Source organism: Pseudorhodoplanes sp. (assembly GCF_050250235.1).
Taxonomy (GTDB): Bacteria; Pseudomonadota; Alphaproteobacteria; order Rhizobiales; family Xanthobacteraceae; genus Pseudorhodoplanes.
Genome location: NZ_JBFWPA010000021.1, coordinates 1 through 55,776 on the forward strand (window position 1 = coordinate 1; position 55,776 = coordinate 55,776).

Below are 55,776 nucleotides of genomic sequence, written 5' to 3' on the forward strand. Positions count from 1 at the left end.
GGCGGAGCCGAATGTTTCGACCGCGATATCCACGGATCGAAACAGGCTGGTCATACCGTCGCGGATCGAGGAATCGTCGTCGATGACGCAGACGATAGGCTGCTGTGTCTGCACTGGCTCCGTCTGTTGATGACCTTGCGATGCCATTACCAGTCTCGGAGACGAGATGTTCCTGAACAAACCCGATTTATCGGATATAAAGTGAGTATATGGATGTGTATGGCTGGTTCGTGCGGACATTTGAGGATCAGGGCCTGCGCTCGTCAAGAAGTGACTTCTTCGGCACTGCAACACAGCCGACGAAGAATCGTAATGTTGGTTTGACTGCTGTTATTTGCGCTTATCAAATAGCCGATCTGAGACCATCATGGATTTGACCTTCCGCAAGACGTAGCCGAGATGAACCGTCTGACCCAATCAATGTCGCGGGTTCCCGAAATTCGTCGGGATGCCGCTTTTTACTGGCGATTGATGCGCACCATGATCGCAGGGCTTGCTCTGGTCTCACTGACCGCGTCGGCTTACGCGCAACGCCCGCTTCCGACTGAGGAAGCCGCAGCGGACGCGCTGGTGGCTGCGCTCAGGTCCGAGCCGGGCGGAGGCATCCTTGATGTCGTTGGCCGGGCGGCTTTCGATATCCTGTCATCTGGCGACGATGTTGCCGACACGGCCGCTAGAAAGCGGTTTGTGGACAACTATGCGCAGAAGCACCGCGTGGTGATGCATGGGAACCGGGAGGCGACCCTTGTTGTCGGATCCTCGGATGTAGCATTCCCAATCCCGCTGATCCGGACCAGTGCCGGCTGGCAATTCGACATGGCGACGGGCCGCCAGGATCTGCTTCGGGCACGGATTGCAAGGAACGAGGCGAAAGCGATCGAAGCAAGTCTTGCTTTGTTGCGGCTCAGGAAAGCTACGCCGCGATGACGGGAAAGGACGGTGACAGGCGATATGCCCAGCGCATCATCAGCCGTCCGGGACTGAAAGACGGGCTATATTGGCCGGCCATCAATGGTCAGCCGGCGAGCCCCCTGAGCAAGATGGTCGATCGCGCTGTGGCGGACGGCTATAAGCCAAGGCCGAGTTCCGCCTATTTCGGCTATCGGTTCAAGGTCATTGCGAAACAGGGTCCCAAGGTCGCGGGCTCAATCCGGACCAGACGTGGCGCCGGGTTCAGGCCGCCGGCGGAAAATGACCCGAACATTCGTTTCCGTTGAACTGCGGGACGATCGATGAATTTGGTGCGTCAGCTTCTGTTCGGAGGCGGTGTCAGCGCAATCAATATTGCGATTCATGCGTTCGCCATGACGGCCGTCATCCAGGTCGCCCGCAAGATAAGCCGAAGGTGTCCCGCGGACACCTCCGCAAATCTCGTCATGCTCATGATGGTGACGGTCCTCGTCATCACGCTGGCGCATTGCTGCGAAGTTGCCGTCTGGTCGGTCGGCTATTGGCTTGCTGGCGTAGTTCCGAATAGCGGAAGCGCGTCGAATCTCTATTTCGCCTTCGTCAACTACACGACGCTCGGATATGGCGATATCGTTCCGGTCGAGCGCTGGCAATTGCTCGGACCGATGGCGGCGATGAATGGCGTCCTGTTGTTCGGCTGGTCGACCGCGGTTATTTTTGAGGTGCTTCGTCGATCGGTCGCGCGGACCGGCAACGACGCTGCAGGTTTGCCGACCTATGATGCCGTACCACCGCGCGAAAATCCGATGTCCGGCGAATGACTCCGGAACGAGGAGAGACACGCGCAACACTAAACCAAAGTACAGTTTATCCAAACTTCACAGCATGTTGGCGTCGGCCCAAGGCTCAAGCTCGCACCGGTGCCGGTCCGGAGATCAGACAGAATGGCGAAGCGCGGAAAGTCGAAAAAGCGGTCGAAGGAAGCGGCGGCATCCCAGGATGCAGCGGCTGCGGAGAGAATGCCGCGCAAGGAGTACGAGAAGGAGCTTACAAAGCTGCAGGTCGAACTCTGTCACCTGCAGGAATGGGTCAAGGCCAAGGGTCTGCGCGCCATCGTGGTGTTCGAGGGTCGCGACACCGCGGGGAAGGGCGGAACGATAAAGGCGTTGACGGAGCGCGTCAGTCCGCGCGTATTCCGGGTGATTGCACTGCCTGCGCCGTCCGATCGCGAAAAAAGCCAGATGTTCATCCAGCGGTATTTCGAGCGATTTCCGGCGGCCGGCGAAATCGTGATCTTCGACCGCAGCTGGTACAACCGCGCCGGCGTCGAACACGTCATGGGTTTTGTGGGCGACCGCGAATACAAGCACTTCCTGGAACTGTGTCCCGAAATCGAAAAGCACATCGTCGATGCTGGCATCGTCCTCATCAAGATCTGGCTCGAGGTCGGAATGGAGGAGCAGGAGCGGCGGTTCAAGGCGCGGATCGAAGATCCGCTCCGCCAATGGAAACTGAGCAATATGGACCTCAAGTCCTACAGCCGCTGGTACGACTATTCGCGCGCCCGGGACGCCATGTTGAAGCAAACCGACAGCGACCATGCCCCCTGGGCGATCGTCCGATCCGACGACAAGCGGCGCGGGCGGCTGAATTGCATCGCGCACATCCTGAAGGCGATTCCATACAAAAAGATGGCGCGCCCAAAGGTCAAGTTGCCGGCGCGCGAAACCAAGCACGCCTACGACGACGGCGCGGCCCTTGAAGGTCGACGCTTCGCTGAGCAGCGTTATTAGTCTCCCAGATCGTCGTAGCCTTGACTATTGTTTCGCGAGAGCGGACTCCACGCAATCAACGAGCTTTTGCTCCGAGCAGGGCTTGGTCAGGACACTATGTACGTGGCACTCGCGAATCCGCGCGGTTGCGACGGCATCGGTGAGAGCGGTCAGGAAGATGATCGGGAAACGGCAGCCGTCGCGGACGAGTTGTCGGTGGAGTTCGAACCCGTCAACCTCCGGCATCGTGATGTCCACGATTGCGCAGCAAACCGACGATTTGGAGCCGTCCCAGTCAAGGAAGGCGCGCCCGGATTCGAAGGTCTGAACCTCGTATCCGAGCGACCGCAGGAGGCTGGCGGTGCCTTCCCGAACGCCATGGTCGTCATCGATGATCGAGATCATGAGACCTTTCAACTAAATACGCGGCCGCCGGTTCCGCAGCGGTGCCAGCGAGATTTCATGCTTCGGCTCTCAGGATTGCCGGACCGCTGTGCGTGAGATATCAGCTAAGGCAGAAGGGTCGAGTCCATTGTTCCTTAGAATATCACCGGGCGCCTAATTCTCCGCGGAGGATGGTCGGCGCGAGCAGCCGATCATCCGTCAAGCGCCTGCGGGACGAACGCTAATGCCCGCTGAATACAAGCTCGCGGATCGGCAGAAGCAGTGCCTGAATGCGTAAAAGCATCGCATGCACCAGACCTACAGCGTCGATTGCATGCAATCCGAAGCGCCGGAACGAGCCGATATCCTTGGATGCAAGCAATTCGTGATTGCTGGTGTAGGCGTTTGCGATGCAGTTCGAGCCCGGGGTTACGCCCTCCAGGCCTCCGGGATAAAGCGGCTCGAGGACCACGAATATCGTACCTGGCTGAACATTCTGTCGGACGTCGATCAGTTGCTCGCCGCCTCTGAACTGGCCCGCAGCGATGGCATCCTGCACACCGGTCACGACCATCGGGATGATGACCCATGGCTTCGAGATGCATGTCGCCTCTGCGACCATGCCTGCCTTCATGACCTGTGCCTCGATCTGGGAGAAGCCGGCGGCGAGCGCATTGCGCCTATCCGCGGGAATGAGCACTCCGGCCGGGCGCGCGAATGGGTTCACGATGTCGCCGACGCGGAGCGCAAATTGTTCGACGCGGCCGGTCACGCCGGCGCGGATCGTGGTCTTGTCGAGGGCGACCTGGGCTTCGGCGAGAGCCGCCTCTGCACTCGCCTTTTGTGCGGGCAACACGACCTCGACCTTGGTCTCAACGGCCTGCATCTGGGACTGCGCTGCATCGACGCCACCCTGCCGCGTCTTCACAAGGTTCTGCAGCCGCTCGATCTCCCGGCGCGCTACGATATCGGCGTTGCGACGGTTCAGTTCCGCCTTGGTTTCGAGTTCATCGATCGCCTGCTGCAATGCTCCCTTCGCCTGATCGACCTGCCCGGCCGCTGCGGCGATTTCGGCGCGGCCCTGGATCATCTGTGCGTCGATTTCAGTGACGCGCCGCCGCGCCGTCTCCAGTTCGGCAGCCTGTTTAGAATCGTCCAGCCTGAAAATCGGGTCGCCCTGTTTTACCTGGTCGCTCATGCCGACATACACTTGGGCGACGCGGCCATTGGTTTCGGACACGATGGGTACCGCGCGGAAGGAGGCGATGACGGCTTTCGTCGACGGATGGAAATAGAAGATCGTCGTGATCAGTGCGACGGTCAGTAGCAGGCATCCGATGATGCCCCACCGCAGCTCGAACCATACCGAGTAGAGCGTAATCTCCTTACCGATGCGCTTTCCCTGAACGTAGCGCCGGTAAAGATAGTCGGGCAGGATCGTCAGCAGGGAGCAGAGAAGAAGCTCAAGCATATTTCAGTGCTCCAACTGCTTCTGGCTGATCGCAGCGCGCTCGATCTCGTCTGCGGCGAGGTTTCCTTCCCCGGGTGGAATGCCTGCCAGCTTTTCGGCCGATCCGGCAATTCGACGAAGTGGCGTGCCGAAATCAGGAATGTCTATAAGCGCCAAAAGGAGACCGGCGACCCAGAATACGTGCTGGTGCGTAAACAACGCCAGCAGTCCAAGCACCGCCACAATTTCGAATTGCAGCTTCTGGGATCGGTGCGCCATGCGCTCGGGCAAGGTGTGCAGGCGCAAAAAGATATTGCCGACGGCCAGGACGGCGATGAGAAGAAATATGCCCATGATCCACATCAGGACGTCGGATTGATCCGGCGAGGTTATGAACCACGGCAGGTGATGCGGCGCTGCGGGATGGGCGGTATGCGTCATGTACGGTACTTTCGCTCTTTTTGCATGCTCAGGCTTTGGTCGTTCCACCGGGGCCGGACCAGAGGCGCCTCACGGTGTTGAACATGCGACGATAGTGAAGGGCAATCAGAAAGCATACAATTGCTATGGCCAGGACAAGGCCGATGATTGCCCGCGACAGGAAAAAGTTCGGGGACCCGGGCTCGGTAAAGACGGCCGGCACGGCATGCAGCCACTCGAAGAATCGATCGAGAACACCGAACATTTCAATCAAACCTCCGCGCCGGTCATCAAACCAGTATTATAGCGCGGTTGCGTCGCGCGTGAAACGACCGAACTCGCACTCAAACGAATGGACTGGGCGAACTATCCTTACGCATCGGAGGGTTAAACCAATGCAGCAGCCCATGGTCCGCTTTTATCTTGTTCTCGCGGCGTGGCCAGCAGATGATAAAAAGCCATGAGTGCGCGCCCCGAAGACTATGCTGCGACGGAAGCGCTGCGGGATGGGAGCCGCGTCGAATTGCGTGCCCTACGTCCTTCCGACCGGCGGGATCTTGAGAATGCCGTCGACCGGACCAGTCCGCTTTCCCTCTATCGCCGGTTTTTCGGCGTCAAGACGGTCTTTACCGAGGCGGAAACGCACTATCTCGTCGATGTTGATTTCAAGCGGCATGTCGCGCTGGTCGCTGTCGTCGAGGAGGGCGGACGTCCGACGATTGTCGGCGGAGGGCGTTATGTGGTGGTCTCGGACGGCAAGGCTGAGGTCGCGTTCACGATCATCGATTCCTACCAAGGCAGGGGGATTGGCAGCCATCTCATGCGCCATCTCGCGCTGATCGCGAAGTCGCAGGGCCTTCGGCAGCTGGTGGCGGAAGTCCTGCGCGAGAACGTACCCATGCTGAAGACATTCGAGAAGAGCGGTCTTCCTATAGAGACGCGCTCCGAGCCCGAAGTGGTGCACGTCACGCTCGACCTCTGAAGAGATGCGCAGGTGTATCCGCACATGTTGCGACGCAGCTGGGCACGCGTGCAACGGCGAGATACTCACCCGATCGTATCGCGCGTCTACACCTAGGTTCAGTTCACGCCGACCATTGAGACATTCTATTCCAATTCAAATCCTGCCGGAGAGCGGGTCCATTGGAGGAGACGAAACATGGTCGCACCCAGAATCCTTGGCATCGCGGCGGCGCTGCTGACGGCCGGTGCATTGCTGGCAATAGCGGTACCGGCCTCGGCTCAGCAAAAGCAGAAGAAGATCAGCTACGAGGAAGCCTTCAGGCGCTGCAAGGCTTTCATGGACAAGGAGAAAGGGAGCCTCGGGGCGGGTACGACCTCGGACGCCAACAAGTCCACCCGCGGTGCGGCTTGTATGCGGAAATTCGGCTATCGACTCTGACGGCACGCGCAGACACGCACGTCGCGCGGTTGCATCGCAGCATCCTCCAGCATTCGTCCCAGTGCGGTCTGCTGAAGATGCGAGCTACCCATCTGCAGGAAAGACACCACACCTGATTTGACCGGGAGTTTCACATGCCCAGTTCAGCCGCCCTCAGCATGACGCGCAGCGAAGAGAACGCGTGGCGAAATTTCGTTCCGGGCGACTGGTGCACGGCAATCGACGTCCGCGATTTCATCGTGCGCAATGCGAACCCCTATGCCGGTGACGAAAAGTTTCTCGCTGGGCCGACATCGCGGACCAAGGCGGTTTGGGCGAAGCTGCAGCCGTATTTCCAGGAGGAGCGCAAGAAAGGCGTGCTTGCCGCGGATGCGAAAACGCCTTCGACCATGCTGGCGCACAAGCCGGGTTACATCGACCAGCAAAACGAGGTTGTCGTCGGCCTGCAGACAGACGAGCCTTTCAAGCGGGCCATCTTCCCGTGGGGCGGCCTGCGCATGGTCGAGGCCGGATTGAAGGCTGCGGGCATCGAATCCGACCCGCTGGTACACGAGGCATTCACGAAGTACCGAAAGACCCACAACGACGGCGTGTTCGACGCGTATACCGATGAAATTCGCGCTTGTCGGAAATCGGGCATCATAACCGGGCTTCCGGACGCCTATGGCCGTGGTCGCATCATCGGCGACTACCGCCGCGTCGCCCTTTACGGTGTCGCGCGCTTGATCGAGGCAAAACAGGAGGAACGTAAGCAGGTCGACGACATGTGGCCGACTGACGAGATCATCCGAGTCCGTGAAGAATTGTCCGAACAGCTTCGCGCGCTGAACGATCTCGCAGAGATGGGCAAGCGCTATGGGTTTGACATTACGAAGCCTGCGGCCAACGCGCAGGAAGCGTTCCAGTGGACGTATTTCGCCTATCTCGGTGCGATCAAGGAGGCCAACGGCGCCGCAATGTCGCTTGGACGAGTCTCGACGTTTCTCGACATCTATATCGACCGCGACCAGAAGGAAGGCGTGCTGTCCGAAGAGGGTGGGCAGGAGCTGTGGGACCAGCTCGTCCAGAAGCTTCGCATCGTGCGCTTCCTTCGTACGCCCGATTACGACGCCTTGTTCAGTGGCGATCCGTATTGGGCGACGGAATGCGTCGGCGGCATGGACATCAGCGGCAAGCCACTTGTCACCAAGAGCAGCTACCGGATGCTGCATACCCTGACAAATCTCGGACCGGCCCCGGAACCCAATATAACGGTTCTCTGGTCGAAACACATGCCCGAAAATTTCAAACGGTACTGCGTGAAAATCAGCAAGGAGACGTCGTCACTTCAATACGAGAACGACGACCTGATGCGGCCTTATTGGGGCGACGATTACGCGATCGCCTGCTGCGTCTCCGCGATGAAGCTCGGCAAGCAGATGCAGTTCTTCGGTGCGCGCGTTAACCTCGCCAAGGCGCTGTTGTATGCCATCAACGGAGGCCGCGACGAGGTGTCGGGAGATCAGGTAGCGCCTCCGACGCCGCCGGTGACCGCCGATGTGCTGGACTTCGAAGAGGTCATGGCGAAGTTCGACACGACGATGGAATGGCTCGCGCGCACCTATGTGCATGCAATGAACTGTATCCACTATATGCACGATAAGTATTTCTACGAACGCCTGGAAATGGCGCTTCACGACCGCGACATCCTGCGCACCATGGCATTCGGCATCGCTGGCCTGTCGGTGGTCGCCGATAGCCTGTCCGCTATCAAATACGCAAAGGTCCGCGTTGTGCGCGACGATACCGGTCTTGCCGTCGACTACGTCATCGAGGGGCCGGGGGCGAACGCCGTTCCCCAGTTTGGCAATAACGACGACCGGGTGGACACGATCGCCGCCGATCTCGTCACGAGCTTCATGCAGAAGATCCGCAAGCATCCGACTTATCGCAACGCGACGCATACCCAGAGCGTGCTGACCATCACCTCCAACGTTGTCTATGGCAAGATGACTGGCAATACTCCTGACGGCCGGCGCAAGGGCGAACCGTTCGGGCCGGGAGCCAATCCGATGCACGGCCGCGATAATCACGGCTGGCTCGCCTCCTGCCTGTCGGTGGCGAAGCTGCCCTATAAGGATGCGCAGGACGGCATCAGCTACACCGTGTCGGTGGCGCCGCAGAAGGCGCATCTCTCCGAGCAGCAACTCATCGAGGCGGCCACCAAGGCGTTCGATATGTATTTCGATCACGGCGGTTTCCACATGAACCTGAACGTGATCGACAAGGAAACGCTCGAGGACGCGATGAAGAACCCGGACAAGTACCCGCAACTCACCATTCGGGTGTCGGGCTATGCGGTGAACTTCGTGCGCCTCACCAAAGAGCAGCAGCAGGACGTGATCAGCCGCACCTTCCATGGACAGGTGTGAGACGCGCGCGCCGAAAGCCTTGGGAGGGCCCCATGTCACAGCTCGGCACGCTTGAGGCGGGCAGTCGTCACGACCTGCGGGTCGGGAAGTCACCTGACGCGCCCGATGAGAGTGAGGTAATCGACGAGAAGAGTGGCACTTTTGGCTATGTGCATTCCTATGAAACCTCGTCCCGCTACGACGGGCCGGGGTTGCGCGCGGTGCTGTTCGTCTCTGGCTGCCTTCTCCGCTGCACTTATTGCCACAATCCCGATACCTGGCATTTGAAAGACGGCACCTACATCCCCGCGAAACAGGTGCTGGATCGGCTTGCGGGATTCGCGCCCGCTCTGCGATCGCTCGACGGCGGCCTCACGATTTCGGGCGGGGAGCCGATGGTGCAGATGGCGTTCACCGGCGAGATATTGGCCGGCGCCAAGAAACTCGGACTTCACACCGCGATCGAGACATCCGGCTATCTCGGCGACCGTGTCACCGACGAATTCCTGTCAAATCTCGACCTCGTTCTGCTGGACATCAAGAGTTCGGACCCCGGGACCTACAAGAAGGTGACCGGCCGCGATCTCGCGCCGACGCTGCGTTTCGCGGAGCGGCTCTCGAAGATCGGAAAGCCCGCCTGGGTGCGGTTCACCCTGGTGCCGGGCTATACCGACGATCCGGCAAATGTGGAAGGCATCGCGGCATTTGTCGCGCCCATGAGAAATGTCGAGTGGGTGGAAGTGCAGCCGTTCCATCAGATGGGTGCCTTCAAGTGGCACGCGATGGGTCTTCCCTATGTCCACGAGACCACACCGACTCCGACGCCGGATCTCATTGGCCGCGTCATCGGCCAGTTCCGCTCCGCCGGTTGCAATGTCCGCTGATCGTTGAACGGCGCCTCGCCACTCGTGTTTCCGGAGACCCTGCCATGATCGACCTTGCCCGCGACATCATCGGCAGCCAGCCGATCCTCGCGATCTTTCTCGCAATCGGCGTCGGCTATCTGGTGGGGCAGATCAATCTGGGCGGATTTTCGCTTGGTGTCGGTGCCGTTCTGTTTGTCGGTCTTGCAATTGGCGCCTTCGCGCCGAATGCGAATATCGTCGGCCCGATCGGGCTGACCGGACTGGTGATGTTTCTCTATGGCATCGGCATTCTGTATGGGCGGCAGTTCTTCGAAGGAATGGCCGGCGCCGAGGGACGCAAATATAATTTCCTCGCTCTTCTTGCCGTGGTTGCAGGCCTTGCGGTTGCGCTTGGACTTGGGCACGCGTTTGGGATCAAGATCGGCCACACGCTTGGGATGTTCGCAGGTTCGATGACAAGCACGGCAACACTGCAGGCCGCGCTTGAGGTGATGAAGAACAGCGATCCGTCGATCGGCTATTCGATTGCCTATCCGTTCGGCGTCATCGGCCCCATTCTGGGCATGTATTTCATGACCCGTCAGGTCAAGCCGAGCTTTCCGCCAAAGGCGCAGCGGTTTCACATGGGCGAGATCGCGCTGGGCGCAGCCGCGGAGGGCCGCTTGCTCAGCGATGTCAACAAGGATCTGCCGGCCGGCGTGCAGATCACGATGGTGCGGGTGGGAAATGAGAACGTCATGCCATCGGAGGACCTCGTCCTGACCCGGGACAACGGCCTGCTGGTGGTATCTCACAGCGAGGAGGCTCTCGCGCAGGCCGCGGCGAAATTCGGGCGTCTCGAGCCCGGCATCCTGGTGAAGGACCGCTCTGCGCTGGACTACATCCGGGTCTTCGTCGGCAAGGCGAGCATGGTCGGAGTGCCGCTGTCGAAGCTTTCGTTGCCAGGGGGAACACGGCTTCTGCATGTCCGCCGTTACGATGCGGACATCGTTCCGAACCCCGACCTCATGCTGGAGTTCGGGGACCGCGTCGGCGTGCTGGTACCGCCGGCACGCAAGGAAGAAATCCGAAAGGTCTTCGGCGACAGCGTCAAGGCGACGTCCGAATTCAGCTATGTCTCGCTCGGCATCGGCATGGTGCTGGGGATTCTGCTGGGGCTGGTTCCGATCCCGATCCCCGGCGTCGGTGTCGTTACGCTCGGCATCGGCGGCGGACCGCTGATCGTCGCCCTGATCCTTGGCAAGCTGCGCCGCACCGGACCGATGCTCTGGACCATGCCGCTGCCGGCAAACATCGTCCTGCGCAATTATGGGCTCGCGATTTTCCTCGCCGCGGTCGGCATCAATGCCGGCCAGCCCTTCGTACGCACGGTGACCGAGTCCGGGTTGACGCTCCTGTTCATCGGTGCCGCCGTGCTGCTCACGACCGTTCTGATCGTCCTGATCGTCGGCTACTATGTGATGAAGATTCCCTACGACGACCTTATGGGCGTCACAGCCGGCGCGACCGGAAATCCGGCCATCCTCGTTTACGGAACGCGAATGGCGCCGACCGAGCGTCCCGACATCGGCTATGCGATGATCTTCCCGTCCGCGACTATCCTGAAAGTGGTCGCAGTGCAGATCGTCGGTCTGCTATTCCTCGGTGGCGGCTAATCGCACCGGCGCAATCATGACTGACAGCCCGCAGCCGCAGCCGGTTAGCATAGATACAATCCTGCCGTCGGCTATGGCTCAGCGCGCCGAGGCGGGCGGTGTCGCGCGTGCAGCGATGGACCCGCTGGCGGTGTTCGTTCTCAGCATCCTTGGCGGCGCGTTCATTGGTTTCGGCGCGGTCTTCGCGACAACGGTTGGCGCCGGCGGGATCGGACCGGACGCTGTTCTGCCTTATGGCGTGATGCGGCTATTGACCGGCCTTGTGTTCGCCACCGGTCTCATCATGGTTGTGGTCGCCGGTGCAGAGCTCTTTACCGGCAACAACATGTTGGTCATGGCCTGGGCCGGCGGCAAGGTTCCGACCTGCGCCATGCTCGGCAACTGGTGTATCGCTTTTGCCGGCAATTTCCTCGGCGCGATTGCCACCGCTGCGCTGGTATTCATTTCGGCACAGTATTCATTCGGGGGTGGAGCCGTGGGGCATAACGCGCTCGCGATCGCCAACAGCAAAAGCGCGCTGAGTTTCGGGCCGGCCTTCATGCTCGGCATCCTTTGCAACGCGCTGGTCTGCCTCGCGGTCTGGATGTGTTATGGCGCTCGCACCACGATCGACCGGGTCGTAACCATCATTCCGCCGATCTCGGCCTTCGTAGCGGCCGGTTTCGAGCACAGCATCGCCAATATCTACTTCATCCCGATGGGGCTGTTCATCAAGACGTGGGCTCCAGACAACTTCTGGAGCGCGATCGGCAAATTGCCGGCGGACTTCGCGGCGATCACCTGGGACAATTTCATCTTCGCCAATCTGATACCGGTAACGCTCGGCAACATCGTCGGCGGCTCACTTATGGTGGCTGCGGTCTACTGGTTCGTGTATCTTCGCACCAAACCGACAGCGTGACGGCCGTTTGATGCGAGCATCGTATGAGCGACACGTCGGATGAAGTTGCTCACGCGAATCGGTCCGGGGCAAGCCGGATCGGCGGAGCTTGGACGTGGCTTCGGCAGTACCGTGCGACGTGGCTGCCTCACGATGTTGTCGCAGGAATCACGCTTGCGGCCTACGCGATCCCGGTCTCGTTGGCTTATGCCGCGCTCGCCGGCCTACCGCCTCAGGTCGGCGTTTACGGTTACCTGCTCGGCGGCATAGGATATGCACTGCTCGGTTCCTCGCGCCAACTCGCGGTCGGACCGACCTCCGCGATATCGCTGATGATAGCTGCGAGCGTCGGTGCGATGGCCGACGGTGACATGCAGCGCTACGCGCAGATTGCTAGTCTCGCGGCCTTCACGGTTGCTGTGCTTGCCTTCCTGTCGTGGCTGCTGCGTCTCAGCGTCATCGCGCTTCTGATCAGCGATTCCATTCTGGTCGGCTTCAAGCTCGGCGCAGGCCTTACGATAGCGATGACCCAGCTTCCCGGCCTGTTCGGGGTTGCGGGAGGCGGGCATAATTTCCTCGAGCGGCTGATGGTGCTGGCCGGGCAACTCGGCCAGGCCCAACTGATCGTCATGGCCATCGGCGTTACCGCCTTCGTGCTTCTGCTGCTCGGAGAGAAGTGGCTGTCGGGACGCCCGGTGGCGCTTGCAGTCGTGGCGCTTGCGATCGCGTCTGCGACCCTGCTTGGCCTGCCCTCTATGGGGGTACCGGTAACGGGCGAAATCCCCGCAGGGCTTCCAGGTCTGGCGTGGCCGGAGCTTCGGCTGCGCGATGTGGAAGGCATCGTGCCGCTCGCTGCGGGATGTCTGTTGCTCGCCTATGTCGAAGGCGTCTCGGCCGGGCGGACCTTTGCTGCAAGGCACGGCTACCAGCTCGATATGCGGCAGGAATTCCTCGGTATCGGAGCCGCAAATTTCGCGGCTGCCTTGGGGCAGGGCTATCCGGTCGCGGGCGGATTGTCGCAGTCGGCCGTCAACGACAAAGCCGGAGCGAAGACGCCGCTGGCTTTAGTCTTCGCATCGGTCACGCTGGCGCTCTGTCTACTTTTCCTCACAGAGCTGCTCGAAAACCTGCCCAAGGCCGTGCTGTCCGCTGTGGTGCTGACGGCGATCATGGGGCTGTTCGATTTCCGCGCCCTTGCGTACATGTGGCGCGTCAGCCGGCTCGATTTCTATGCCGCGACCATCGCGCTCGTGTCAGTGCTGCTCCTGGGAATTCTGAACGGTATCCTGCTTGCGGCCTTCGCCTGCATCGCCCTGTTGCTGATGCGCGTATCGCGTCCGCATGTCGCCTTTCTCGGCCGCATTCCGGGTACGCAGATCTATTCCGATCTGGAACGTCATCCGGATAATGAGCCATCAAAAAGCACAATAGTCGTCCGGCCGGAAGGCTCGCTGATCTATGTCAACGCCGCTGCCGTGCTGGATGCTATCCGGACTCGACTGGACAGCCATCGGATGTCCAGTATCCGTCTGCTGATCTGCGACCTGTCGGCCTCGCCGTTTATCGATCTGGCAGGTTCGCATATGGTACACGAACTGCACGCTGAGCTTGCCGCGCGCGGTATCGCGCTCCGCATCGTCGGCGCGCGTAGCTACGTGCGAGATTTTCTGAGGGCGGACGGTGTCGGCGAAAAGGTCGGAGGTATCGATCGCGCCATGACGGTCCACGACCTGATCGGGGAGGCTGAGCACGAAAGTGTCGCAAAAGGTGAGTAGCGTCGCCGTGCCTGACCCGGCCCTGCGAAGGCCGTGTGCCTAAACCTAAGTACAGTACCACCGAACGGACGGTCATGGTCGGCTCTGCGTTGAGTTCCGGCACCCGTTTCCGGCGGTCGTTCGGATCCGGCGCGGCCACGCATCACTTTGTAGCGTGGGAGGATGCACACCATGACGACCAGTCAGCCTTCGTCCGAACCGGTAAGCCTGCCGGCAATTGCGTGGTTTACCTCAGCGAGTGAATACGCCATCGACGCCGCACAACGATCGCTGTTGTTTCTCGATGTGATGCGGCAGCGGGGGAACGTCTTTCGCGAACATGCCGCAGAAGACGCTCCGCATGTCCTCGAGTTCAAATGCGAATTGGTGATGGACGGCCGCAAGCTTGACCGCCCTGTCAACTACGTGCTTGCCCGTATCGTGCCGTCCGACGATGTGCAGATCGGTCTGACGGCGCGTCCCTTCGTGATCGTCGATCCGCGAGCCGGGCACGGGCCGGGTATCGGCGGCTTCAAGGCCGACAGCGAGATCGGCATGGCGATGCGCGCCGGCCATCCTTGCTATTTCGTGGGCTTCTTGCCCGAGCCCATGCCGGGCCAGACCATTGCCGACGTCGCCCGCGCCGAGGCAGAATTTCTGGCCGAGGTTATCAAGCGCCACCCTCAGGCGGATGGCAAACCCTGTGTGATAGGCAACTGCCAGGCGGGGTGGGCGGTCATGATGCTTGCCGCACTGCGTCCGGAATTGTTCGGCCCCATCATTATAGCGGGCTCGCCATTGTCATACTGGGATGGTGTGCGCGGCCAATATCCGATGCGCTATTCCGGCGGATTGCTCGGCGGGAGCTGGCTGACCGCACTGACGAGCGACCTCGGCGGCGGCAAATTCGACGGCGCATATCTGGTCCAGAATTTCGAGAACCAGAATCCTGCAAACACACTGTGGACCAAGCAATACAATCTCTATTCCAAGATCGATACCGAGGCCGAGCGCTATCTCGGCTTCGAGCGCTGGTGGGGCGGCCACGTCAATCTGAACGCCGAAGAAATCCAGTTCATCGTCGACGAGCTCTTTATCGGTAACAACCTCGCGGCTGGCCGGATCAAGACGCCGGATGGCACGGCGGTGGATCTGCGCAGCATCCGCTCACCGATCGTGGTGTTCTGCTCCAAGGGCGACAATGTCACGCCGCCGTCACAAGCGCTGGGCTGGATCCTCGATCTTTACGATAGTGTCGATCAGATCCGCTCCTACGGCCAAACCATCGTCTATACCGTGCATGAGGATGCCGGCCATCTGGGCATCTTTGTCTCGGCGGGAATTGCACGCAAGCAATACAGCGAATTCTCCGACAATATCGATCTGATCGATACGCTGCCACCGGGCCTCTACGAGGCAACCTTCACGAAGCGGTCGGCAGATGCCAAGAATGCCGACCTTGTCAGTGGTGATTGGTTGATGCGCTGCGAGGCGCGTACCCTCGACGACATCCGCGCGCTTGGCGGTAATGACGGAGAGGATGAACGCCGCTTTGCAACCGCCGCGCGCGTCTCCGAGACCAATCTGGCGCTGTACCGGACTTATATGCAGCCGTTCGTAAAGGCGGTCGCCAACCCGGTGCTCGCCAACTGGATGCAGCAATTTCATCCGCTGCGCCTGCAATATGAACTGTTCTCTGATGCCAATCCGTTCATGGCGCCGGTCAAGGCCGCCGCCGAACGGGTCCGGTCCGAGCGCAAAGAGGCGTCCGCCGACAACCCCTTCCTTGCGATGCAGGAGAAGGTGTCGCAGCAGATCGTAACTGCACTCGATACGTGGCGCGAGACAGTCGAGCAGGCCGCCGAGCGCACATTCCTCACGATTTACGGTACACCCGCCTTGCAGGCAGCGTGCGGCGTCGATCCGCAGACAAGCCAGCGTTCTTTACGCAAGGCCGCGAAAAGTCCGCTTCATCAGCAGCTCGTTGGGAAGCGCATTGCGGAGCTCCGAGCAAAGATCGGCACGGGTGGCCTGCGCGAATGCATGGTTCGTGCTGCACTGTATATCGGCATGGCGCGAGGAGCAGCGGATGAGCGCGGCTTCGAGACCATCCGCAGGATCCGGCTCGCCACCACCGAAACTCAGAAGCTGACGTTGGCGCAGTTCAAGCAGTTGGTCCGCGAGCAATTCTCCATGCTGCTGATCGATGAGGAGGCCGCTCTTGCCGCCATCCCATCGCTGTTGCCGCCGGGAGCGGACGAGCGCAAGGCCGCGCTCGCCGCAGTTCAAGAGGTGGCGACCGCCAGCGGAGATCTTGCCGGGGAGGCGGCCAAACGCATGGAGCGCGTAGCCGGCCTGTTCGACGGCGGAAAGCCTCGGCTCGCACCAGTCGAAATGCGGACCCAAGCGAACTCATGAATCGTAGGTGTGAGACACGTTATGGCTGCTTCTGAAGTGGCGGTCCCGATGGCGAAGCCGCACGCCAAATACGAGCAACTGATCGCGCGCGCCAGGCAAGCGCCGGCATCCTCGACCATCGTGGTCCATCCGTGCGACGAGACCTCTTTGCGCGGACCCGTCGAGGCGGCGGAAGCCGGCATCATCACACCGGTCTTCGTCGGCCCCGCCGCGAAAATCGCAGCGGTTGCCAAGCAGCACAACATCGACATCGGCAAATACGAGATCGTCGACGTCGAGCACAGCGAAGTTGCCGCCGCCAGGGGCGTAGAGATGATCCGCGCCGGCAAAGGCGAACTCCTGATGAAGGGAAGCCTTCATACTGACGAACTGATGCGGGCCATCACGTCGTCCGCCACCGGGTTGCGGACCGCGCGCCGCATCAGTCACGTGTTCATCATGGACGTGCCGTCGCATGCCGACACCCTGATTGTCACCGATGCGGCGATCAATATTGCCCCCGATCTCGATGTGAAGCGCGATATCGTGCAGAACGCTATCGACCTTTTTCAGCAGATCGGGGAGGGGGCGCCCCGGGTTGCGATCCTGTCCGCGGTCGAGACCGTGACGACAAAAATCCCGTCGACCATAGACGCCGCGGCCCTGTGCAAGATGGCGGACCGTGGCCAGATCACCGGCGGAATCCTCGACGGGCCGCTGGCTTTCGATAACGCCATCGATCCGGACGCGGCGCGTATCAAGGGCATCAAGTCGGAGGTTGCCGGGCGCGCTCAAATACTGGTGGTGCCCAATCTCGAGGCTGGCAACATGCTGGCGAAAAATCTGATCTTCCTGTCGCATGCCGACGCCGCCGGTTTGGTGCTCGGAGCGCGCGTTCCCATCATCCTGACCTCGCGTGCGGATTCGGTCCGTACCCGGCTGGCTTCCTGCGCCATCGCATCGTTGTCCGCGGATGCGCGACGGCGCAGCACCGCACTTCCGGCCGCGTGAGCGCGAAAAATGGAAAAGATCCTCGTCGTCAACGCCGGTTCGTCGAGTGTCAAGTTCCGTGTCTATTCAGTCGAAGAACGTGCGACGCTACAGCAAGTGATCAGCGGGCAGATCGACGGCATCGGCGTGCGGCCAAGACTGAAGGCCAGCGGTACTGGTGACGAGAAGCTGATCGACCGGAGTTATGACCCTAACGAGATTCCCGACGTCGCATCCGCCATGCGCGTTGCTGGTGCCTGGCTACGGGACGTACAGCATGTGACATTCACCTCTATTGGCCACCGGGTGGTGCATGGCGGACCGAATTTCGACCGGCCGATCTGCGTGGACGAGGCCGTCCTCGCCGATCTCGAACGCTATGTCCCGCTTGCGCCGCTACATCAGCCGAACAATCTGGCGCCGATCCGCATCCTGCTGGAACGCTTTCCCGACATGCCTCAGGTTGCCTGCTTCGATACCGCGTTCCATCGTGGCCACAGCGATGTCGCGGATCGCTATGCAATTCCGGACAAGCTCTATGCCGAAGGGGTGCGCCGCTACGGCTTTCACGGCCTGTCCTATGAATACGTCGCCGAGCGCATGCGCGAACTGATGCCGGACCGAGCCGGGGGCCGGATTATCGTCGCGCATCTCGGCAGCGGCGCATCGATGTGCGCGATACAAAATGGTCGCAGCGTTGAGAGCACGATGGGTTTCACCGCTCTCGACGGGCTGCCGATGGGAACCCGGCCAGGCCAGATCGACCCCGGGGTCGTGCTCTATCTCCTCAGCGAGAAAGGGATGAGCCCGGCTGCCGTGCAGGACTTTCTCTATAAGGAATGTGGGCTGAAAGGGTTGTCCGGTATCAGCAACGATGTCCGCGACCTGCTTCAAAGCAGCGAGCCCGGTCCGGCGTTGGCGCTCGATCATTTTGTCTACCGGATCGGGCTTTATACCGGTTACCTCGCCGCATCGCTCAATGGGCTCGACAGCTTCGTGTTCACCGCCGGGATCGGCGAGCGGTCGGCGCAGATGCGCGCGCGGATCGGTGAAAAGCTCGGCTGGCTCGGCGCCAATATCGATCCCGAAGCGAATGGGGAAAATGCGCTTCGCATCTCGCATCCCAGCAGCCGTCTCGGCGTCTACGTCATTCCGACCAATGAGGAACTGATGATCGCGAAGCATACGCTTGCGGTCCTGTCGGCGGCCGGTAGCGACGATGCCGTGCACAGGAGGACGGCGTGAGTATTCCCAAGGCTAAGGCACCACTTCTGGAAGGAAAGAAGGGTCTGATCGTTGGCATAGCAAACGATCAGTCCATCGCGTGGGGTTGCGCGCGCGCATTTCGTGCGCTCGGCGCCGAGGTCGCCATCACCTACCTGAACGAGAAGGCCAAGCGCTTTGTCGAGCCGCTCGCAAAGGAATTGGAAGCGCCGATCTTCATGCCGCTCGACGTAATGGTCGAAGGACAGACAGAGGCGGTATTCAAGCAAATCGAGGCGCAATGGGGCGGAATGGATTATTTGATCCATTCGATTGCTTTTTCCCCCAAGGGTGCTCTGCATGGCCGCGTGATCGACGTCTCGAAAGAAGGCTTTCTCGCCACCATGGATGTGTCGTGCTGGTCGTTCTTGCGGATGGCCCATCTTGCAGAGCCCTTGATGAAAAACGGCGGCAGCATGTTCGCGATGACCTATTATGGCAGCGAGCGCGTGGTGAAAAACTATAACATCATGGGCGTAGCGAAGGCGGCGCTTGAGGCGTCCGTGCGCTACCTCGCCGCCGAACTCGGCCCGAAGGGCATCCGCGTGCACGCCATTTCGCCCGGCCCGCTCGCAACGCGGGCAGCGTCCGGCATCCCTGAGTTTGACGAACTGCTGGAAAAAGCCAAGGAAAAAGCACCAGCGCGCAGCTTGGTCAGTATCGATGATGTCGGCGTCGCCACGGCATTTCTTGCGCACGATGCAGCGAGGCTGATTACCGGCCAGACGCTTTACGTCGATGGCGGGTATCATATCATCGACTAAAGCAAATCTTGAAAGTGTTGGAGACGACAATGGCTGGTATCGACGACATCCTTCCCAACGCCAGGGATAACCTTCGTAAGGCGGCGGAAATGGAAGCGCAGAAAGCCGCCGAATACATGAAGAAGCGGCAGGCAGCCGAAGCAGAGAAGAAAGAGCTGCTCGACAGGCTCAGCAAGCCGTCTGGCGTCAGCGATGAAGAGCGAATGAAGCGAGCGGCCGCCATCATCAACCGTGCGGTCGCCAACGGCCTGACCGAAGTAGAGATCGCGCGATTTTCCAACAAGTTGTTCACAGACAAAGGCCGCGCCATCAATCAAATGGAGGCGGGTTGGGAAGAGACGCTAACCGGTCTGCCGAAAGAGCTTTACGAATTTTGGAAAAAGCATCTCGAACCGCGCGGCTATCACATCAAGTTTCAAATTGCCGATTGGCCGGACGGCATGCCGGGCGATGTCAGCATGACACTGATGTGGCGATAGCAACGTCGAAAAATATCTGGGAGGGGTGATATCATGAATCGTCGAACGGTGGTTTTCTCTGCAACCTTGGCAGTTCTTTCAGTGATTGCCGCTGGCTGGGCGTCGGCAGCCAAGGCCCAGAGCCAAACGGGAACGGTCAACCTCAATGTTACCCGGGCCGGGTTCATTGTCGGAATTGGCGGAGGATCGGGCACACTGAATTTCAGGGGCAGGACCTATCGGCTGGCTCTCGGTGGTATCAGCGCCGGAACCATCGGTGTATCCGGTGCGCAACTTGTCGGCACGGCGGAAAACCTGCGGAGCGTCTCCGACATCGCCGGCACCTATACGGCCGTTTCGGCGGGTCTCGCCGTGGCGGGCGGCGCGCGGTCGGCCGTCCTGCAGAATGCCAGAGGCGTCATCCTGCGAGTGCGCGGCCAGCAAGTCGGCTTCGAGGCGTCGCTCAGTCTGAGCGGACTGACGATCAGGCTGCAATGAATAGCGCGCAGTCGCGGGAGCGAGCGTTCGGACGCAAAGCTGGTCAACAACGACATCGGCCGCTCTCGTGGCGGACTGAGCACAAAGATCAATGCCGCCGTCGATGAAAAAGGCGCACCGCCAGCGATTTCATTGTCCGGACCGGACACATGGGTCACAGGCCGTACCCAAGACATGGGTGACAAGCTCGTGCCGAGCCGGTTGAGAGGAGTTTCTTGATGCGTTCTGGCGCTCGGCGCGCGGTTGCATGGGTTCAACAGCAGCCGGCGCTCGGGTCACGCGGGATCGGAGGGCTTCGTGAGGGCCATTGTGTTTCTGTGCCCCCCGCCGGGTCAGGCTCCTCCACGCTTGCGTTTTGAACCGGCTGCGACCCGCGAGGCCAGTTCTCGCGTCGAGGGAATCCGCCGCCCCGGATCGGCCGACACCGCTTCGTCACGTGCAAGATTCTCGATGATGGCGAGCAAGGTCTGCCGGGCGGCCACGATGTGCTCCCCGGGCACGCCGGCGACGGCGACGCGGTTGACGTCCTCCGCGAGCGGCACGAGCTTGTCCCGCAAAAGCCGCCCTTTCGGCGTGAGAAAGACATAGACCTTCCTGCGATTGCCCGGCATCTGCCGCCGCGCGATATAGCCAAGCCGCTCCATGGCGTTGAGCGCCGAGAAGGTCGTGGGCTCCATCAGGCCGGCTTCTTCGCTTAATTCGCGCTGCGTGAGGCCATCCTTTTCCCACAGGATGCGCAGGAAGGTCCAATGGCCGAGCGACACGCCATGCGCGGTCAGGCGCATCTGCAATGCTCGTAGAAGTGCCCGCGTAGCGTCCTTGACGAGGTGCGCAAGACGATCGTCGGGCACAGCCTCGCGCCAATGCTTCAGGATGTTCTCGGTGCCGCCGCGCTTGCGTTCGTTCATCGGAGCGCTCCGCGCAGTCCGACCTGATGGCGCAGCATGATCTCGGCCTGCGCCTGCGACGAGTCGCGGATCGCCAGGCAGACCTCCAGCGTCGCGCAGGACCATTCGCCGTCATGCAGCGGAGGCCTGCCCTCCACCACCGCCGCATAGAATTCGTCGATCACTTCGGCGCGCGGAATCGGCGGCACCGCGACCTTATCGAGACGAGCCGCCTCGTCGTCGTAGATCATCACGCCATCGGGCACCGGGCGCAGATCGGCGTGCTCGCACGACACGATGACCGATCCGAAATGCTGGTGCCGACGATCGGCCGGAGCGGCCGGCGATGGCGCATAGCCGCTGCCGCCATAATTGCGCGCCGCCTTCAGCGCGGCCTCCTCATCGGAATTGCGCGCCGCCCGCAGAGCCCTGCGCATGGCCCCGTAACGCGCCGGGTCCTTCGGCAATCCCATCTCGCCGATGAATCCCAGGAATTCGTCGGAATCGAAATGCGCGTAGCCGCTATAGGTGCAGGACGCGACCACCTCGTCGGCAAATGTCAGCAGGGCGGAATAGGCGCCCTCGGTCGGCCGCCGCGCATCCCAGTTCGCAGTCATCGCCCGCACGCTTCGCACGCGGCCGCCGCCCAGCAGGCGCACGATGTCGATCTGGTGCGCGCCCTGGCTGAAAATGACGCCGCCGCCCTGCGCGGTGTCGAGTTCCTCCGGCCGGCGCGGGCGCACCATGTAGTCGGTGTAGTTGAAGGCATGGATCATGCGTACGGCGCCAAGGACGCCGCTGTCGATCAGCTTTCGCGCATGCAGGACCGGTGCATCGAAGCTGTGACTGTGTCCGACGACAAGCTGAACGCCGGCGCTCCGCGCGGCGTCGATCATCGTCCGGCATTCATCGATCCGGATCGCGATCGGCTTTTCTACCAGCACATGTTTGCCGCGTGCGGTTGCGCTGACCACGTGAGCGGCGTGCATCTGATGCGGCGTCGCGACATAGACTGCCTCGACCGCCGGATCGTCGCACATGGCCTCGACCGAGTCATAGGTCGCGGCGTCGAAGTCGGCTGCGAACCGCTGGCGCGCTTCCGGCCGCAGGTCGGTCGCCGCGACCAGCGCGATCCGCGGGTCGGCCGCAAAGGTCGGCAGCATCAGCGTGAAGGCACGGCCGAGCCCTGCAATTCCGAGACGGATGGGGCGTCCGGCCATGCGCGCTACCGATCGATCACGAGTTCCGGTGTTTTCGCGCGCGATACGCAGATCATGATCTGGCTGCTGCGTTCGGCCTCCGTCAGCACGAGATCGCGGTGGTCGGCTTCGCCGGCAATCAGCCTGGTGCGGCAGGTGCCGCAGGTGCCGCTCTCGCAGGAGCTCGGTACGTCGTAGCCGGCGGCGCGCATGGCTTCGAGAATGGTCGTGCCGGCCGGCACATCGATGGTCGCGCCGCTTGACGCAAGCCTGACCTTGAATGGCGTATCGTCTGGCCGTCTTGCATCGGCTTCGCTGAAAGCCTCGAAATGAATCGATGTCGGCGTCCAGTGGCCGGTGGCGTCGCGGACCGCTTCCATCAACCCTCGCGGACCGCAGCAATAGATATGTTCGCGGTTCTTGCGTTCCTCCACGATCGGCCAGAGATCGAGCGCTTTCGACGGATCGCCGCCGTCATAATGAATGACGACCCTGCCCATGTGCTCCGGCGCGCTCAGTTCCTCCCGAAACGCGGTCATCTCTGGCGTGCGCGAGCAGTAATAGAGCCTGAATTTCTTGGTCGGGTCGTTCTTCAACGCGTGGATCATTGCGATGAATGGCGTGATGCCGATGCCGCCGGCGATGAAGATGAAATTGTCGCCGCGCTGCGGCAACGCAAAGGCATTGTCCGGCGCCGAGATCATCCACTCGTCGCCTTCCCTGGTGTTGTCGATGAGATAGATCGAGCCGCCGCGACCATTGTCCTCGCGCTTGACGGCGATGCAGTAGTGATCGCGCGCCGCCGGGTCGCTGCACAGCGAATATTTCCGCATCAGGCCGTTCGGGACTCGCAGGTTGATGTGGGAGCCGGCGGTAAAGGCCGGCAGGTCGCCGCCGTCCGGACGGCGCATCTCGTAAAGATGGATGCCGTCGGCGATTTTTTCGGCACGGGTAACGCGGACCGGGATGTCAGCTTGCGGGATCGAACTCATGGCCGGATGACTTGTTGAAGGGGCTGCAGCTTTGGTCGCAAATTCTGGTGCGGCGCACAATCGCGGCGTCGCGCCGCCTCAAGGACCACTAGCAAGTATTGGATTCGAGTGGAGCTTTGGATTTGACATTCGCCTGTTGAGCCTGGGTCGGGCAGGTGGCGAATGTCAAATCCGCTCCACTCGACAATAGGCTGGAATGACTATAGGATAAAAACTTAGAGGGCTAATATTTTCTCCGGGGCCAACCCGGTCCATGGTCCTTAAAGCGACGCCTGGGAGGCAAGCCGATGATGACCGCAGAGGAAAACGACCTGCTGTGTCGCGTCGAAGGCGATGCGCCGATGGGTCAGATCATGCGACGCCACTGGATGCCGGCCTGCCTGATCGAGGAGGTGGCCGAGCCGGACGGCGCGCCGCTGAAGGTCAGATTGCTCGGCGAGGATCTCGTGGTGTTCCGCGACAGCGACGGGCGGCTTGGAATCATCGACGAATATTGTCCGCATCGACGGGTATCGCTGGCATTCGGCCGCAACGAGGAATGCGGACTGCGTTGCCTCTACCACGGCTGGAAGATGGACGTGGACGGCAATGTGGTCGAGATGGCGTCCGAGCCGCCCGAGAGCGGCTTCGCGGAGAAGGTGAAGGTCAAGGCCTATCCGGCGCGCGAGTGGGGCGGCTTCGTGTGGACCTATATGGGACCGGCCGAAACGATGCCCGAGTTCGAGCCGCCGGCCTTTGCGCCAACGCAGAATGCCCAGGTTTCCATCGTGAAGATCCATGTCGGCTGCAACTGGGCGCAAATTCTCGAAGGCCAGATCGATTCGGCGCATTCATCAACCCTGCATTCATCCGATATGAAACCTGCCAAGGTGGATGCGGCGAAAGCCGTCGAGACACACTGGCTGCGGCCTTCGACCGACAAGGCGCCCCGACTGCAGGTCGAACGCACGAGCTTCGGCTTCCACTATGCGGCCATCCGCCGTCCGATCGCCAACGCCAATGTGAACGACTATGTGCGGGTGACGGTGTATGTGGCCCCATTCACCGCGCTGATTCCGCCGAACAACGAATACAATGTGGCGACATTGCTGGTGCCGGCGGATGACGAGAACACCGTGTTTCATTTCATCGCCTGGAGCGACCAGGACGCCGCCTGGGCGAACAAGAGCGGGATCGATCAGGAAGTGTGGCGCAAGTTCAATGTCGCGCAGCCCGGCATCGACCTCGATCGCAGCTTCAACAACCTGCGGACCCGCGCCAACCATTACCAGCAGGATCGCAACGCCATGCGGCTCGGTGACTTCACCGGCATCAAGGGCATTCCCAATCAGGATATCGCGATGTGGGAGACCATGGGGCCGATTGCGGACCGCACCAGGGAGCGGCTCGGTGCGAGCGATCTCGCGGTGGTGGAATTCCGCAACCTGATGGTCGATGCAGCGCGCCAGATGCGCGACACCGGGATCGCCATCGGCCGGACCTCTCCCCACATCCCGCAAAACAGGATTCGCTCGTTCGAGGGTATCGTGCCGAAGTCGACAAACTGGCGCAGCTTCACGGTACCGTCCGACCAGGATCAGGAGAAGGTTGCCTGACACGGTAACAACGGATTGAATGATCACATACGACGTCTCGACAAGAAGACGCATCACGCAGGGAGGAAGTGAATGAAACGACGGACGTTTGGTCCGCTGCTTGGGCTTGTTGCCGCCGGCATTCTGCTCGGCTCGCAGCCGTCGCTTGCGCAGGACAAGCTGAAGCTTGCGGTCGGACAGCGCGGCAACTGGGACACCTCCGTTTCCGAGGTCGGCCAGCGCGCGGGCATTTTCAAGAAGCACGGGCTCGAGCTCGACCTCGTCTACACCCAGGGTGCCGGCGAAACACAGCAGGCCGTCATTTCCGGGAGCGTCGACATTGGCGTTGCTGTCGGAATTATGGGCGTCCTGAGCGCTTATTCAAAGGGCGCGCCGGTGCGGGTGATCGGGGCCGAGACGACCGGAGCATCGGACCTTTACTGGTACGTGAAATCGGATTCGCCCATCAAGTCCCTGAAGGATACTGCCGGAAAGACCCTGGCCTATTCGACCAACGGGTCCTCGACCCACGGCATCGTCACTGCCTTCATGAAGCAATATGGTCTGACCGCAAAGCCGACCGGCACCGGCGGCCCTCCCGGCACGCTGACGCAGGTCATGTCAGGACAGATCGACGTCGGCTGGGCGGCACCCCCGTTCGGACTCGACCAGCTCGATCAGAAGCAGATACGCATCGTGGCCAGCGGCAACGACGCTTCGGCCTTCAAGGGCCAGACGGTTCGTCTGCTGATGACGACGGCGCCGGTATTGCAGGCGAAGAAGGACGCCATCACCCGGTATATGAAGGCATATCGTGAGACGATCGACTTCATGTATACGGATGCCGGGCTGAAGGTCTACGCCGACTGGCTGAAAATCCCCGAGGCCAAGGCGCGCCGCACCCGCGACGACTTCTTCCCCAAGGAGGCGATCAATCCGGACCGCATCATCGGGCTCGATACGGTCGTCAAGGATGCGGTGGCACTCAAATTCACCGCCAACGAACTGACCAAGGAACAACTGAACGAACTGATCCAGATCCCGCCGCGCTAGCACCGGGTCGGGATTAGCGGCCATTTGCGGGCGGTCAAGCCCCGCGAGTGGCCGCTTTTTGCCGCCTTTGCTTGGCTCCCCGAACTTCTGCTAGTACCTCGCCCGGTTCGGCAAGAAATCCAGATGCGCCGGACCAGCGGGGTTCGAATGCTCGAAATGCTGCGCGCGATTGCGCGTTTCGTCAGTGAAAAGGTCGGATGGCACCGGATCGGATTCGCGATCAGCGTCATCATTATCGCCGTGGCCGCAGTGGTTCTCTACCGCATGCTGCGCGGGATCGAAATCGACGAAGTATATGCCGCCATTCGCGCGACCTCGGGCCGCGACATCATTCTGGCTGCCTTGTTCGTCGCTTTCGGCTACTTCACCCTGACTTTCTACGACTTGTTCGCGCTGCGGACCATTGGCCGCAATGATGTGTCGTATCCCACCGCGGCGCTCGCGGGATTCACCAGCTATTCGGTCGGACACAATGTCGGCGCCAGCGCGTTCACCGGCGGGGCCGTGCGTTACCGCATCTATTCGGCCCATGGCGTAAGCGCGATCGAGGTCGCCAAGATATGCTTCATTGCGGGCCTGACCTTCTGGCTCGGCAACGCCACCGTGCTGGGTCTCGGAATTTTCTATGCGCCCGAAGCGGCGAGCGCGATCAATCACCTGCCGGAATGGTTCAACCGCGGGCTCGCGGGCATCACGATCATCGTACTGATTGCCTATGTGGCATGGGTCTGGGCCCGTCCGCGGGTCATCGGCCGCCATGGCTGGCAGGTCACCTTGCCGGGCGGACCGCTCACTTTTCTGCAGATCGTGATCGGTATCGTCGATCTCGGCTGCTGCGCGGCGGCAATGTATCTGCTGCTTCCTGAACAGCCGCACATCAATTTCATCATGCTTGCGGTGATCTTCGTTTCCGCGACGCTGCTTGGCTTTGCCAGCCATTCGCCGGGCGGGCTCGGCGTATTCGACGCCGCGATGCTGGTCGCGCTCTGGCAGTTCGACAAGGAAGAATTGCTGGCCAGCCTGCTTCTGTTCAGGCTGCTTTATTATGTCCTTCCGTTCGCGTTCGCGCTTGCGATACTGGGCGCGCGCGAGATCATCAAGGGCATGTTCTCAAACCGCGTTCCGCCGCTCGGATCGATCGCGTCCGATGTCTTCGTGCCCCCCGCGAGCGAGCGCGTGGCCACCGGCAGCGATACCCGCTCCCAGAAAGCCTCAAAGGCCGATGGATCGAACCGGTGAACAGCAACGGGTGGCCGCAAAGCCCGCACGTGCCGGCGGTTATGATGCGTGGTTCATGGCCGCGATCGCGGTCGCGACGATCGCGGTTGCGGTCTCGCGCGGCGGCCTGAGCGCGGCGGCCGGCCTTTCCGCTGCCGCCGTGGTGATCGCCGCGGCCTGGTATTTCAGCCGGCGCGCGCGTGCGCATGTGGAGATCAGGCAGGATGCGCCGGCCCCCGATCAGCGCGCCGAAACGCTCATCTCCGACGTGATCGCGGCGCTGCCGGATCCCACGGTTCTGCTGGATGCCGACGGCCGGATCGTCACCATGAATGCATCCGCAAGCACGATCGCGCCCGCCCTGCGGCGCGGGGAGCCGGCATCGCTTGCGCTGCGCATCCCCGAAGTCATCGACGCCATCCGCCGTGCCGCGCTTGGGCGCAAGCCCGAGCGGGCGGAGTTTGCAGAACGGGTGCCATCCGAGCGCTGGTTCGAGGCCTTCGTCACCCCGCTGCGGGCCGATGGTGGGAACGGGACCCGGCCGCGCCTGCTTCTCACGTTCCACGATCTCACCCCGATCCGGCGCGTCGAGGAGATGCGGGTCGATTTCGTGGCCAATGCGAGCCACGAACTGCGCACGCCGCTCGCGGCATTGTCCGGCTTCATCGAAACGCTGAAGGGGCCGGCGCGAAACGACACCGCCGCCCGCGAGCGCTTCCTCGACATCATGGAGGCGCAGGCCAAGCGCATGGCGCGGCTGATCGACGATCTGCTGTCGCTGTCGCGCATCGAACTTGCCGCGCATGTGCGGCCCGAAACACCGGTCGAATTGCTGCCGATCGTGCGCCAGGTGATCGACGCGCTGCAGATGCTGGCGCGCGACCGCGGCGTCACCGTCACCATCGATGCACCGAAGGAGCCGCTGATCGTGTCGGGGAACCGCGACGAGCTCACCCGCGTATTCGAAAATCTGGTGGAAAACGCGCTGAAATACGGCGCGTCGGGCAAGCGGGTCGAGATCACGCTGTCGCGCGCCTTTGCGGTCAGCGGCGGCGAGGAGGCGGTGGCGGCGGTACGCGATTACGGGCCCGGGATTTCGGCGGAGCATCTGCCGCGGCTCACCGAGCGCTTCTACCGGGTCGATGTCACCGAAAGCCGCGAGCAGGGCGGCACCGGTCTCGGCCTGGCGCTGGTCAAGCATATCATGAACCGCCATCGCGGCCGGCTGTCGATCGAGAGCCGTCCGGGCGAGGGCGCGACTTTTACCGTCCGCCTGCCGGTGTCCACAGGCGCCGGTCCGGGTCAGCGGAAAAGCGGCTGACGGATCAGCGGCTTGGGCTGTCATCTGGCTGTCATCCAGACGTCATAGAAGCTACCGCATGTCACCCCTAGTGAGCGGGGTGACCGGACGGGCTCCCCCAGGATTTGCCCCCGCGACCGTCCGGCATGCAACGAAGGAGAGAGACCTTGAAACACCAAACCCTCGCTGGCGCATTCGCGCTTGTGACGGCCGGCGCGCTGTTTGCCGGCGCCGCCGAAGCCCGCGACCAGATCCGCATCGTCGGCTCGTCGACCGTCTATCCGTTCACCACCGCCGTTGCCGAGCAACTTGGCAAGACCGGCGGCGTCAAGACCCCGGTGGTCGAATCGACCGGCACCGGCGGCGGCATGAAGCTGTTCTGCGCCGGGGTCGGCGTCGAGCATCCGGACGCCACCAATGCCTCGCGCCGCATGAAGAAGAGCGAGCTCGAAATGTGCCAGAAGAACGGCGTCAAGGACGTCGTCGAGATCAATATCGGCTTCGACGGTCTCACCGTTGCCCAGTCGAAGCAGGGCGCGCCGATCAAGCTGTCGCTGCCGCAACTGCTGATGGCGGTTGCCAAGGAAGTCCCGGGCCCGGATGGCAAGCTGATCCCGAACCCGAACAAGATGTGGTCGGACATCGACAAGTCGCTGCCGAACACCAAGATCGAAGTGCTCGGCCCGCCCCCGACCTCCGGCACCCGCGATTCGTTCCACGAACTGCTGCTGGAGAAGGGCGCCGAGCAGATCCCGGCTCTTGCTGCCCTGAAGAAGTCGGATGCGAAAGCCTTCGATCGCGTGTGGAAGACCCTGCGTGAAGACGGCGCCTATGTCGAAGCCGGCGAAAACGACAACGTGATCGTCGCCAAGCTCGAGCAGAACAAGAATGCGTTCGGCGTATTTGGATTCTCGTTCCTCGAGGAAAATTCGGCCAAGCTGCGCGGCGTGCCGCTGAACGGCGTAGCGCCGGAATTCGACGCCATCACCGGCGGCAAGTATCCCGGCGCCCGCCGTATGTATGTTTATATCAAGAAGGCGCATGTCGGCGTCGTGCCCGGCATCGACAAGTTCGCTGCGGAATATGTGTCGCCGAAGGCGCTGGGCGAGGACGGCTACCTCGCCAAGAAGGGTCTCGTGACCCTGCCGAAGGCGGAAGCCGACGTGGTGCGCAAGTCCATCACCGACATGAAGCCGGTCGCTGCTGACGCGCTTGGCTCATAAGCCACAACAATCCACAGCGGGCAGTCCCAGTGGCTGCCCGCTCTACCGTCAAGCGGCCGCGAGAAGTCCGCAATTCCGTGTTTTTGCTGAGGGGTTGAGGCGATGACGTCGTGGTATTTTCTGGGCCTCGTACTGCTGGTCATCGTCGGCTATCTGTTCGGTCGTTCGCGCGCCAACGCAGCCGGTCAGTCCGAAGCGCTGCATTCGCGCCCGGCCTATCATGGCTCCTTCGTCGTCATCAGCATCCTCCTCCCGATGCTGCTGATCTTCGCGGTGGCGGTTCCGATCTCGGATCGCATCGTGAATACCCAGGCGATATCGGCGCTCGATCCCGCATTGCTCGATGACGATCTGAAGCGCGGCGCAGCCCTGCGCGACATCGTCGCCGTCGCAACCGGCCGCTATTCCGGTGAGCCCAGTGTGGCGCTGAAGAACGCCGCTGACGTCTACGCCTCGCTCCGGTCGTGGACCAATACCATCATTATCGGCGCCGGCTGGATTTTTGGCCTTCTTGGGCTTGCCTACGGACTGCGCATGCTGTCGGTCCAGTTCCGCGCCCGCAATCATGTCGAGACCGTTGTCAAATACGTGCTTCTCGCAGCCGCCTGCGTCGCTGTGCTGACCACGGTCGGCATCGTCTTCTCGGTCCTGTTTGAGACCGTACGGTTCTTCCAGAAGGTCTCACCGCTCGATTTCATCTTCGGGACGCAGTGGAGCCCGCAAACCGCGATCCGTGCCGATCAGGTCGGTTCCTCCGGCGCCTTTGGCATCATCCCGCTGGTCACCGGCACGCTGCTGATCACTTTTATCGCCATGCTGATTGCCGGACCGATCGGTCTGTTCGCCGCCATCTACATGGCGGAATATGCGACGCCGCGTTTCCGCGCCTGGGCCAAGCCTCTCCTGGAAATCCTGGCCGGCATCCCAACCGTGGTGCTGGGCTTCTTCGCCGCGCTCAGCCTCGCTCCCTGGGTGCGAGCAACGGGTGAAGCGGTAGGCCTCAATGTCGCGTCCGAAAGCGCGCTCGCTGCGGGCATGGTGATGGGAATGATGATCATCCCGTTCGTGTCGTCGCTGTCGGACGACGTGATCAACGCGGTGCCGCAGTCGCTGCGCGACGGCTCCTACGGTATGGGCGCGACAAAATCGGAAACCATCAAGAAGGTCGTGCTGCCGGCGGCCCTGCCGGGCATCGTCTCGGCGTTCATGCTCGCGATCAGCCGAGCGGTAGGCGAGACCATGATCGTGGTGATGGCCGCGGGGCTTGCCGCCAATCTCACCTTCAACCCGCTCGAAGCGGTCACCACCTTCACGGTGCAGATCAAGACCATTCTGGTCGGCGACCAGGAATTCGAGAGTGCCAAGACGTTGGCCGCCTTCGCGCTCGGCTTTGTCCTGTTCTTCTTCACGCTGACGCTCAACGTCATCGCGATGCAGATCGTGAAACGGTATCGGGAACAATATGACTGACACCACCCTTCCGGGCGTCCGCTCGATCGATCTTGGCACTGACGTCGCGCGGGCGCGGATCAAGGCTCGCTATCGCGCGGAAAGCCGTTTCCGGTTCTACGGCCTCGCGGCGATCGGGGTTACCGCTCTGTTTCTGGTTGTCGTTCTGACCGACATCGTGCTCAAGGGCTATCCCGCCTTCACGCAAAACGTGATGGTGCTGAACATTGCGGTCGATCCGGTGGAGGTTGATCCAAAGGGGTCGCGCAATCCGGATGACATCAGGGCCGGCGACTTCGATGCCCTGGTGCGCAACTGGCTGCGCGCAGAGTTTCCGGGTGCGAAGGATCGTATCCAGCGCCGCCAACTCGACGGGCTTTTGTCGTCTGGTGCGGCGGATTATCTGCGTGAACGGGTGGTCGCTGATCCCTCGCTGATCGGTCAGACGGTTGCCGTTCCGGTGCTGATGTCGTCGGACGCCGACCTCTACTTCAAGGGAATCGGGACCCGCATTGTCAGAACGCCCGGACTCGGAATGGCCACGCCCAGCGCGGCGACTGGCGAGATCGAAATCACGTCGACGTCCGGCGACTTCGCCAATACGCTTGCGCTGGTGAAGCAGGGGCTGACCACCCGCGCGCGGGCCGACCAGCGCGAGGCGGAGCGCCTGCAAGGGCTGGCAAGCCGCGCCGCTGCCCGCAGGACGGAACTCGAAAACACGCTTGCGAGCGCGAAGGCCGCAAACGACGCGGGTCGTATCGCAGCGCTTGAAGGACAGATAGCGGCCGCTGGCGACGAGGCGACAAGCCTCGGAACCCGGTCCAAGGAATTGTTCGCAAGCGCTGCCGAACTGGAAAGCCGCTACAAGAATGCAGCCGCGCCGGAAGTTCTGAACGAGCGTCTTCCCAGTCTTCTGGTCGCGATCAATGGCGGCGTCGTGAAGATCACCGAGGTGAGCGCGAGTTCGGTGAAAGGCGAGACTGTGCTGCCACTGTCGTCGGCCAGCCCTGCAAGCCCGAACAGCTGGCAGGTCGTCGTGTACGAAACGCCCGAGGCAAGCCGTCGGGTCAACGACCGCGTCGTCACCTGGCTCGAAAGCCTGAAGGCGAAAGGCATCGTCGAGAGCCGCTTCAACTGGCGGTTCTTCACCGCGGGCGACAGCCGCGAACCGGAGCTTGCGGGCATTCGCGGCGCGCTGGTGGGCTCCCTCCTGACGCTGGCTGTGACCCTTGTGCTTTGCCTCCCGATCGGGGTCGCCGGAGCGATCTATCTCGAGGAATTCGCCCCCAAGAACCGCATTACCGAAATCATCGAGGTCAACATCAACAACCTTGCGGCTGTTCCGTCGATCGTGTTCGGCCTGCTCGGCCTGGCGATGTTCCTGAACTTCTTCGGGCTACCGCGGTCGGCGCCGCTGGTGGGCGGTCTGGTGCTGGCCTTGCTGGTGCTGCCGACCATCATCATCGCGTCGCGCGCCGCGCTCAAGGCGGTTCCGCCTTCCATCAAGGAAGCGGCGCTGGGCGTCGGCGCATCGCAGCAGCAGGCGATCTTCCACCACATCCTGCCGCTGGCGATGCCCGGCATCATGACCGGCACGATCATCGGCATGGCGCACGCGCTCGGCGAGACCGCGCCGCTGCTGATGATCGGCATGGTGGCCTTCATCGTCGAGCCGGCAACCAGCATCGTCGATGCCGCTACCGTATTGCCTGTGCAGATTTATCTCTGGTCCGATCTGCCGGAAATCGGGTTTCAGGCGCGAACCGCGGCCGCGATCATGGTGCTGCTGGCATTCCTGTTTCTGATGAACGGGACCGCGATCATCCTGCGCAAGCGTTTCGAGCGGCGCTGGTAACAATTCGGAGTAGGAGATGTTGTCGATGGATGCCATGGTGCAACCCGCCGCCTCTGCCGGCGCGATCGAAATCGCCGGCGCGCCGGCGAAGCCGAAAGTTACCGCGCGTAACGTCAACGTCTATTATGGCGAGAAGCACGCGCTGAAGGATGTCAATGTCGACATTCCGGCGCGGTCGGTGATGGCCTTCATCGGGCCGTCCGGCTGCGGCAAGTCGACCTTTCTGCGGTGCATCAACCGCATGAACGATACCATTCCGATCGCGCGGGTCACCGGCAAGATCGAAATCGACGATCTCGACATCTACGACCGGTCGCTGGACGTGGTGCAATTGCGGGCCCGCGTCGGAATGGTGTTCCAGAAGCCGAACCCGTTCCCGAAGTCGATCTATGAGAACGTCGCCTATGGCCCGCGCATTCACGGTATTGCGCGGTCGAAGGCGGAACTCGACGAAATCGTGACATCGAGCCTCAAGCGTGCCGGCCTTTGGGAGGAGGTGAAGGATCGCCTCACCGATTCCGGAACGAGCCTGTCGGGCGGACAGCAGCAGCGACTGTGCATCGCTAGGGCGATTGCGGTGGGCCCGGAAGTCATTCTGATGGACGAGCCGTGTTCGGCGCTCGACCCGATCGCGACGGCGCGTATCGAGGAACTGATCGACGAATTGCGGCAGAACTTCACGATCATCATCGTGACGCATTCGATGCAGCAGGCCGCGCGCGTGTCGCAACGCACCGCCTTCTTCCATCTCGGCATCCTGGTCGAGGAGGGCGCTACCGAGACGATCTTTACGTCGCCAAATGACAGACGCACCCAGGACTACATCACCGGCCGATTCGGCTAACCGTTCTGCAGAGGCAAGGACCAGAAAAATGCCCGAACATATTGCCAAAGCGTTCGACGCCGACCTTGAGGAGCTCAACCGCATGGTTGCGGAAATGGGCGGCCTTGCCGAGAAGGAGATTGCGGACGCGGTCCAGGCATTGACGCGTCGCGACATCGACCTTGCGCACAAGCTGATCGCGGCGGACCACCAGATCGACGCGCTGCAGCGGGATATCGAAGAACGCGCCATCCTCACGATCGCGCGCCGGCAGCCCATGGCCATCGATCTGCGCGAGGTGGTGAGCGCACTTCGCGTTGCCAACGAGATCGAGCGCATCGGCGATCTCGCCAAGAACATCGGAAAGCGCGCGCTGGACCTGAACGGCGAATATCCGTCGCTGAAGCTGATCCGCGGCGTCGACCACATGGGCGGTCTGGTGCTGACCCAGCTCAAGCGCGTGCTCGATGCCTATGCCGCACGCGACGTCGATGAAGCCATGGACGTATGGAAGCGCGACGAGGAAATCGACGCGATGTGCGTGTCGCTGTTCCGCGAATTGCTGACCTATATGATGGAAGACCCGCGCAACATCACATTCTGCATCCACCTGCTGTTCTCGGCCAAGAACATCGAGCGCATGGGCGATCACGCCACGAATATCGCCGAGACCGTGTATTATATGATCAAGGGCGAGCCGATCGCGTCGGAGCGGCCGAAGGCCGATACCACGAGCATCGCGCCTGCGGCCGCCCAGGGATGAACGGAAGCGGCGAGATGAACGGGCCAAACGCGCGCATCCTGATCGTGGAGGATGAGGAGCCTTTGTCGCTGCTTCTGCGCTACAATCTCGAGACCGAAGGCTATGACGTCGAGACCGTGGCGCGCGGCGACGATGCCGATACCCGGTTGCGGGAAAGCACGCCGGACCTCGTTGTGCTCGACTGGATGCTGCCCGGCCTGTCCGGCATCGAGCTGTGCCGCAGGCTGCGGGCGCGGCCTGAGACCAAGTCGCTGCCGATCATCATGCTCACCGCGCGCGGGGAAGAGAGCGAACGCGTGCGCGGGCTGTCCACCGGGGCTGACGATTATATCGTCAAGCCGTTCTCGGTGCCGGAACTGGTGGCTCGCATCCGCGCCTTGCTGCGCCGTTCGCGGCCGGAGCGGCTGGCCGACGTGCTGACGCTGGGCGAGATCGAGCTCGACCGCGTCAAGAAGCGGGTGTCGCGCGCCGGCCGTGATGTCGATCTCGGGCCGACCGAGTTCCGCCTGCTGGAGTTCCTGATGGAGCGGCCGGGCCGGGTGTTCACCCGCGAGCAGTTGCTCGACGGCGTCTGGGGCAGCGAGGTCTATATCGACGAGCGCACCGTCGACGTCCATGTCGGTCGGCTGCGCAAGGCGCTCAACCGCGGCCGCGACGGCGATCCGATCCGCACGGTTCGCGGATCGGGCTATTCCATCGACGACCGGTTCGGGCGGCCCGGCTGATCCGGCGGCCGCCTGCCGCGAGATGTCAGCTTCTGCCTGCCGGCCGCTTGTCCCGGCGCGCCGCCGGCGGCTGGTAGGCGATCCGCGAGTGATAGGCGCAATAGGGCAGGGTGGTCACCGCATTCCCGCCGCAGAAATAGAATTCGGCCGATGCCGGGTCGCCGATCGGCCATTTGCAGGTCTGTTCGTTCAGTTCGAGCAGCGTCCGGCGCTGGCCGATCGGGATCACATTCTCCACCGGGGTGGGCTCGGCCTCGAAGTCGAGGTCATAGGCATAGGCCTGCGCCAGTGCGGTGTTGCCGCGGATGGCAGGACGCGACACCCGTAACATGTGCGACGTTCGCGGCTTTCGCTGTCTCGGGGCACTGGAAGAGGGCGCCTTGGTGCGGCCGGAAAGGCCGAGGCGATGCACTTTGCCAATGACCGCATTTCGGGTGATGCCGCCGAGTTCGGCGGCAATCTGGGAGGCCGAAAGGCCGTCGGACCAGAGTTTCTTGAGCTGCTCGACCCGTTCGTCGGTCCACGTCATGGGTTTCTCCTTGCTGCCGCGGAGGCGAGTACCGGCCGCGGAATCCATTCCCGTCGCCGGACAGCCGCAGGCTGCCAGCGGGACGCCACACACGCAGATGTATCTACTGGTCTGTCCGCCGCACGAGATGTCGTATCTGACCGGCCTGACACTACACAATCGCTGGACTCGGCCGCAAGAGTCCGGGACCCATGCGTCCCCACTCTCGTTGCTGTCCGGACCCGCTTTTCCACCCCTTATTGGCGGACATGCGGCATCGCGCTACCGGCCGCGTCGGTTGACACCCGAGGGGCCGCCCCTAAAATGTCTGTCGGAGTGCCGCCCGCCGGGGCGGCACATTTCGTTTATGCTCTGACATTGTCGTCCACTGCTCTGCCGGATGTTCCGCCGTGGTCTCTCACCTTCTGCCGACCTATGCGCGTGCCGACCTTGCTTTCGAGCGGGGCGAGGGCGCCTGGCTGACCGCGACCAATGGCGAGCGCTATCTCGACTTCGGGTCGGGGGTAGCGGTCAATGTGCTCGGCCATGCCCATCCGGTGCTGGTCGAGGCGCTGGCCGATCAGGCCCACAAGGTCTGGCACGTCTCCAACTTGTTCCGGATTCCCGAAGCCGAGCGGCTGGCGGAGCGGCTATGTGCGGCAAGCTTCGCGGATCTTGTCTTCTTCTGCAATTCCGGCGCCGAGGCGATGGAATGCGCGATCAAGACCGCGCGAAAATATCACGCGGTGTCCGGTCATCCGGAGCGCGTCGACATCATCACCTATGAGGGCGCCTTCCACGGCCGGACGCTGGCGACGCTGGCGGCCGGCGGTCAGCCGAAATATCTGGAAGGATTCGGCCCGGTCGCCGGCGGCTTTGTGCAGGTGCCGTTCGCCGATCTCGAGGCCACGAAAAAAGCCATCACCGACACCACCGCCGCGATCCTGATCGAACCGATCCAGGGCGAGGGCGGCGTGCGCGTGGTGCCGCCGGAATTCCTGCGCCAGTTGCGCCAGTTGTGTGACGAGCACGGCCTCATGCTCGTGTTCGACGAAGTGCAGACCGGCATCGGCCGCACCGGCGATCTGTTCGGCTATATGCATAGTGGCATCGCGCCCGACATCATGGCGCTTGCCAAGGCGCTGGGCGGCGGCTTTCCGATCGGGGCGTGCCTTGCGACCGCGGAGGCCGGCAAGGGCATGACCGTCGGCACCCACGGCTCGACCTTTGGCGGCAATCCGCTGGCGACCCGCGTCGGCAACGCGGTGCTGGACGTGGTGCTGGCGCCCGGCTTCCTCGAACACACCCGCAGGATGTCGCTGCTGCTGAAGCAGCGGCTCGCCGAACTCAAGGACCGCTTTCCCGCGGTGATCGCGGATGTGCGCGGCGAGGGGCTGCTGCTCGGTCTGGTCTGCGTGGTGCCGAACGGCGAACTTGTGACGGCGCTCCGCAACGAAAAAATGCTCGCAATCGCGGCCGGCGACAATGTCGTGCGGTTGTTGCCGCCGCTGATCATCGACGAGGCCGGCATTGCCGATGGCATCGCGATGATCGAACGCGCCTGCGAAAAGCTTTCTCATGCCGCACAGCCCGCCGTTCCGGCTGCAGTCTGATGGCCAAGCGCAGCATCCGCCATTTCATCGATCTGATCGACATTCGGTCCGCCGACCTGCGCGCGATCATCGCGGCCGCGCGCGCGATGAAGAAGTCGAAGGGACGGGGAAGAAAGCCGCTGGCCGGCCAGACCCTCGCAATGATCTTCGACAAGCCCTCGACGCGCACCCGCATCTCGTTCGAGGTCGCGATGCGTCAGCTTGGCGGCGACGTGGTCACGCTGACCGGGCACGAGATGCAGCTTGGCCGCGGGGAGTCGATTCCCGATACCGCGCGGGTGATGTCGCGCTTCGTCGACGCGGTGGTGATCCGCACGCTCGAACATGATCTCGTGACCGAGCTGGCGCAATACGCGACCGTGCCGGTCATCAATGCGCTCACCAAGCAATCGCATCCCTGCCAGGTGATGGCCGACGTGATGACTTTCGAGGAGCATCTCGGCCCGATAAGAAAGAAAACGGTGGCCTGGACCGGCGATTCCAACAACGTGCTGACCTCTTGGATGCAGGCGGCCGAGCGCTTCGATTTCCGCCTCAATGTCGCGACCCCTCCGGAATTGAAGCCGCAGCAATGGCTGCTGGCCTGGATTGCCGATTCTGGCGCCGCCATCCATGTTGGAGCCGATCCGGAAGAGGCGGTGCGGGGCGCGCATTGCGTGGTGACCGACACCTGGGTCTCGATGGGCGACGAAGCCAGCAAGGCCAACCGGCACAACCTGCTGAAGCCCTATCAGGTGAATGGCAGGCTGATGGCGAAGGCGCGGCCGGACGCCATCTTCATGCATTGCCTTCCCGCGCATCGTGGCGAGGAAGTGACCGACGAGGTGATGGACGGGCCGCAATCGGTGGTGTTCGACGAGGCCGAGAACCGCTTGCATGCGCAGAAAGGCATTCTTACTTGGTGCCTGAACGCAAGCGCGCGGTAGGCCGCCTCACCTGACGCTTTATGGCCGGGCTTGTCCCGGCCATCCACGATTTTGGCATTGCCAGAAGAATGACGTGGATGCCCGCGACAAGCGCGGGCGTGACGGCCGAGGAGCCTGCCCTTCAAACCACGACTGCCTGATGAACATCGACATCCCCACCCGCAGCCCTTTGCCCCGGACCGCCGACGATACCATTCTGCCCTTCGAGGTAGCGGCGCTCGATCTGCGTGGTCGTGTGGTGCGGCTTGGGCCCGCGCTCGATGAAATCCTGACCCGCCACAATTATCCGCTGCCGGTCTCCAAGCTGCTTGGCGAAGCGGTTGCGCTTGCGGCCCTGTTCGGTTCGTCGTTGAAATTCGACGGACGCTTCATCATGCAGACGCAAGGTGATGGGCCGGTGCGGATGCTGGTGGTCGATTATGTGACCGGCGGCCGCATCCGCGCCTGCGCCCGCTTCGACAAGGCGCGCGTGGCGGACGCAATTGCTGCGGGCACGGCGTCGGGCGGCGAACTGCTCGGGCGCGGCCATCTGGCGATGACCATCGACCAGGGCTCCGACATGAACCGCTATCAGGGATTGGTCGCGCTCGAAGGCGGCGGCCTCGAACAGGCCGCACACGAATATTTTCTGCGCTCCGAGCAGATACCGACCCGCGTGCGGCTTGCGGTTGCGGAGGAGATGCGCAAAGGCGACAGCGGCGTCACGCATTGGCGCGCCGGCGGCATCATGCTGCAATTCCTGCCCGAGGCGCCGGAACGCATGCGCATGCCCGATCTCGATCCGGGTGACGTGCCGGAAGGCGTGACGCTGGATATGGTTCCGGAAGACGACGCCTGGGTCGAAGGCAAGGCGCTGGTGGAGACCGTCGAGGATATCGAGCTGATCGATCCGGATATTTCCACCGAGCGGCTGGTCTATCGGCTGTTTCACGAGCGCGGGGTGCGGGTGTTCGACAGCGCCAATGTGGAAGCGCAATGCTCCTGCTCGCGCGACAATGTCGAGGCGATGTTGCAGAGCTTCTCGCAGGACGATCGCGATCACATGGTGGAAGACGGCAAGATCGCGGTGACCTGCGAGTTCTGCAACCGCACCTATGACTTCGCGCCAGGCGAGGTTGGAGCCCACGATTCCGGAGCGAGCGAGACCGGGGCGAATTAGTCCCGGTCGAGCAACGCCTTGCGGTCACCTCTCCCCGCTTGCGAGGAGAGGTCAGGGTTCAAGTCTTTCTGACGGCACGCGTCGCGCGGCAGAGCGGAGGGCTTGAACGCCGATGGTTCATCCGGCCCTTTGTTCGCAAGGATTGGCGGTAGAGCCACGCGCGCTCCTGATATTCCATTTGAGAGGTTCGGTTGCGGACTGTTCTCGCATCGTGTCCGGATAAGCAGGGGAGACAAGTGATGAGCGATGTGGAGCGGCAAGCTCATTGGGAGAACGTCTATCGGACCAGGCGCGAGGGCGAGGTCAGTTGGTTCCAGGATAGTCCCGAAATCTCGCTCGATCTCATCGCCGCGACCGGCGTCGGCCCTGATGCGTCGATCATCGATATCGGGGGCGGCGCATCGCGGCTGCCCGATGCGCTCGTGGCGGCCGGGTTCTCGTCCATCACGGTGCTCGATCTTTCCGAAGAGGCGATGCACGTGTCGAAAGCCAGACTCGGCGAACGGGGCGCGACGGTGAAATGGATCGCCGCCGACGTGACGATCTGGCAGCCAATGGAGGTCTATGATGTGTGGCACGACCGCGCCGCCTTTCATTTCCTGACCGATCCGAAAGATCGGGGCGCCTATGCCGAGCGCGTGCTCCGTGCGGTCCGTCCCGGCGGACATGTCATCATCGGAACATTTGCACCCGACGGTCCGGAACGATGCAGCGGTCTGCCTGTGGTTCGGCATGATGCGGATTCGCTCGGAAAAGTCCTGGGTCCGTCATTCGCTCTGGCCGAGACCCGCGGTCACGCGCACCGGACCCCGACGGGAGCCATTCAGCAGTTTCAGTTCAGCCGGTTCCGGCGTTCCGAATAGGCCGGCGGAACGCTACCCTTCCGGCTTCGAAGGGGGACGATCGCAACCGCCGGTGCGGATCAATTGATCGTGCGCGGGGCGTGGACGCTGTCGAGTGAAAAGGCCGGGATATCGATATCGAAATTCTCGCCCTCCTCGGTCACCATTCCGTACCGTCCCGCCATGATGCCCGAGGGCGTCTGCAACGGAACACCGCTGGTATATTCAAAGCGCTCGCCCGGCGGGATCACCGGTTCCTCGCCCACCACGCCTGCGCCCCGCACCTCCTGCACCCGCCCGAATGCGTCGGTGATATGCCAATAGCGGGTCTTGAGCTGAACCGTCTCGCCGCCATTGTTGACAATTCCGATGGTGTAAGCCCAGAAAAACTGACCCTTGTCCGGCGCCGAGCGGTCCGACAGGAAGCGCGGCGTGACAGTGACTTCGATATTGCGTGTGACGGCGCGATACATGCGGAGCGCACTCGGTCCGGGTTCCGGAATGAATATCAGCTTCATTTCCCGGCTTGCAACCTGAACCGCGCTCGGCGAATGTCGCGGCGAGAGAATTCCGGAACAACCGACACTGCGATGGCTCCCGCGATTCCGACCGACCGCGACCTGCGGCTCGACCTGTTTCGCGGACTCGCGCTCTGGTTCATTTACCTCGACCACATCCCCTCCAACATCGTCGCCTGGGTCACGATCCGCAATTACGGCTTCAGCGACGCCACCGAGATATTCATCTTCGTGTCCGGGTTCACCGCGGCCTTCGTTTATGGCAAGGCCATGAGCGATTATGGCTTCGTGGTATCGAGCGCGCGCATTCTGAAACGCGCATGGCAAATCTACGTCGCGCATATTTTCCTTTTCGTGATCTATATGGGCCAGATCGCCTATGTGGCGCGCGGCTTTCAGAACCCGCTCTATGCGGAAGAAATGAACATCCTGGAGTTCCTGCAGCAGCCGGACGTGACGCTGGTGCAGGCGCTGCTCTTGAAGTTCAAGCCGGTCAACATGGACGTGCTGCCGCTCTACATCGTCCTGATGGCGTGCTTCCCGCCGGTGCTATGGCTGCTGCTGCGCAACGCGACACTCACACTCGCGCTCTCGGTGCTGCTCTATGCGCTGACCTGGGAATTCAACTGGAACTTGCCGGCCTATCCGAGTGGTAGCTGGTACTTCAATCCGTTCGCCTGGCAGTTGCTGTTCGTGTTCGGCGCGTGGTGCGCGCTCGGCGGCGCCGAGCGCCTGAAATGGCTGCTGCGGTCGCGGATCACGCTCGCGGTTGCGATCGCCTATCTGCTGGCGGCGTTCTTCGTGACGCTGACCTGGTATATCCCGCGACTGGCGCCGCTGGTTCCGCACTGGGTCGCGGAGCATATCTACCCGATCGACAAGACCAATCTCGACGTCTTGCGTTTTGCGCATTTCCTGGCGGTCGCCGCGGTGACGGTTTACTTCATCCCGCGGGACTGGCCGTATCTGCGCTCGCCCTGGCTCAAGCCGGCGATCCTGTGCGGGCAGCATTCTCTGGAGATTTTCTGTCTCGGGGTGTTCCTCGCCTTCGCCGCGCATTTCGCCAAGGTCGAGGTCTCGCCCGGCATCCCGATGCAGGTCCTGGTCAGCGTATTAGGCATTTTCATAATGGTTGCCGTGGCTTGGGTTCTGTCATGGTACAAGGGGGCAACGGCGCGCAAGGTCGCCGTCCGCCCGGTTGACCGCGGCGCCAAACCCTCGCTAGGAGGCGAGGCATGAGGGCTTTGATTTCCGGGCTTTTTGCGCTCGCGCTGGTTGCCGCGGCGGGGCCGGCACCGGGCCAGACCGAGGCCGACAGGCCGCGGCCATCCGAGCCGCTGGCGGTGCCGCAGCCGGACGGCGACCCCTGCGAGGTGCCGGGTCATATCCTTTTTGGCGAAAGCAGGCTCGACCACGTCAAGAAGGCGGTGGAGGAGCACAAGCGCCTGACCGTGCTTGTCGTCGGCTCCGGGTCCTCGGCCATGCCCGGACCGGACGGCGCCGGAAAGGCCTATCCGGGCCGTCTGGAACAGGCCTTGCGCAAGCGCTATCCGGGCGTCGATATCAAGGTCGTCGCGCTGGCGAAATCGCGGCAGACCGCAGCGGATATGGTGCAAAACCTCGAACAGGCGCTGCTCGACCGCAAGCCGGATTTGGTGATATGGCAGACGGGAACGGTGGATGCGATGCGCGGGGTCGACCCGGAAAGCTTCCGCGCGTCGCTTGACGAGGGTATCGATCATATCGTCGATGCCGGTGCCGACCTGATCCTGATGAATATGCAATACAGCCCGCGCACCGAAACCCTGATCTCGCTCTCGAACTATGCCGACATCATGCAGGTGGTGGCGCGCGACCGCGAAGTGCCGCTGTTCGACCGGCGCGAGATCATGCGCCACTGGAACGACAACGGAAATTTCGACCTGAATCTGGCCACCAAGGATCTGACGACCGCCTTCAAGGTGCACGATTGCCTCGGCCGCGCGCTGGCGTCGCTGGTGGCGGAAGCGGGCAATCTCGACGGCATCAAACCGAGACCGACCCAGTGATGGTGATTGCCCGCCCTTTTCCCGTTCGCTTCTGTCTCCTGATGGCGGCCATGCTGGCCGCGGGCGCAGGCCTGGCCCGCGCCGAGGACAGACCGCTTCCGCAAATTCCGGCCGCGGCACCACCCTGCGCGGCCCCCGATGACATGACGCGGCTGATGAATCCGCTGGCGCGAACAGCCCGCAGGCTCGCGGCCGGTGATCCGGTGAAGATCGTCGCCATCGGCTCCTCCTCGACGGCGGGCGCGGGCGCCAGCGCTCCCGACAAGTCGTATCCAGCCCGGCTCGCGGTCGAGCTTGAAGCGCGATTTCCGGCGCAACCGATCACGGTGATCAATCGCGGCGTGAATGGCGAGGAAGCCAGGGACATGGTGGCGCGCCTCGACGCCGGCGTGCTCGCGGAGCGGCCGGATCTGATCCTGTGGCAGGTCGGCGCCAATGCGGTGCTGCGCGACAGCCCGATCCCGGCGGTGCGATCCGACATTCTGGAAGGCCTGCGGCGCATGAAAGCCTCGGGCGCCGACGTGGTGCTGATCGATCCGCAATTCGCGCCGAAGGTGCTGGCGAAGAAGGATGCGGATGCCATGGTCGATCTGCTGGCCACCACGGCGAAGGCGCAGCAGGTCGAATTGTTCCGCCGCTTCGCGGTGATGCGGCACTGGCGGCAGATCGCCCGCCTGCCGTTCGAGGTGTTCATCTCGCCCGATGATCTGCACATGAACGACTGGAGCTATGGCTGCCTTGCCAAGCTGCTGGCCGGTGCCATCGCCGAGGCCGCCACCCGCACCACCCTGACCGCGCGGGCGCGCTAGGCGCGGCGAATTGCCGGGATAAATCGACCACGGCCTGATGCCCGGCCTTGTGCCGGGCAACCACGCCTTTATCCAATGGGCGAAGTGGGACGGCCGGGAGCCGGGCGGGCAAGCGAAGCCTTTCCTTCGGCGGTTGTCCCGGCATGACGGCGGAGCGGGGAGCAGACAACTTGGCGCGGACCTTCAATGGAGGCGGCAGCGGCATTCTGCCGGACCGGCTGATCCTCAGCCTGACCGCGGCGGGCCATGTGCGGCCGTCCGCGCCTTACGCCGAAGATCAGGTGCAGCCGGCCTCGCTCGATCTGCGGCTGGGACCGGTCGCCTATCGTGTGCGCGCAAGTTTCCTGCCCGGGCCGCAGGCGACCGTGTCGGACCGGATCGACGCGCTGCGTCTGCACACCATCGACCTCAGCAATGGCGCGGTGCTGGAAACCGGTTGCGTCTATATCGTGCCGCTGATGGAAAGCCTCGCGCTTCCCGCCGATATCTCGGCAACCGCCAACCCGAAAAGTTCGACCGGCCGGCTCGATGTGTTCACCCGCGTGATCGCCGATCATTCGCGAGGCTTCGATCAGGTGAAGGCGGGTTACGAGGGGCCGCTCTATGCCGAGATTTCGCCGCGTACCTTTCCGGTGCTGGTGCGGCAGGGTTCGCGGCTGTCGCAGATTCGCTTTCGCCGCGGCGACACCATTCTCGACGCGGCGCAGCTGCGCGTCCTGCACGAGCGCGAACGGCTGGTCGATTCCGACGACGCCGATCTCACCGACGGCGTCGCGGTCGGCGTCGACCTGTCCGGCGATCTGTCCGGCGGGCTGATCGGATATCGCGGCAAACGGCATACCGGTCTGATCGATGTGGATTTGCGCTCGGGCTACGACGTCGCCGAATTCTGGGAGCCGATGACGGCGCGTGCAGACGAAAGCCTGATCCTCGATCCGAACGAGTTCTACATCCTGGCTTCAAAGGAAGCGGTGCAGGTGCCACCCGACTACGCTGCTGAGATGGTGCCGTTCGACCCGCTGGTCGGCGAATTCCGCGTGCATTATGCCGGCTTCTTCGACCCGGGCTTCGGCTATGCGGGGGCCGGCGGACGCGGTGCACGTGCCGTGCTGGAAGTGCGCTCGCGCGAAGTGCCGTTCATTCTCGAGCATGGCCAGATCGTCGGGCGCCTCGTCTATGAGGCGATGCTGGCGCGGCCCGACACGCTTTACGGACAGGGCATCGGCTCGAATTATCAGGCGCAGGGGCTGAAGCTCTCGAAACATTTCCGAAGCTGATGGCTCTGCCGCTCGATGCGACGGCGCTGACCCTGTTCCTGCTCTCGGCATTTTTTGGCGGCATCACTACGGGTCTCGCCGGCTTCGCCATGGGGCTCGTGGTGTCCGGCGTCTGGCTGCACGTGCTGACGCCGGCCCAGACCGCGGCGCTGATCGTGGCCTACGGCCTGTTCGTGCAGGCGCACGGCGTCTGGAAATTCCGGCATGTGGTAGATTTACGCCGGGTCATGCCGCTGATCGCGGGCGGCGCCATCGGCGTGCCGCTCGGCATCGCGCTGCTCTCGTATCTCGATCCGTCTTCCATACGGCGCGCGGTCGGTGTGCTGCTCGTGCTCTATAGCCTCTACGGTATGCTGCGGCCGAAACTGGCACCGCTGCGCGCGAGCCTCGCCGCCGATGGCGCGGTCGGCCTGGTTAACGGACTGCTCGGCGGATTGACCGGCCTTGCCGGACCGGTGGTGGTGATCTGGTGCCAGCTCACCGGTGTGCCGCACCATGCACAGCGCGCGATCTTCCAGCCGGTCATCCTCGCGGCCTTCGTGATGACGGGAATCGGGCTTGGGCTCCGCGGCGAAATCAACCGGGACGTGCTGACGCTGTTCGCGTTGGGGATTGTGCCGGTCGCGGCTGGAATCTGGTTCGGCGTGCGTCTGTACGGACGACTTGACGAAGCGGGCTTTCGCCGGGTGATCCTGATCCTGCTGCTGCTTTCGGGGCTGGTGCTCCTGATACCGGGGTTGCGCTGAGCGCAGCTGCGTCAGGCTTGCGGCGGGCCCGGTGGTTTGGCTATGGTCGCCGCGCGCGGGCGTAGTTCAATGGTAGAACGGCAGCTTCCCAAGCTGCATACGAGGGTTCGATTCCCTTCGCCCGCTCCAAGACTTTGGCGGATTTTGGCTTAGAGCTTTGCAGCCGGTTTTGCAGAGCGATCCGGGCGGGGCGGATATACTCCCGCCCGGTATCGTTTCATTTTCGCGCCTACATCGTTTGCCCGCGTTCGTGTTATCGATTGCATGGCGCGATTGTCAGACATGCCAACGCCAAACAGGGCTGCCTCGTTAGGAACCGGCCTTGCTTTCAAAGCGGAGACTGGCCGAAAGCTGTCTGACTTTGATCGCGGTTATTTCGACGTAGTGATTTTGGAAATGTCAATTCGCAACGTTGTGAAATCCAACTCGCATCGCTGATGAAAACCCGTTGCGGTTGTGTATAGAATTTACCACTCTACAACCTTCGCACAAAAGATTTGCATGAGGGGGCGAAATTGCCAGACATCTGGGTGAAGGTTGACATTGATCTCTTGTTGGGTGCCTCACCTGCCACCGACTTTACATCTAATCTTCACCAACAGCAGGGTGGCGTGAACTACACGGTGTGGTTTCAGCCACGAACGTCGTGGCAAGACTACGGAAGCCTCCGCGTCAATTACGGCCATATCCCGATATCCAATACGGACCCACTTTTCCCCCGAGGAAACCCGGTTCCCGTGCTCGGCGGGGAGGAATGGTTCCTATATTGGACAGGAATAATTGCTGGCGCCACTGACAATCATGCCGACACGCTGGGCACGATCCCCGACGAATCCAGCAATGGATTTACGCATCCCGACTATCTCTGGAGGCACGTCTTACTTCCGGATGAAGCGGAAGATGAAGTCCAGATTTCCGTTGCGGATGAGACGGCGACGGAAGATTCCGGCGTTCTCAAGTTCCAGGTAACGGCAACTGGTATTGCATCCGGTTCAGTGACGTTGCAGGCGGGAATCAACCTTCAGCCGGACCAGCTCAGATTTTCGAGTGCCACCATCCCATTGGCCGATTTTACTTTTGCCCCCAATCAGACCGTAACACTCACCAAAGACAACCCGACCGGATATTTTTCTGTGACGTTGCTCGACGATTCATTGATTGAAGCCGACGAGAAATTCTCGCTCAGCATAGAGCACATTGGAAACACGACAACGCAGCAGATTAACCTCGTAGACGCTCACGCCGTCGGGACAATCGCGAACGGCGACGACGGTCCCGCTCTTGATACGGCAGGTGTAACGTTTCTTCCCTGGACAGGCTTGTCATTTTCGGGCCTGTCGCTCCACGACACGAGCCTAATCAAGACATATGTGCAAGACGATTTGATGGCATGCGTTCTGCGCGTCGAGGCGGCACTCGATATCAACTTGCCCGATTTCAAGATACAGATCGTTGGCAAGACACAGGAAGGCAGCATTTTGGCGTCGGCTGCGGCAAGCTATTCAAAAACGATTGTTCCGGCAGACAAGAAGTTCGGTAGTTACATCGATGTTCCCGACCTTTTGTGGTCGCTCCGAAACGCAGGACAAGACGCGAACCTCAACGAACCGGATATGTACATCTATCTCGACCCTAACAAGCTCAAGGATTTTTACTCCGGCGACTTCTTATACGATACCACGAGTATCATGCTCCATGAATTCGCGCATGGCTTGGGTGTGGGATCATCTGGGGTGCTGTTTTCGAATACTCCATTTGAGGCGATGACAAAAAAGGTCGGCGACTCATTCTATTTCACGGGAGCAGAAGCAAAAAAGATTTCCAAAAAGGGAGCATTGCTAGACCCAAACGATAAATATCATCTTGATCCTTCGACCCATGATTTGTTTGACACCTACGGAGCCGGAATGCCTCCCGGCAAAACGTTATCAGAAATGGATGTCGCGATACTCAAAGACCTCGGCTATACCGCGAAAGTCCCGAAATGGTGGTCGAAGGAAAAGAAGAAGAAGGACAAGGACGTGGATCAAAGTATGGACCGCAAGCAATTCGACGGAGGTAGCGACTCGGACGCGCTTCAGTTCGCGACTGTGTGGGACCACGACTGGATCGTGTAGTGGAAGGGGCGGGAAGTGCCGGCAGCTTCCCAAGCTGCATACGAGGGTTCGATTCCCTTCGCCCGCTCCAACTGCGCAAGGCGACGCCGCGTCGGCGCGTCGCAATTGTCGAAACGCAGTGGAGAAAGCGACACAAATCGTCTCATTGTGTCGTTTGACATGCCGTTTCGTCCCGCCTGTCCCACAAGCGCCAAACTAATGCCGCGCGAGCGACGCGATTGATTCCCATCTCGGTACGGTCGCTGGATAACCCTGAGGGTTGTGGCGGTCGAGCCGCCGGTCGAGCCGGTGCTTCGAGCTTGATGAGGAGTGCGAAATGCAAAAGCCGATCAATTCCATTAGCTCCTTGGAGCTGCGGCGCTGGGCGATGGAATGTTACGATCAGGCGATCAATCCGCGTGCCAGTGGCGAGGAACGTGAACGCCTGCTGAAGATGCGCCAGAGCTTGCTGACTCTCGCCGAGGAGCAGGATTGGCTGAACGGCAAGGCAAAGTGTCCCGCCGATGGCGGGCCTGCCGGCGACCGCGTGGGACTTTGATGCCCGCTCATCGGGTGCAGCTCAACAAGGCATCGCGGCGCAGCCACCTCGCTTCAGCCGGACCTGGGCAATTCTCCCGGTCCTCATATGAAGCGCGGTACTTACTGACGTGGCTGTGACGGCACCGTCGGTGGCGTCGGTGTGTCGGGCAGCGGCGGTTCTCGCGTCGCTGTGCCGGTCGTGGTCCGCTCAGCACTTGGCGCGTCGGGATTGGTGGCCAGCGGGGAATCGTCCTTCGCGTAAAGCCAGACTCCGGCGCCGATGAACAGCGCGAACAGGGTCAGCAAGATCACCACGTGATCCGAGCGTTTCCTTTCATGCGGACGCACGTTCGGATTGGCGTCTTCGGGGGCGCGCGCGTCGCGATCCGGGTCATAGGTCATCTTCAAAAACTCCATCGCCTCGACGACAAGCGCGCCGGACGCATATGGTTCCCTGCGGGCGCGCATCGCGAGCGTTCCGTACAATTTTATCGAATTTGCTCATCGCGAATTTCCCGTATTGAACGCGGCCGGCGGCGGCGGCGCCGTGGTCTTAGAGCGCCGTTAAGTCGCAGGAGGTATGACGCCGCGAGAAGTCACATCCGTGGAGAAGGTCGCGTCATGCGCCGTATTGGAACAGCCGGTCTCACCATCGCCGCCGCCGCCGTACTCGCGCTGGTCGCACAGCAGGTCTCGGCCTGCACCGGCATCATGCTGAAGACGAAGGATGGCGCGATCGTTCACGGCCGCACCCTGGAATTCGGCGTGCCCGTTGACACCTCGGTCGCGGTGATCCCGCGCGGGCAGGTCTTCACGGGTCAGACGCCGCAGGGTGACGGTCTCAAATACACGGTGAAATATGGCGCCACCGGCATCGTCGCCTTCGGCAATCCGCGGCTTCTCGATGGCGTCAACGAAGCCGGTCTCGCTGCCGGATCGTTCTACTTTCCGACGTTTGCCGGCTACGCCACGGTGACGCCGGAAAACCAGGGCAAGGCGCTGTCGCCGGCCGATTTTCCGAACTGGGTGCTGACGCAATTCGGCTCGGTCGATGAGGTGCGCAAGGCGGTCGAGAGCGGCTCGGTCGTGATCGCACCGACCGTGCTGGAGGGCTGGGGGCCGGTGGCGCCACCGTTCCACTATGTCGTCTACGACAAGACCGGTGCCAGCCTCGTTATCGAGCCGGTCGGCGGCAAGCTTGTCGTTCACGACAACCCGCTCGGAGTCCTGACGAATTCGCCGTCATTCGATTGGCACATGACCAATCTGCGCAACTATATCGCGCTCAATCCGCGCGATGTGCCGCCGGTCAAGATCGACGGCCAAACCTTCAAGGCGCTCGGCCAGGGCACCGGCATGCTCGGCCTGCCCGGCGATTTCTCGCCGCCCTCGCGGTTCGTCCGCGCCGCCGTGTTCAGCGCGACCGCGATCCCGGCCGACAATGCCGACAAGGGCGTGGACCAGGTGTTCCACATCCTCAACAATTTCGACATTCCGATCGGGGTTTCGCGCGAAGTCACAGCGGGCGCCGTCTATTCCGACTATACGCAGATGACGGTCGCGCGCGATCCGCAGAGCCAGCGCTACTATTACAAGACCTATGACGACCAGACGATCCGCATGGTCGACCTGAAGGCGTTCGATCTCAATGCCAAGACGATCCGGCAGATCAGCACCAGGAGCGAGCAGCCGGTCGTGGACATGAGCGCAAAGCTGAAGCCGGTCAACGAAGCCGCCACCAGCGGCTCGCGCTAGAGGTCCCGGGGCCGGCCCGGCGTGTGCCGGGCCGGCCTCCCGTTCATCATGAACGGAGCGACATTCGTCAACGGCCGAATCCCGACGTATAGTGCGGCATTCAATCCTCCGGCGCGAGGAGCTGTGCCGTGTCCGACTGCCTTCACTGCGACATTCACGATCTGCTTGAGCCCGAACTGGTACGCGAGGGCGCCGATCTCGGTATGATCGCGGCCAAGGTCACGGAAGTGCTGGCGGACCTTGTGGTCATGGCCGGCCCCGAAGATCGCGCGGCCCTGCTTGCCGATGTGATCGCCAATCTCGGCCATATCGTGCTGGAAAAGAGCGAGCAGCCGCAGGGCGCGGGCAGCGGCGAGGCAAAGCCGCGAAGGCATTGATCGGCTCCCGGCAGCCCGCCCCCAGGGGCGTTCCAGGGGAACCCGCCTGCAGCGCCCGCGTTGTCGGGCATGGGCCTCGTGGTTTCATTCAGGGATGCGCGTACCAGGAGGGTGAGAGCCAAGCTTTGCGCGCTGGCCGACAGTCATAGTCCCGGGATGGTTGAGACCGCCGACGGGTTGATTGACGCGCGGCGCATTTTCTGCCGCGACGGGATCGCCCTGCTGATCGATCGCTACGGCTGTCAGACCAGACTTGGCTATGGCGAAATCACCGACGTCAGTCCAGTCCTGTCCGCCGCCGACATCATCCGATTCTCCGACTGGCAAATCGTGGATGCGGAGGATGTGCCTGCCGAGGCCGCGACCATCTTGCCATTCCCCACGAGCCGCCCCGGCTGATCCGCTCGCGGCATTTTCATTGTTGCTGACTCTTCTGACGCGCCCGGCGAGCGAGGATGTTCAGCATTTCGATGAACGCCGAGAACGCCATCGCGGCATAGATATAGCCTTTCGGGATTTTCGCGCCAAAGCCCTCGGCGATCAGCGCCATGCCGATCATCAGCAGGAAGCCCAGCGCGAGCATGACCACGGTGGGATTGCGGCTGATGAAGTCGGACAGCGGAGTCGCCGCGACCAGCATCACGAATACCGCGACGCAGACCGCGATCACCATGATCGGAATGTCATCCGTCATCCCCACGGCGGTAATGATGCTGTCGATCGAGAACACGATATCGAGCATGATGATCTGGCTGATCGCCGCGGCAAAGCCGAGCTGGACGGTCTTCTTGTTGTCGAACAGGTCGGGGCCCGGGTCGTGATCGACATTGTGATGGATTTCCGTCGTGGCCTTCCAGACCAGGAACAGGCCGCCCGCGATCAGGATCAGGTCGCGCCACGAAAAGGCGTGCCCGAACAGCGTGAAGATCGGCGCGGTGAGCTGCACGATGATCGCAATGGTGCCGAGCAGGACGAGCCGCAGGATGAGCGCGAGCCCGATGCCGATCATCCGCGCCGTGTGCTGACGCTCGGGCGGCAGCTTGTTGGTCAGGATCGCGATGAAGATCAGGTTGTCGATGCCGAGCACCACCTCCATGACGATCAGGGTCAGGAGTGCGGCCCAGGCGGTGGGATCGGCGGCAAGTGCGAGGAGGTAGTCCATCGGGTGTCGGCAGGCTCACGGGATGCGGCATCCGGCGCCGGCCGTGCGGACGGCGCCGGGGCCATTGACGCACAGGGAAGGATTTGGTTCCAGCCATCGTTCACGCCGATGGGAGTTGATCGCGGCGCCATCCCGGCCTATCTGGCAGGAATGGCGGAGACCCTCCCAGGCGCGGCGCCGCGCCGCATCTCCTGGCCGCTGGTGGCGGCCGGATCGGTCATCGGCGCGCTGGTGGCGATCGCCTGCGCGCTGTGGATTCACTACGGGGCCGAAGTATTCTTCGAGATGCTGCGTGCCGGCATCGCAGCCTGCTTCTGATCCCATCATCCCGATGACCCAGCAATCCCGACGCATCGTCACTTTGATGGCTGCATTCATTGCCGGGCTTGCGGCGGTATCGGCGGTCATATTCGTCGTTGCCGGCCGGCTGCCAAGCCCGGTGCCGGCGCCGTCCGCGATCGGCGGTCCGTTCCGGCTGGTCGACCAGAACGGCGCCGTGGTGACCCAGGACGACCTGAAGGGCAAGCCATCGCTGATCTTTTTCGGCTTCACCCATTGTCCCGACATCTGCCCGACCGCGCTGTTCGATATGACGCAGGTCTACAAGGCGCTCGGCCGCGACGGCGACAAATTGCGGGCGTTCTTCGTGACGGTCGATCCGGAGCGCGATACGCCGGAAATCCTCAAGGAATATCTGTCGAGCTTCGATCCGCGGCTGCGCGGTCTGACCGGCGACACGGCGGCGGTTGCGGCGATGGAGAAGGCGTACCGGGTCTACTCCAAGAAGGTTCCGCTCGAAGCCGGCGGTTACACCATGGATCATACCGCGCTGGTCTATCTGATGGACAAGGAAGGCCGCTTCGTCGCGCCCTTCAACCTGAAACGCAAGCCGGAAGCCGCGGCGACCGAACTGAAGCGGTATCTGTAATCACCCGCGCGCCCCGCGCGCTATGACGGGTTCGGCAGACCGGATTCCCCCATTCCGCGCCGTGACGTGCGCGCCAGTCCATGCGGGGTCTTTTCCCAGCGATAGGGCGACCAGATCAGCTGGAATACGGCGCGCCAGGCGGCGGCCGACAGCAGCATCCAGTATAACGGCAGCAGGATCAGATAGCCGGCGCTGCCGAGCAACCTTCGCCGCGACAGCCCGATCAGGCCGATCAGGGCCGACAGCAGATAACCCGTGGTCAGCGTCGTCAGATAGAGGCCGGCGAAAATCTGGTCGAAGGCGCCGGCCTTGTCCGACCAGAGCAGCCCCGAAGCCAGTTGGCCTGCCAGCACGCCGGCAAAGACGCCATGAACGAGCGCGGCAAGCACGGCGCCGCCGATCACCAGCTGGAAAACCAGAAAGCCGCCGGGGCCAAGCTCTCGCCACAGCCTGCGGGGCTCGCGCATATGCACCGCCCAGGTCTGCAGATATCCCTTGAACCAGCGGGTGCGCTGCTTGATCCAGGGTGCGAGGCGTGCGGGTGCCTCCTCCCAGGTCGAGGACTGCACGAGCGTCGTATGATAGCCCGCCCGCGCCAGCCGGATGCCGAGATCGGCGTCTTCGGTGACATTGTAGGGGTCCCAGCCACCGAGCTCCCGCAACGTCGCGGTGTGGAAATGATTCGAGGTTCCGCCGAGCGGCAGCGGCATGCGCCAGGCGGCGAGCCCGGGCAGGAAGACATCGAACAGGGCGGCGTATTCGGCGGTGAAAAGCCGGGTCAGCCAGCCGTCGGCGGTGTTGTCGATGGTGAGACGCGCCTGCACGCAGGCGAGGCGGGGATCGCCGGCCGCGAAGGCCGAAAGGGCAATGCGAAGTTGCTGCGGTTCCGGCCGGTCCTCCGCATCGAACACCGCCACATAGCGGCCGCGCACGAATGGCAGGGCCGCGTTCAGGGCCTTCGGCTTGGTGCGCGGACCTGCGGAGGGCGCGATCACGATTTCGAACGGCGGGGCAAGATCCAGCAGGTCGAGCGCAAGCCGCGTCGCCATGTCGTCGCACTCGACCACGATCTTGATGTCGAGCCGTTCTTTCGGATAGTCGAGCCGCGTCAGCGCCGCGACCAGCGCCGAAACCGATTCCGCTTCGTTATAGACGGCAACGATGATCGAATAGACAGGCAAGGTATCGTCGCCACGCTGCAGATGCGGGAATTGCGGGATCGATGACAGCAGGAGCGCGATGACGCGCAGTCCGCTCCAGCCGAGAAACACCAGCGCAAGCGCCATGTCGGCGGCGACGGTCAGGCTGGATTGAAAGGCGATCAACAGCGCGGCACACGCCATGCCGGTCGCAAACCAGGCGAGTGGAGTCCGGCTTCGCGCGGTTCCTGCGGAAAGGCCGGGTTGCCGGGCCCGCAGGTCGAACGCCGCGCGGCAGGCAACAGCGACCTCCGCTTCACGGTGAACGAAGGCGCGCAAGTCGTCCATCGTCGTGACCCGGAGCCTCGACCGCATTTCCGGATGACGGCTGAGTGCCCCGATCAGAAAGCGCGCCGACAGATGCCACGGCGCCACCACCCAGACGAGCTCGTGACCCTCGCGGATCGGGATGATGCCGCTTGCCACCCCGGACAGCAGATCGTCGTCTTCGACCGGGCAGGCGGCACGGGAGGTGTGGCGCAGCGTCGTGATCGCGATGCCGTAATGGCGTGCCAGCGCCCGCACATAGTCGCGGTCGCTCAGGATGCCCTCGGTCACCAATACCCGGTCCGCCCCGGTCCGCGTCTCCGAGGCGCGCAACTCGGCGGCTGCGATGCGGGCCGGCGGGACCAGATGCCGGACACAGTCGATTTCGGGACAGGGCGCAAGTCGTGCACGGATTCGTGCGTGGCGCGCTTCCGGCCTTGAACCCGGCCGCGCGCCGTAAGACATATCGCGCGCATGCCGGCCGGTCGGCTCGGCATGGAACACAGGCCCCCGCATGGCCGCCCCACGACCGCTACTGATGCTACGCTGACAATGCTGCTATAGAGACGCGAAATCAGAGACTTGGACAACGGATGCGAGTATTGCCGATCTCCTTCGCTCGTTACCACCAAAAAGTGTGGGGTCTGCCGATTGCCCGTGCGGTCGCCGTCGTGGCTTTGACCGCAATGGCGATGCCGGCGGCGGCCCAGCCCCATCTGCCGCCGCCACGCGAGATTGCGCCCGCGCCCTCTCCCTATCCCGGCTTCTGGGATCCCAAGCGCCGTCCGGAGCGACCGGACATGTCCCGCCTGACCCAGATCCGCTTCATGACGGAAACGGACTATCCGCCCTTCAATTATGCCGACAAGGAGGGGCACCCGGTCGGCTTCAACGTCGATCTGGCGCGGCTGATCTGTGAGGAACTGAAAGTCACCTGTACCATCCAGATGCGCCGGTTCGACACGCTGGTGCCCGCGCTGAACGAAAATCGCGGTGAGGCGGTGATCGCGTCGATCGCGGTGAACGCCGAAACCCGCAAGGTGATGGACTTTACCGATCCCTATTACCGGGTGCCGGCGCGCTTCGTGGCGCTCAAGGCAGTTGCGACCCCGGTTCTGAAGCCCGAGCAGCTCGAGGGCAAGAAGATCGCAGTGGTCGGCGGCTCGGCGCACGAAGCCTATCTGAAGACTCTGTTCACCGAGGCGCAGCCGGTCCCCTATCTCACCGCCGATGCAACGCGGGAGGCGGTGCGCCGCGGCGAGGCCGATTATGCCTTCGGAGACGGCGTCGCCTTGTCATTCTGGATCAACGGCACCGATTCCGAGGGCTGCTGCGCCTTCGCCGGCGGCCCGTTCTTCGAGAGCCAGTATTTCGGGGAGGGCGTCGGCATCGCCGTGAAGAAGGGCAACGACACGGTACGCCAAGCGTTGAATTATGCGCTGTTCCGGCTGTGGGAGAAGGGGCGCTTCACCGATCTATGGCTGCGCTATTTCCCGGTCAGCCCGTTTTGAACGGGTTGCGTAGGAGGATGCGTGTGCTATCAATGCTATCATGGAGATAGCAAATGGCTAGCTTGCATGTCCGTAACGTCCCGGACGAAATCGTAAGGCAACTGAAGCTCCGTGCCGCGCGGCACGGCCGATCGACAGAGGCCGAGCATCGCGAGATTTTGCGGCAGGCGGTTTCGGGCGAA

At 62.4% G+C, this 55,776-nt stretch carries 54 protein-coding genes, 1 tRNA gene and 4 pseudogenes (1 of these 59 only partly in view); 48 read left to right on the forward strand and 11 right to left on the reverse strand.

The features are described from left to right. Positions 1 to 480 precede the first annotated feature (480 nt). The 3 genes and pseudogenes from AB7F49_RS11875 to ppk2 all read left to right on the forward strand — a co-directional run bounded on the left by AB7F49_RS11875 (position 481) and on the right by ppk2 (position 2,702). Positions 481 to 1,217 (forward strand): annotated as a pseudogene (locus AB7F49_RS11875) (DUF2950 family protein). A 15-nt stretch (positions 1,218 to 1,232) separates the two neighbouring features. Next, positions 1,233 to 1,730 (forward strand): potassium channel family protein, encoded by a 498-nt coding sequence (locus AB7F49_RS11880; protein WP_428522522.1) that lies wholly within the window; start codon positions 1,233 to 1,235, stop codon positions 1,728 to 1,730. A 198-nt stretch (positions 1,731 to 1,928) separates the two neighbouring features. Further along, the gene (gene ppk2 / locus AB7F49_RS11885; RefSeq protein ID WP_428522637.1) at positions 1,929 to 2,702 is read left to right on the forward strand and encodes a polyphosphate kinase 2; all 774 of its coding nucleotides are present in this window, start codon (positions 1,929 to 1,931) and stop codon (positions 2,700 to 2,702) included. A gap of 24 nt (positions 2,703 to 2,726) precedes the next feature. On the opposite strand, the gene AB7F49_RS11890 is transcribed toward ppk2, so the two are convergent. The 3 genes from AB7F49_RS11890 to AB7F49_RS11900 form a co-directional block, all read right to left on the reverse strand. Continuing rightward, positions 2,727 to 3,086, reverse strand: a complete 360-nt coding sequence (locus AB7F49_RS11890) for a response regulator transcription factor (RefSeq protein ID WP_428522523.1) — start codon at positions 3,084 to 3,086, stop codon at positions 2,727 to 2,729. Positions 3,087 to 3,306: 220 nt separating this feature from the next. Continuing rightward, on the reverse strand, positions 3,307 to 4,536 hold the full coding sequence (locus AB7F49_RS11895) for an HlyD family secretion protein (RefSeq protein ID WP_428522525.1): 1,230 nt from the start codon (positions 4,534 to 4,536) through the stop codon (positions 3,307 to 3,309). 3 nt (positions 4,537 to 4,539) lie between these two features. Continuing rightward, a complete protein-coding gene (locus AB7F49_RS11900) occupies positions 4,540 to 4,956 on the reverse strand; it encodes a hypothetical protein (protein WP_428522639.1) in 417 nt (138 codons plus the stop codon). Here AB7F49_RS11900 and AB7F49_RS11905 point away from each other — a divergent pair. From AB7F49_RS11905 to AB7F49_RS11975, 15 genes and pseudogenes are all read left to right on the forward strand, one after another. Then, on the forward strand, positions 4,955 to 5,242 hold the full coding sequence (locus tag AB7F49_RS11905) for a hypothetical protein (RefSeq protein ID WP_428522649.1): 288 nt from the start codon (positions 4,955 to 4,957) through the stop codon (positions 5,240 to 5,242). The two genes, AB7F49_RS11900 and AB7F49_RS11905, sit on opposite strands and share 2 nt — an antisense overlap. 153 nt (positions 5,243 to 5,395) lie before the next feature. Next, positions 5,396 to 5,917 carry an N-acetyltransferase family protein gene (locus AB7F49_RS11910; protein WP_428522526.1) on the forward strand — a complete coding sequence of 174 codons (522 nt, stop codon included), beginning with the start codon at positions 5,396 to 5,398 and terminating at the stop codon, positions 5,915 to 5,917. A 177-nt stretch (positions 5,918 to 6,094) separates the two neighbouring features. Then, positions 6,095 to 6,337 carry a hypothetical protein gene (locus AB7F49_RS11915; protein WP_428522528.1) on the forward strand — a complete coding sequence of 81 codons (243 nt, stop codon included), beginning with the start codon at positions 6,095 to 6,097 and terminating at the stop codon, positions 6,335 to 6,337. A 134-nt stretch (positions 6,338 to 6,471) separates the two neighbouring features. Then, the gene (pflB, locus tag AB7F49_RS11920) at positions 6,472 to 8,748 is read left to right on the forward strand and encodes a formate C-acetyltransferase (RefSeq protein WP_428522530.1); all 2,277 of its coding nucleotides are present in this window, start codon (positions 6,472 to 6,474) and stop codon (positions 8,746 to 8,748) included. Between the two features lie 32 nt (positions 8,749 to 8,780). Then, a complete protein-coding gene (gene pflA, locus AB7F49_RS11925) occupies positions 8,781 to 9,611 on the forward strand; it encodes a pyruvate formate-lyase-activating protein (RefSeq protein ID WP_428522532.1) in 831 nt (276 codons plus the stop codon). 44 nt (positions 9,612 to 9,655) lie between these two features. Beyond that, entirely contained in the window at positions 9,656 to 11,248 is a 1,593-nt protein-coding gene (locus AB7F49_RS11930) for an aspartate:alanine exchanger family transporter (protein ID WP_428522533.1), read from the forward strand. A 16-nt stretch (positions 11,249 to 11,264) separates the two neighbouring features. Beyond that, positions 11,265 to 12,149 carry a formate transporter FocA gene (locus AB7F49_RS11935; RefSeq protein WP_428522535.1) on the forward strand — a complete coding sequence of 295 codons (885 nt, stop codon included), beginning with the start codon at positions 11,265 to 11,267 and terminating at the stop codon, positions 12,147 to 12,149. 23 nt (positions 12,150 to 12,172) lie between these two features. Then, complete coding sequence (locus AB7F49_RS11940; protein WP_428522537.1) at positions 12,173 to 13,903, forward strand: SulP family inorganic anion transporter; 1,731 nt, start codon at positions 12,173 to 12,175, stop codon at positions 13,901 to 13,903. Between the two features lie 171 nt (positions 13,904 to 14,074). Further along, positions 14,075 to 16,300, forward strand: a complete 2,226-nt coding sequence (locus AB7F49_RS11945; RefSeq protein WP_428522539.1) for a DUF3141 domain-containing protein — start codon at positions 14,075 to 14,077, stop codon at positions 16,298 to 16,300. A gap of 21 nt (positions 16,301 to 16,321) precedes the next feature. Beyond that, positions 16,322 to 17,290 carry a phosphate acetyltransferase gene (locus AB7F49_RS11950; protein ID WP_428522541.1) on the forward strand — a complete coding sequence of 323 codons (969 nt, stop codon included), beginning with the start codon at positions 16,322 to 16,324 and terminating at the stop codon, positions 17,288 to 17,290. Between the two features lie 9 nt (positions 17,291 to 17,299). Further along, positions 17,300 to 18,514, forward strand: coding sequence for an acetate/propionate family kinase (locus AB7F49_RS11955; RefSeq protein WP_428522543.1), 1,215 nt, complete (start codon positions 17,300 to 17,302; stop codon positions 18,512 to 18,514). Continuing rightward, positions 18,511 to 19,296, forward strand: a complete 786-nt coding sequence (gene fabI, locus AB7F49_RS11960) for an enoyl-ACP reductase FabI (RefSeq protein ID WP_428522545.1) — start codon at positions 18,511 to 18,513, stop codon at positions 19,294 to 19,296. The genes AB7F49_RS11955 and fabI overlap by 4 nt, the downstream gene beginning before the upstream one ends. 29 nt (positions 19,297 to 19,325) lie before the next feature. After that, positions 19,326 to 19,775: a hypothetical protein gene (locus AB7F49_RS11965; protein ID WP_428522547.1), complete on the forward strand. Its 450-nt coding sequence runs from the start codon at positions 19,326 to 19,328 to the stop codon at positions 19,773 to 19,775. Positions 19,776 to 19,808: 33 nt separating this feature from the next. Next, complete coding sequence (locus tag AB7F49_RS11970; RefSeq protein WP_428522549.1) at positions 19,809 to 20,252, forward strand: hypothetical protein; 444 nt, start codon at positions 19,809 to 19,811, stop codon at positions 20,250 to 20,252. A gap of 54 nt (positions 20,253 to 20,306) precedes the next feature. Beyond that, positions 20,307 to 20,390, forward strand: a pseudogene (locus tag AB7F49_RS11975) (IS5/IS1182 family transposase); the annotation flags it as partial. 194 nt (positions 20,391 to 20,584) lie between these two features. Here the strand turns inward: AB7F49_RS11975 and AB7F49_RS11980 are convergent. The 3 genes from AB7F49_RS11980 to AB7F49_RS11990 are packed head-to-tail and all read right to left on the reverse strand — an operon-like array spanning position 20,585 to position 23,330. Continuing rightward, positions 20,585 to 21,160 carry a MarR family winged helix-turn-helix transcriptional regulator gene (locus AB7F49_RS11980; protein WP_428522551.1) on the reverse strand — a complete coding sequence of 192 codons (576 nt, stop codon included), beginning with the start codon at positions 21,158 to 21,160 and terminating at the stop codon, positions 20,585 to 20,587. Continuing rightward, on the reverse strand, positions 21,157 to 22,359 hold the full coding sequence (locus AB7F49_RS11985) for a Gfo/Idh/MocA family protein (RefSeq protein ID WP_428522552.1): 1,203 nt from the start codon (positions 22,357 to 22,359) through the stop codon (positions 21,157 to 21,159). Before AB7F49_RS11985 ends, AB7F49_RS11980 begins: the two co-directional genes overlap by 4 nt. A 5-nt stretch (positions 22,360 to 22,364) precedes the next feature. After that, positions 22,365 to 23,330, reverse strand: a complete 966-nt coding sequence (locus AB7F49_RS11990; protein ID WP_428522554.1) for a PDR/VanB family oxidoreductase — start codon at positions 23,328 to 23,330, stop codon at positions 22,365 to 22,367. A 287-nt stretch (positions 23,331 to 23,617) separates the two neighbouring features. Between AB7F49_RS11990 and AB7F49_RS11995 the strand changes: the two genes are divergently transcribed. The 11 genes and pseudogenes from AB7F49_RS11995 to phoB all read left to right on the forward strand — a co-directional run bounded on the left by AB7F49_RS11995 (position 23,618) and on the right by phoB (position 35,313). Next, positions 23,618 to 24,925, forward strand: coding sequence for a Rieske 2Fe-2S domain-containing protein (locus AB7F49_RS11995; RefSeq protein WP_428522556.1), 1,308 nt, complete (start codon positions 23,618 to 23,620; stop codon positions 24,923 to 24,925). 72 nt (positions 24,926 to 24,997) lie between these two features. After that, positions 24,998 to 25,957, forward strand: a complete 960-nt coding sequence (locus AB7F49_RS12000) for an ABC transporter substrate-binding protein (RefSeq protein ID WP_428522558.1) — start codon at positions 24,998 to 25,000, stop codon at positions 25,955 to 25,957. Positions 25,958 to 26,104: 147 nt separating this feature from the next. After that, on the forward strand, positions 26,105 to 27,196 hold the full coding sequence (locus tag AB7F49_RS12005; RefSeq protein ID WP_428522641.1) for a lysylphosphatidylglycerol synthase domain-containing protein: 1,092 nt from the start codon (positions 26,105 to 26,107) through the stop codon (positions 27,194 to 27,196). Further along, complete coding sequence (locus AB7F49_RS12010) at positions 27,180 to 28,496, forward strand: ATP-binding protein (RefSeq protein WP_428522560.1); 1,317 nt, start codon at positions 27,180 to 27,182, stop codon at positions 28,494 to 28,496. Before AB7F49_RS12005 ends, AB7F49_RS12010 begins: the two co-directional genes overlap by 17 nt. Positions 28,497 to 28,642: 146 nt before the next feature. Beyond that, the gene (locus AB7F49_RS12015) at positions 28,643 to 29,698 is read left to right on the forward strand and encodes a PstS family phosphate ABC transporter substrate-binding protein (RefSeq protein WP_428522562.1); all 1,056 of its coding nucleotides are present in this window, start codon (positions 28,643 to 28,645) and stop codon (positions 29,696 to 29,698) included. 102 nt (positions 29,699 to 29,800) lie between these two features. Further along, a complete protein-coding gene (gene pstC, locus AB7F49_RS12020; protein ID WP_428522564.1) occupies positions 29,801 to 31,168 on the forward strand; it encodes a phosphate ABC transporter permease subunit PstC in 1,368 nt (455 codons plus the stop codon). Further along, a pseudogene (locus AB7F49_RS12025) lies at positions 31,161 to 31,646 on the forward strand (DUF3333 domain-containing protein); the annotation flags it as partial. The gene pstC and the pseudogene AB7F49_RS12025, both read left to right, overlap by 8 nt. Positions 31,647 to 32,123: 477 nt before the next feature. Next, positions 32,124 to 33,002: pseudogene (gene pstA, locus AB7F49_RS12030) on the forward strand (phosphate ABC transporter permease PstA); the annotation flags it as partial. Positions 33,003 to 33,036: 34 nt separating this feature from the next. Next, positions 33,037 to 33,846: a phosphate ABC transporter ATP-binding protein PstB gene (gene pstB / locus AB7F49_RS12035; protein ID WP_428522643.1), complete on the forward strand. Its 810-nt coding sequence runs from the start codon at positions 33,037 to 33,039 to the stop codon at positions 33,844 to 33,846. Between the two features lie 28 nt (positions 33,847 to 33,874). Then, complete coding sequence (gene phoU / locus AB7F49_RS12040; RefSeq protein ID WP_428522566.1) at positions 33,875 to 34,588, forward strand: phosphate signaling complex protein PhoU; 714 nt, start codon at positions 33,875 to 33,877, stop codon at positions 34,586 to 34,588. Positions 34,589 to 34,602: 14 nt separating this feature from the next. Next, entirely contained in the window at positions 34,603 to 35,313 is a 711-nt protein-coding gene (gene phoB, locus AB7F49_RS12045; protein ID WP_428522568.1) for a phosphate regulon transcriptional regulator PhoB, read from the forward strand. Positions 35,314 to 35,338: 25 nt separating this feature from the next. Here phoB and AB7F49_RS12050 read toward each other — a convergent pair whose 3' ends face one another. Continuing rightward, on the reverse strand, positions 35,339 to 35,842 hold the full coding sequence (locus AB7F49_RS12050; protein WP_428522570.1) for a GcrA family cell cycle regulator: 504 nt from the start codon (positions 35,840 to 35,842) through the stop codon (positions 35,339 to 35,341). A 389-nt stretch (positions 35,843 to 36,231) separates the two neighbouring features. On the opposite strand from AB7F49_RS12050, the gene AB7F49_RS12055 reads away from it, so the two are divergent. The 4 genes from AB7F49_RS12055 to AB7F49_RS12070 all read left to right on the forward strand — a co-directional run bounded on the left by AB7F49_RS12055 (position 36,232) and on the right by AB7F49_RS12070 (position 40,382). Further along, the gene (locus tag AB7F49_RS12055; protein ID WP_428522572.1) at positions 36,232 to 37,434 is read left to right on the forward strand and encodes an aspartate aminotransferase family protein; all 1,203 of its coding nucleotides are present in this window, start codon (positions 36,232 to 36,234) and stop codon (positions 37,432 to 37,434) included. Continuing rightward, positions 37,434 to 38,360 (forward strand): ornithine carbamoyltransferase, encoded by a 927-nt coding sequence (gene argF / locus AB7F49_RS12060; RefSeq protein ID WP_428522574.1) that lies wholly within the window; start codon positions 37,434 to 37,436, stop codon positions 38,358 to 38,360. Before AB7F49_RS12055 ends, argF begins: the two co-directional genes overlap by 1 nt. A gap of 139 nt (positions 38,361 to 38,499) precedes the next feature. Beyond that, on the forward strand, positions 38,500 to 39,519 hold the full coding sequence (locus AB7F49_RS12065; RefSeq protein ID WP_428522576.1) for an Hsp33 family molecular chaperone: 1,020 nt from the start codon (positions 38,500 to 38,502) through the stop codon (positions 39,517 to 39,519). Positions 39,520 to 39,758: 239 nt separating this feature from the next. After that, on the forward strand, positions 39,759 to 40,382 hold the full coding sequence (locus tag AB7F49_RS12070) for a class I SAM-dependent methyltransferase (protein ID WP_428522577.1): 624 nt from the start codon (positions 39,759 to 39,761) through the stop codon (positions 40,380 to 40,382). Between the two features lie 59 nt (positions 40,383 to 40,441). Here the strand turns inward: AB7F49_RS12070 and apaG are convergent, their stop codons facing one another. Then, a complete protein-coding gene (gene apaG / locus AB7F49_RS12075) occupies positions 40,442 to 40,834 on the reverse strand; it encodes a Co2+/Mg2+ efflux protein ApaG (RefSeq protein WP_428522645.1) in 393 nt (130 codons plus the stop codon). 117 nt (positions 40,835 to 40,951) lie between these two features. Here apaG and AB7F49_RS12080 point away from each other — a divergent pair, with 117 nt between their 5' ends. From AB7F49_RS12080 to AB7F49_RS12115, 8 genes are all read left to right on the forward strand, one after another. Beyond that, positions 40,952 to 42,118, forward strand: coding sequence for an OpgC domain-containing protein (locus AB7F49_RS12080; protein WP_428522579.1), 1,167 nt, complete (start codon positions 40,952 to 40,954; stop codon positions 42,116 to 42,118). Beyond that, positions 42,115 to 42,927, forward strand: coding sequence for an SGNH/GDSL hydrolase family protein (locus tag AB7F49_RS12085; RefSeq protein WP_428522581.1), 813 nt, complete (start codon positions 42,115 to 42,117; stop codon positions 42,925 to 42,927). Before AB7F49_RS12080 ends, AB7F49_RS12085 begins: the two co-directional genes overlap by 4 nt. Further along, positions 42,927 to 43,736, forward strand: a complete 810-nt coding sequence (locus AB7F49_RS12090) for an SGNH/GDSL hydrolase family protein (RefSeq protein WP_428522583.1) — start codon at positions 42,927 to 42,929, stop codon at positions 43,734 to 43,736. Before AB7F49_RS12085 ends, AB7F49_RS12090 begins: the two co-directional genes overlap by 1 nt. A 143-nt stretch (positions 43,737 to 43,879) precedes the next feature. Then, positions 43,880 to 45,013 (forward strand): 2'-deoxycytidine 5'-triphosphate deaminase, encoded by a 1,134-nt coding sequence (locus tag AB7F49_RS12095; protein ID WP_428522585.1) that lies wholly within the window; start codon positions 43,880 to 43,882, stop codon positions 45,011 to 45,013. Further along, positions 45,013 to 45,759, forward strand: coding sequence for a sulfite exporter TauE/SafE family protein (locus AB7F49_RS12100; protein ID WP_428522586.1), 747 nt, complete (start codon positions 45,013 to 45,015; stop codon positions 45,757 to 45,759). Before AB7F49_RS12095 ends, AB7F49_RS12100 begins: the two co-directional genes overlap by 1 nt. A gap of 55 nt (positions 45,760 to 45,814) precedes the next feature. Beyond that, a tRNA-Gly gene (locus AB7F49_RS12105) sits at positions 45,815 to 45,888 on the forward strand. A gap of 386 nt (positions 45,889 to 46,274) precedes the next feature. After that, positions 46,275 to 47,876: a hypothetical protein gene (locus AB7F49_RS12110; RefSeq protein ID WP_428522588.1), complete on the forward strand. Its 1,602-nt coding sequence runs from the start codon at positions 46,275 to 46,277 to the stop codon at positions 47,874 to 47,876. A 316-nt stretch (positions 47,877 to 48,192) separates the two neighbouring features. Further along, complete coding sequence (locus AB7F49_RS12115) at positions 48,193 to 48,414, forward strand: hypothetical protein (RefSeq protein WP_428522590.1); 222 nt, start codon at positions 48,193 to 48,195, stop codon at positions 48,412 to 48,414. A 101-nt stretch (positions 48,415 to 48,515) separates the two neighbouring features. On the opposite strand, the gene AB7F49_RS12120 is transcribed toward AB7F49_RS12115, so the two are convergent. Beyond that, on the reverse strand, positions 48,516 to 48,863 hold the full coding sequence (locus AB7F49_RS12120; protein WP_428522591.1) for a hypothetical protein: 348 nt from the start codon (positions 48,861 to 48,863) through the stop codon (positions 48,516 to 48,518). A 153-nt stretch (positions 48,864 to 49,016) separates the two neighbouring features. Here AB7F49_RS12120 and AB7F49_RS12125 point away from each other — a divergent pair, with 153 nt between their 5' ends. The 3 genes from AB7F49_RS12125 (at position 49,017) to AB7F49_RS12135 (ending at position 50,926) form a co-directional block, all read left to right on the forward strand. Next, on the forward strand, positions 49,017 to 50,150 hold the full coding sequence (locus tag AB7F49_RS12125) for a linear amide C-N hydrolase (RefSeq protein WP_428522593.1): 1,134 nt from the start codon (positions 49,017 to 49,019) through the stop codon (positions 50,148 to 50,150). A gap of 128 nt (positions 50,151 to 50,278) precedes the next feature. Next, the gene (locus AB7F49_RS12130) at positions 50,279 to 50,527 is read left to right on the forward strand and encodes a hypothetical protein (RefSeq protein ID WP_428522595.1); all 249 of its coding nucleotides are present in this window, start codon (positions 50,279 to 50,281) and stop codon (positions 50,525 to 50,527) included. A gap of 111 nt (positions 50,528 to 50,638) precedes the next feature. Next, a complete protein-coding gene (locus tag AB7F49_RS12135) occupies positions 50,639 to 50,926 on the forward strand; it encodes a hypothetical protein (protein ID WP_428522597.1) in 288 nt (95 codons plus the stop codon). 16 nt (positions 50,927 to 50,942) lie between these two features. Here the strand turns inward: AB7F49_RS12135 and AB7F49_RS12140 are convergent, their stop codons facing one another. After that, positions 50,943 to 51,689 carry a TerC family protein gene (locus AB7F49_RS12140; protein WP_428522599.1) on the reverse strand — a complete coding sequence of 249 codons (747 nt, stop codon included), beginning with the start codon at positions 51,687 to 51,689 and terminating at the stop codon, positions 50,943 to 50,945. 3 nt (positions 51,690 to 51,692) lie between these two features. Here AB7F49_RS12140 and AB7F49_RS12145 point away from each other — a divergent pair, with 3 nt between their 5' ends. Together AB7F49_RS12145 and AB7F49_RS12150 are read left to right on the forward strand one after the other, a co-directional pair. Beyond that, positions 51,693 to 52,007, forward strand: coding sequence for a hypothetical protein (locus AB7F49_RS12145; protein WP_428522601.1), 315 nt, complete (start codon positions 51,693 to 51,695; stop codon positions 52,005 to 52,007). A 13-nt stretch (positions 52,008 to 52,020) separates the two neighbouring features. Further along, entirely contained in the window at positions 52,021 to 52,617 is a 597-nt protein-coding gene (locus tag AB7F49_RS12150) for an SCO family protein (RefSeq protein ID WP_428522603.1), read from the forward strand. Between the two features lie 20 nt (positions 52,618 to 52,637). Here the strand turns inward: AB7F49_RS12150 and AB7F49_RS12155 are convergent, their stop codons facing one another. Next, complete coding sequence (locus tag AB7F49_RS12155; RefSeq protein WP_428522605.1) at positions 52,638 to 54,599, reverse strand: glycosyltransferase family 2 protein; 1,962 nt, start codon at positions 54,597 to 54,599, stop codon at positions 52,638 to 52,640. Between the two features lie 77 nt (positions 54,600 to 54,676). Between AB7F49_RS12155 and AB7F49_RS12160 the strand changes: the two genes are divergently transcribed. Further along, the gene (locus tag AB7F49_RS12160) at positions 54,677 to 55,594 is read left to right on the forward strand and encodes a transporter substrate-binding domain-containing protein (protein WP_428522607.1); all 918 of its coding nucleotides are present in this window, start codon (positions 54,677 to 54,679) and stop codon (positions 55,592 to 55,594) included. A 53-nt stretch (positions 55,595 to 55,647) separates the two neighbouring features. Then, positions 55,648 to 55,776, forward strand: partial view of a FitA-like ribbon-helix-helix domain-containing protein gene (locus AB7F49_RS12165; protein WP_428522609.1) — the 5' portion only. Its footprint extends 108 nt past the window's final position; the window shows 129 of its 237 coding nt (coding positions 1-129); the start codon lies at positions 55,648 to 55,650; its stop codon lies beyond the right edge, outside the window.

Excerpts from the sequence above, each read along its gene's own strand:
- AB7F49_RS12065 (WP_428522576.1), top strand. The coding sequence starts at position 38,500 with ATGAACATCGACATCCCCACCCGCAGCCCTTTGCCCCGGACCGCCGAC.
- phoB (WP_428522568.1), top strand. The coding sequence starts at position 34,603 with ATGAACGGGCCAAACGCGCGCATCCTGATCGTGGAGGATGAGGAGCCT.
- AB7F49_RS11890 (WP_428522523.1), bottom strand. The coding sequence starts at position 3,086 with ATGATCTCGATCATCGATGACGACCATGGCGTTCGGGAAGGCACCGCC.
- AB7F49_RS11995 (WP_428522556.1), top strand. The coding sequence starts at position 23,618 with ATGATGACCGCAGAGGAAAACGACCTGCTGTGTCGCGTCGAAGGCGAT.
- pstB (WP_428522643.1), top strand. The coding sequence starts at position 33,037 with ATGGTGCAACCCGCCGCCTCTGCCGGCGCGATCGAAATCGCCGGCGCG.
- AB7F49_RS12000 (WP_428522558.1), top strand. The coding sequence starts at position 24,998 with ATGAAACGACGGACGTTTGGTCCGCTGCTTGGGCTTGTTGCCGCCGGC.
- AB7F49_RS12095 (WP_428522585.1), top strand. The coding sequence starts at position 43,880 with ATGACGGCGGAGCGGGGAGCAGACAACTTGGCGCGGACCTTCAATGGA.
- argF (WP_428522574.1), top strand. The coding sequence starts at position 37,434 with ATGGCCAAGCGCAGCATCCGCCATTTCATCGATCTGATCGACATTCGG.
- AB7F49_RS11955 (WP_428522543.1), top strand. The coding sequence starts at position 17,300 with ATGGAAAAGATCCTCGTCGTCAACGCCGGTTCGTCGAGTGTCAAGTTC.
- AB7F49_RS11950 (WP_428522541.1), top strand. The coding sequence starts at position 16,322 with ATGGCTGCTTCTGAAGTGGCGGTCCCGATGGCGAAGCCGCACGCCAAA.
- AB7F49_RS11900 (WP_428522639.1), bottom strand. The coding sequence starts at position 4,956 with ATGACGCATACCGCCCATCCCGCAGCGCCGCATCACCTGCCGTGGTTC.
- ppk2 (WP_428522637.1), top strand. The coding sequence starts at position 1,929 with ATGCCGCGCAAGGAGTACGAGAAGGAGCTTACAAAGCTGCAGGTCGAA.
- AB7F49_RS11880 (WP_428522522.1), top strand. The coding sequence starts at position 1,233 with ATGAATTTGGTGCGTCAGCTTCTGTTCGGAGGCGGTGTCAGCGCAATC.
- AB7F49_RS11940 (WP_428522537.1), top strand. The coding sequence starts at position 12,173 with ATGAGCGACACGTCGGATGAAGTTGCTCACGCGAATCGGTCCGGGGCA.
- AB7F49_RS11970 (WP_428522549.1), top strand. The coding sequence starts at position 19,809 with ATGAATCGTCGAACGGTGGTTTTCTCTGCAACCTTGGCAGTTCTTTCA.
- AB7F49_RS11945 (WP_428522539.1), top strand. The coding sequence starts at position 14,075 with ATGACGACCAGTCAGCCTTCGTCCGAACCGGTAAGCCTGCCGGCAATT.
- AB7F49_RS11895 (WP_428522525.1), bottom strand. The coding sequence starts at position 4,536 with ATGCTTGAGCTTCTTCTCTGCTCCCTGCTGACGATCCTGCCCGACTAT.
- AB7F49_RS12125 (WP_428522593.1), top strand. The coding sequence starts at position 49,017 with ATGCGCCGTATTGGAACAGCCGGTCTCACCATCGCCGCCGCCGCCGTA.
- AB7F49_RS11930 (WP_428522533.1), top strand. The coding sequence starts at position 9,656 with ATGATCGACCTTGCCCGCGACATCATCGGCAGCCAGCCGATCCTCGCG.
- AB7F49_RS11910 (WP_428522526.1), top strand. The coding sequence starts at position 5,396 with ATGAGTGCGCGCCCCGAAGACTATGCTGCGACGGAAGCGCTGCGGGAT.
- AB7F49_RS12080 (WP_428522579.1), top strand. The coding sequence starts at position 40,952 with ATGGCTCCCGCGATTCCGACCGACCGCGACCTGCGGCTCGACCTGTTT.
- pstC (WP_428522564.1), top strand. The coding sequence starts at position 29,801 with ATGACGTCGTGGTATTTTCTGGGCCTCGTACTGCTGGTCATCGTCGGC.
- AB7F49_RS12160 (WP_428522607.1), top strand. The coding sequence starts at position 54,677 with ATGCGAGTATTGCCGATCTCCTTCGCTCGTTACCACCAAAAAGTGTGG.
- AB7F49_RS12090 (WP_428522583.1), top strand. The coding sequence starts at position 42,927 with ATGGTGATTGCCCGCCCTTTTCCCGTTCGCTTCTGTCTCCTGATGGCG.
- AB7F49_RS11915 (WP_428522528.1), top strand. The coding sequence starts at position 6,095 with ATGGTCGCACCCAGAATCCTTGGCATCGCGGCGGCGCTGCTGACGGCC.
- pflB (WP_428522530.1), top strand. The coding sequence starts at position 6,472 with ATGCCCAGTTCAGCCGCCCTCAGCATGACGCGCAGCGAAGAGAACGCG.
- AB7F49_RS11980 (WP_428522551.1), bottom strand. The coding sequence starts at position 21,160 with ATGAACGAACGCAAGCGCGGCGGCACCGAGAACATCCTGAAGCATTGG.
- AB7F49_RS12100 (WP_428522586.1), top strand. The coding sequence starts at position 45,013 with ATGGCTCTGCCGCTCGATGCGACGGCGCTGACCCTGTTCCTGCTCTCG.
- AB7F49_RS12070 (WP_428522577.1), top strand. The coding sequence starts at position 39,759 with ATGAGCGATGTGGAGCGGCAAGCTCATTGGGAGAACGTCTATCGGACC.
- AB7F49_RS12155 (WP_428522605.1), bottom strand. The coding sequence starts at position 54,599 with ATGCGGGGGCCTGTGTTCCATGCCGAGCCGACCGGCCGGCATGCGCGC.
- AB7F49_RS12050 (WP_428522570.1), bottom strand. The coding sequence starts at position 35,842 with ATGACGTGGACCGACGAACGGGTCGAGCAGCTCAAGAAACTCTGGTCC.
- pflA (WP_428522532.1), top strand. The coding sequence starts at position 8,781 with ATGTCACAGCTCGGCACGCTTGAGGCGGGCAGTCGTCACGACCTGCGG.
- apaG (WP_428522645.1), bottom strand. The coding sequence starts at position 40,834 with ATGTATCGCGCCGTCACACGCAATATCGAAGTCACTGTCACGCCGCGC.
- AB7F49_RS12140 (WP_428522599.1), bottom strand. The coding sequence starts at position 51,689 with ATGGACTACCTCCTCGCACTTGCCGCCGATCCCACCGCCTGGGCCGCA.
- AB7F49_RS12120 (WP_428522591.1), bottom strand. The coding sequence starts at position 48,863 with ATGCGCGCCCGCAGGGAACCATATGCGTCCGGCGCGCTTGTCGTCGAG.
- AB7F49_RS12150 (WP_428522603.1), top strand. The coding sequence starts at position 52,021 with ATGACCCAGCAATCCCGACGCATCGTCACTTTGATGGCTGCATTCATT.
- AB7F49_RS12085 (WP_428522581.1), top strand. The coding sequence starts at position 42,115 with ATGAGGGCTTTGATTTCCGGGCTTTTTGCGCTCGCGCTGGTTGCCGCG.
- AB7F49_RS11990 (WP_428522554.1), bottom strand. The coding sequence starts at position 23,330 with ATGAGTTCGATCCCGCAAGCTGACATCCCGGTCCGCGTTACCCGTGCC.
- AB7F49_RS11985 (WP_428522552.1), bottom strand. The coding sequence starts at position 22,359 with ATGGCCGGACGCCCCATCCGTCTCGGAATTGCAGGGCTCGGCCGTGCC.
- AB7F49_RS12115 (WP_428522590.1), top strand. The coding sequence starts at position 48,193 with ATGCAAAAGCCGATCAATTCCATTAGCTCCTTGGAGCTGCGGCGCTGG.
- AB7F49_RS11965 (WP_428522547.1), top strand. The coding sequence starts at position 19,326 with ATGGCTGGTATCGACGACATCCTTCCCAACGCCAGGGATAACCTTCGT.
- AB7F49_RS11905 (WP_428522649.1), top strand. The coding sequence starts at position 4,955 with ATGTACGGTACTTTCGCTCTTTTTGCATGCTCAGGCTTTGGTCGTTCC.
- AB7F49_RS12010 (WP_428522560.1), top strand. The coding sequence starts at position 27,180 with ATGGATCGAACCGGTGAACAGCAACGGGTGGCCGCAAAGCCCGCACGT.
- phoU (WP_428522566.1), top strand. The coding sequence starts at position 33,875 with ATGCCCGAACATATTGCCAAAGCGTTCGACGCCGACCTTGAGGAGCTC.
- AB7F49_RS12005 (WP_428522641.1), top strand. The coding sequence starts at position 26,105 with ATGCTCGAAATGCTGCGCGCGATTGCGCGTTTCGTCAGTGAAAAGGTC.
- AB7F49_RS11935 (WP_428522535.1), top strand. The coding sequence starts at position 11,265 with ATGACTGACAGCCCGCAGCCGCAGCCGGTTAGCATAGATACAATCCTG.